This is a genomic window from Variovorax sp. W2I14 (assembly GCF_050435205.1).
Taxonomy (GTDB): domain Bacteria; phylum Pseudomonadota; class Gammaproteobacteria; order Burkholderiales; family Burkholderiaceae_C; genus Variovorax; species Variovorax paradoxus_C.
In genome coordinates this window covers 3,551,381-3,609,051 of the sequence record NZ_JBNDJX010000001.1, presented here as the reverse complement: position 1 = coordinate 3,609,051, position 57,671 = coordinate 3,551,381, and the positions used below count along the sequence as shown (strand labels likewise).

The window sequence follows — 57,671 nt, the reverse complement described above, 5'->3', positions numbered from 1 at the left end:
CCATGTCCGCGGCGTCGGCCCTCCGGGTGGTGAAGAGAATCGGAAGGCGGTTGCCGGCAGCCCGGCGCAGCGCTTTCACCAGGGCCGGACTGTCGATGCCGGGCAGGCGCCAGTAAAAGATGAGCAGATCGAACCGCTGGGCCTGCACGGCCTGCAGCAGCAAGGCTCCGTCCGCGTATTCGTGGCATTCATGGCCGAGGTTCGTTGCGGTGTGGGTAACCAGTCGCAGCTGATCCCGCTCGTTGCCGAGTATTGCTATGCGCATTCCGTCCCTTTGCTTCACGCGCTCCTTGCGAAGGCGTGCCTCATCTTGGACGAAGCGGGCTCCATCGGCAATGCCTGAGAGCCTAAAAGACGGAAATAGCGCTCTAAGCCGTGATTTGGTCGATTTTGCCGACCGTATGGAACACCGTTCCATCGAAATTGCGAAAAGCCCTGGCTGAACTCAGAGCCAGTTGCCACTCTGCGGCATCTGCACCTTCTCCGCCGGATCATCGCTGGTAACGAACGAGCCGATGACGATGCTCAGGAGCGAGATGAAGATGCTCGCAAAGAGCGCGGTCCAGAAACCCGAGACCTTGAAGCCTTTCACCAGCGCGGCCACCAGCAGGATCATCAGCGCATTGATGACCAGCAGGAAGAGGCCGAAGGTCACCAGCGTCAGCGGCAGCGTGAGCACGATCAGCAGCGGCTTCACGACTGCGTTGGCCAGTCCGAGCAGCAAGGCCGAGATCACCAGCGCGCCGGTGCCGTCGAACTTGAGCCCGCGAAAGAGAAGGCTGGCGACCCAGAGCGAGACGGCGGTGATGGCCCAGTGGACGAGGAAGGGAGTGATGTTGTTCAGCATGTGATCGGTGGTGTGTGGCAGCAGACGCAGAGTTTGTTTCCGTCCGGATCGCGGAAGTACGCGCCATAGTAGTCCGGGTGGTAGTGCGGCCTGAGCCCGGGCGGGCCTTCGCAACTGCCGCCGTTGGCCAGCGCGATGGCGTAGGCGCGGTCCACCGTGGCGCGGTCGGCGGCCAGCAGCGCCACCATCTGGCCGTTGCCGTGCGTGGCCTTCTGGCCGTCGAAAGGCGCGCCGACCAGAAAGAGGGGACGCGGTGCATCGGGGCTTTGCCAGCCCGCCCATGGCTTCGTGTCGTCGCGAAAGCGCAGCTTCAGGCGCAGTTCGCCCATGAGCGCCGTGTAGAAGCCGAAGGCCCGCTCGAAGTCGGTCACGCCGACGAAAACATGGGACAGCATGCGGTTGGGTTCCTTCTTGTTCGGCGAATCCGCGGATTCCTGGGGATTATCGCGAGCAGAACTTCTGCGGTTACCTTGGGAAACATTGCATGGCAGCCCGTTAATATCGCCATCTCTCGGAGCCCCTGCAGGGGCCCATTTTCAATTGCCGGATAAGAACAAGGGGCCTTTGCCATATGGCCAATCCGTCGATCGCGAGCTTGACACCGGCACCGGCTTCGGCCGATGAGGCCGAATCGTGGGTGCGTGGCGAGCTGATCCGCAGCTTGATGCGTTCTTCGCGGAGCTCCTACATCGTTTCTGTTGCGCTCATACCGGCCATGGTCGGGCTGAGCTGGGTCGAAGTGCCGCGCTGGGAGCTGCTCACGTGGCTGATGGCCGGCGTCATCGCCACGATTTGCCGGGCCTGGGGCTCGCACGTCTACACGGTGCGCTACGCCGGCCGGAGTTCCGCGGCGCAGCAGCAGTTCACCGAGCGGTACGGCTTCATCTGGAGCACGACCGCGGTGGTGTGGGGGTCGTCGATCCTGCTGTTCTTCGAGCGCACGCCGCAGGTGAACCAGTTCATGAGCTGGCTGATCGTGGCCGGGGTGGGCACCTTTCCGCTCAACGGGTTGGCGCTGCATCCGCCGCTGCTCAAGCGCTACGTCAACACGCTCTTCATCACGATGCTGGGGGCGGTGGTGATACGGCTTGTGAGCGTCAACATGCACGAGCCGCAGTTCCACTACGGCTACCTGATGCCGATCCTGCCGATGCTGCACTGGTTCCTGCTGCTGCGCGCGGGGCGCCACATCCATGAGACGGCGCGCAACAGCCTGGAGCTTCTGTTCCACAACCACATCCTGATCAAGTCGCTCACGCAGCAGCGGCAGGCGGCGGTGTCGGCGGTGGCGATGAAGAACCGCTTCCTGGCCAGCGCCGCGCACGACATGCGCCAGCCGGTGCTGGCACTTTCGCTGTACGCGGACTGGCTGCGCAACGAGCCCGAACTGGTGCTCGAGCTCGCGCCGAAGATCGTGCGCGCCACGCACGCGGTGAATGCACTTTTCGATTCGATGTTCGACTTGGCGCGCATCGACTCGGGCCAGGTGCGGCTGCACATCGAGCGCGTCGACGTGCCCGAGTTGCTGCACGACCTGGAATTGCAGTACCGCCCGGTGGCCGAGAGCCGCGGCCTCGACTTCCGCGTGCACGTGACCGAGGGCTCCTTTCTCACCGACCCGATCCGCGTGCGCCGCATGATCGGCAACCTGCTGGCCAACGCCATCAAGTACACGACCGAAGGCGGCGTGCTGCTGGCTGCGCGGCAAACGCGCGACGGCATGCGCGTGGAGGTGTGGGACACCGGCATCGGCATCGCGCCCGAGCACCTGCGCGATGTCTTCCTGGAGTTCTACAAGGTGGCCGACCATGCGGGCACGTCCGACGGTTTCGGCCTCGGCCTGGCCATCGTCGCGCGGCTCTCGCACGTACTGGGACACCCGATCAGCGTGCGCTCGCGACTGGGCAGCGGCAGCGTGTTCCGCGTGGCCCTGCACGACGCCGACGAGGCGGTGGCGCAGGCGCGCGTGAGCGCCTCCGGGGGCTGAAGAAAAAAGTACTGCGAGAAAGTGCGGCCCAAAGAAAACCGCGCACGAGGCGCGGTTTCGAAGAGGCAGTTTCTCGCCGGGATCAGCCCGACAGCAGACCGTTGGTGCGCGCGTAGTGCAGCGCCTGTGTGCGGCTCTTCACACCGAGCCGGCGGAACAGGCGCCACAGGTGAACCTTCACCGTGTGTTCGCTGATTTCCAGGTCGGTCGCGATGTCGCGATTGCTCATGCCCTTGTCGAGCATGGCGATCAGCTGCGTCTGGCGCTTGGAGAGCTTGCTGCTCGCAAGCGGCGGCTCGTCGGCCTCTTCGGAGCCCGCCATCAGCAGGCCGCGCAGGGCGGCTGCCAATTCATTGGAGCTGGCCGACTTCTCGATGTAGGTGTCGGCACCCGCTTCGATGCAGGCGTCTTCCATGTCCGCGGCCGGTGCCGCCGAATACACGGCGATCGGCACGTTGGGATAGACCTGCTTGACCGCGATCACGCCCGAGACGCCATTCGTGTCCGGAAGCTTCAGGTCCAGGCAAAAGAGGGTGGGCGCGCCACGCTGCTGCACCGAGCTCGCGAGCTTGTCGAGCCGCTCGAGCTCGACGATGTTCTCGGCGGGTCGCAGGCGTCGCAACACCATCACGATCGCGTCGCGCATCAGGGGGTGGTCGTCGATGACATAAATGCTCATGTTTTCTTCCTTTGTGATCGCACCGTCTTCTCTCGTCGCTCACCGGCGGATAAGCCGATGGGCCCTTGCCGGTTCAACTTCCATCTGTGGTGGTCGTTGCTTCCGCCAATGCCTCCAGCGCCTCTGTCACGGCGCGTGATTGTTCTGTGTCGATGGGCTCGAGCTGCGCGGCCAGCGTCGCCAGTGCCGCATCGCGCTCGGCCTGCAGGAGCGCGATGGTACGGCCGGCTTCCTGCGGCGAAGCAAATCCACGGCTCTGCAGCAGGGTTTCGCCGCGCGCATCGAGCAGCTTGAAATAGAAGAGCCCGTCGGCGCGTTCGCGGTACTGCTTGAAGCTGGGCTTCGCAACCTTGGCCGCCTTGGCGCTGCCCTTGTCGCGGCCCGCCGCGAGGTTGCGCAGGCCCACCGCATGGCGCAGGCGCGTCATGAAAGGCTGCGACAGCGCGCTGGCCTTCTCGGCGCCGATGAGCAGGATGCGCTCGATCTCCGCAGGGTCGCTCATCAGTGCTTCGTAGCGCTTTCGCAGCGGTGCCACTTCGACTTCGATCCGCTCGAACAGCAATTGCTTGGCATCGCCCCAACCGATACCGTCGGCATAGGCCTTGCGGAGCATCTCGGTCTCGTCGGCATCGGCAAAGGCCTGGTAGATCTGGAAGAGCGCGGAACCCTCTGTTTCCTTGGGCTCGCCGGGCGCGCGCGAGTCGGTCACGATGCTGGCGATCTGCTTTTGCAGGTATGCGCGCGACGCGAACAGCGGGATCGTGTTGCCGTAGCTCTTGCTCATCTTGCGGCCATCGAGGCCGGGCAGCGTGGCAACGGCATCGTCGATCTCGGCTTCGGGCAGCGTGAAGTGCTCGCCGTACTGGTGGTTGAAGCGCTGCGCCATGTCGCGCGCCATCTCGATGTGCTGCACCTGGTCGCGGCCCACGGGCACCTTGTGGGCGTTGAACATCAGGATGTCCGCGCCCATCAGCACCGGGTACATGAAGAGGCCGGCGGTCACGTCGGCATCGGGGTCCTCGCCCTTGGCGATGTTCTTGTCGAGCTGGGCCTTGTAGGCGTGCGCGCGGTTGAGCACACCCTTGCCGGTGACGCAGGTGAGGAACCAGGTGAGCTCGGGAATCGCGGCGATGTCCGACTGGCGGTAGAAGGTCACGCGCTCCGGGTCGAGCCCGCAGGCGAGCCAGCTCGCGGCGATCTCGAGCGTGGAGCGCTGGATCACGGCCGGGTCTTGCACCTTGATGAGCGCGTGGTAGTCGGCCAGGAAGAAGAAGCTCTCGACACCGGGCGCGACGCTCTGCCGCACCGAGTGGCGGATCGAGCCGACGTAGTTGCCGAGGTGGGGCGTGCCCGACGGGGTGATCCCGGTCAGGACGCGCAGCGGAGCGGAAGAAGACGAGGCCATGAAACGACAGACTTAGAGCAGCAATGCCTTGAGCGGCGTGATGATGAGATTGATGACGAAGTAGCCGACGTCCATCAGGGGGCGCAGCCAGTAGGTGCTGACGACGCCTGCAATGACCAGGGCCATCACGATGAAGAAGCCGTAGGGCTCGATGCGCGCGAGGAAATTCTGTGCGGGCCCGCTGGGCAGCAGACCTGCCAGCACGCGGCCGCCGTCGAGCGGAGGCAGCGGAAACAGGTTGAAGGCCCACATCACGAGATTGACCAGGATGCCGCCACGCGCCATCTGGATGAAAAAGTTTTCATTGTCGAAACCGGCCGCAACCAGCACCACGAACAGCAATGCCCAGAGGATGGCCTGGATGAAGTTCGACACCGGGCCCGCGAGCGCCACCCAGATCATGTCGCGCTTGGGATGGCGCAGCCGCCCGAAGTTCACAGGCACCGGCTTCGCATAGCCGAACAGGAAGGCGCCCGAGGTCGCGAAGTACAGCATCAACGGCATCAGGATGGTCCCGATGGGGTCGATGTGCTTCATTGGATTGAGGGTGACCCGGCCCATCACCTCGGCGGTGTTGTCTCCGAAGTGCCGGGCCACATAGCCATGGGCCGCTTCGTGCACGGTAATCGCGAAGATCACGGGCAGTGCGTAGATGAGTACGGTCTGTATGAGATTGGAAATATCCACTGGGCGATTGTGTCAGACGTGCATTAGTTATCGGTCCCAACTTCTTTCAGAGACCGAGCACCGCAAGCGCTCCGCGTCCCTGCCGCACCACGACCGGATCGTCGCCCGTGCCCATGGGCGTGAGGTCGACCACGGTGGTCGGCTGCGAAGGGCAGGCGCCGGCATCGATGACCGCGCCGATCTGTTTTTCGAAGCGCTCGCGAATGGTCTGTGCGTCGTTCAACGCCTCGGTCTCGCCGGGCGCGATCAGCGTGGTGGCCAGCAGTGGCGCGCCGTGCAGCGCGAGGAGTTCCAGCAGCACCTTGTGATCGGGCACGCGCAGGCCGATGGTCTTGCGCTGCGGATGGCTCACGCGGCGCGGCACTTCCTTCGTGGCTTCGAGCAGGAAGGTGTAGGGGCCGGGCGTTGCGGCCTTCAACAAGCGATATTGTTTGTTGTCGACGCGTGCGTAATTGGCCAGCTCGCTCAGGTCGCGGCACAAGAGCGTCAGGTGGTGCTTTTCGTCGACCTGGCGGATGCGGCGCAGTTGGTCGACGGCGTCCTTGTCGTCGAGGTGGCAGGCCAGCGCGTAGCTGGAGTCGGTGGGCACGGCCACGATCTCGCCACGCGCGAGCAGCGTCACCGCTTGCTTGAGCAGCCGCTGCTGCGGGTTCTCGGGATGGACTTCGAAGTACTGGGCCATGAAAACTATCTCCTGATCAGGATTCCGCCGGTTCGATGGGCACGCGGCGCTCCCGCACCGTGAGCCACGCACCGGCGGCGCCGCAGACCGCGATCATCGAAATGCCGATGAGCGAATAACGGTCGGGCACTTGCGAAAAAACAAGCCAGCCGCCCAGCATGGCAAAGGCGATCTGTGCATACAAATACGGCGTGAGCGTGGAGGCCGGCGCGCGCTGATAGGCGAGGATCAATATGAAATGACCCACTGTGCCCATGAATCCCATGAGGCACAGCAGCGCCCACCATTCCCATGAGGGCAGGGCGGTCCACACGAAGGGCAGCGCGAGCGACGCAATGAGCGCGCCGACCCAGCCGGTATAGAAATGCATCGTGAGCGGGTTCTCGGTCTGCGCGAGCTTGCTGGTGAGCACCTGGAACCAGGCGTTGGTCAGCACCAGTCCGATCGGCAGCAGGATCGCCCAACTGAAGGCTTCACCGCCGGGCCTGAGGATCACCAGCGTGCCGATGAAGCCGCCCGCCACCAGGGCCCAGCGCAGCGGCGAGACATATTCCTTGAGCGTGGTCGCCGCGAGCAGCGTGATGACCAGCGGGGCGATCAGCACGATCGAGGTGAACTCGGCCAGCGGCATGTAGCGCAGGCTCAGGAAGGCCAGCGTGCTCGACACCAGCAGCAGCGCACCGCGCAGCAACTGGTAGCGCGGATGCCGGGTGCGCAGCAGCGCCGTGCCGTGAAGCGGCAGCAGCACCGCGGTGGTGGCGACGGCCTGGAAGGCATAGCGGAACCACACGCCCATCAAGATCGGCACGCCGGCAGTCGACGCCTTGGTGGCCGTGTCGAGCGTGGCGAAGCAGGCCACCGCGACGAGCACCAGGCCGATGCCCGCGAGGATGCGTTCGGATTCCTTGCTGCGGCTCGTCTGCTGCGCGGCGCGTGCATTCGCGAGTGCAGCGCCGGCCGCGCTGTCGATGCCGGGCCCTGGGCTCTGGCTCACTGCTGGATGCGGTGGCCGAGCAGTTCCCACACCGGCGTGAGGGCGCCAGGCAACGGTGGCAGCTTGCCGAGATCGCAGTGGCTCTCGTCGGGGCTGTGGAAATCGCTGCCGCGGGATGCGGCGAAATCGAACTCGAGCGCCTTGTCGGCGTACTCGACATATTCGGCCGGGGTGTGGCTGCCGGTGACGACCTCGATCGCCCGGCCGCCATGCGCCTTGAATTCGAGGAACAGCGCGTACTCCTCGTTGGCCGTGAACTTGTAGCGGCCAGGGTGCGCGATCACGGCCATGCCCTTGGCGGCGGTGATCCAGTGCACCGCGTCCTTCAGCGAGGCCCAGCGGTGCGGCACGTAGCCGGGCTTGCCTTCAGTGAGGAACTTGCGGAACACCTCGGGCGTATCGCGGCAGTGGCCTTGCTCGACGAGGAAGCGCGCGAAGTGCGTGCGCGAAATCAATTCGGGATTGCCGACGAACCTGAGCGCGCCTTCATAAGCGCCGTGGATGCCGACCTTGGCCAGCCCCTCCGACATTTCTTGCGCCCGCTTGCCACGGCCGCCGCGCGTGTCGTAGAGGCCTTGGGTCATCGCGGCGTCGTCGGGGTCGAAGCCCAGGCCGACGATGTGCACGGTTTCGTTCGCGAAGGTCACCGAGATCTCGGTGCCGGTGAGATAGCGCATGCCGTTTTCGCGTGCCGCAGCGGCTGCGCGGTGCTGGCCGCCAACCTCGTCATGATCGGTGAGGGCCCACAGTTCGACCCCGTTGGCGGCTGCGCGTGCAGCCAGCGCTTCGGGCGTCAATGTGCCGTCGGAGACCACGGAATGGCAGTGAAGATCGGCATTGAGAATGGAGGACACCCCGCCATTCTAGGGGGTCTGGATCACCGATGCGGGCGCATGGATGCTGCCTAAGACGCTACTAAATAAATAGCATTAACGTGACGCCGCATGCGGCTCAGCGCTTCTTGCGGAATGCGGCCCACGCCGCCACCGCGGTAAAGCTCGCAACGATCGCCACCACGATCCAGAACCCGTGCTTGTGCTCCGCGAGCGGAATGCCGCCCACGTTCATGCCGAACAGGCCCGCGAGGATGTTGATTGGCAGCGCCAGCACCGTCACCACCGTCAGCACGAAGAGGCTGCGGTTGTTGTCCTCGTTGACGTTGGCTGCTATCTCTTCCTGCAGCAGCTTGATGCGCTCCTGCAGCGCCTGCATGTCGCGCAGCACCACCGAGAACTCCTCGGTCGATCCGCGCAGCTCCTGCACATCGGGTTCGGCCATCCAGGCGGGCGGGCCCTGCAGCAGACGAAAGAGGGCGGCCGGCTCCGGCGCCAGCAGGCGCTGCAGCCGCACCAGCAACCGCCGCAGCACGCCGAGCCGCGCACGCTTGTGATCGAGGCGGCCAGCGAGCAACTCGTCTTCGATGCGGTCGATGCGCGAAGTGACGCCGCGCACGATCTTCACCAGCACGTCGGCCTGCGCACGCAGCAGGTGCTCGAGCAGCTCGGTGCTGGAGCGCGGCGCATCGCCTGCCTTCACCGCCGTGCGCAGCGCATCGACCGAGCGCAGGGGCTTCGTGCGCGCCGTGACCACGAGGCGCGGGCCCACGCTGATCCACAGCGTGGAGATGTCCGAGGGCTCGAAGCTGAACTCGAAGTGCACGTCGTTGATGACCGCGATCAGCGAATCGTCCGCACGTTCGATGCGCGTGGAAGGCAGGCCTTCGTGCAGCGTTTCGTAGAAGGTGTCGGAGAGATTCGCGTGCCGCACGAGCCAGCGCTCCGCTTGCGCATGGCTCAGGTTGAAGTGCAGCCACACGTACGCACGATGGCCGTCATCGACAACGGCGTCTTCGGGCTGCGCGCCGAGCCACGCCGCCGCCTGCGCCGAATCGATCGATCGCGCAGGCTCCGGCGCCGCAGCGTCGAAAAGGTAGCCGCAGATCAGCCCGGCTTCGTCGCCGCCATAGGACTGGGCGGCGAGATCATGGAATGCCGACGACAAGGTGCGTGATCAGAAAAGACGGGTGAAGAGCCAGTAGAGCGAGCCCGACAGCAGCATGGCCACCGGCAGCGTCAGCACCCAGGCGAGCGCGAGGTTGCGCAGCGTGGACATCTGCAGGCCCGAGCCGCTGGCCGTCATGGTGCCGGCCACGCCGGAGGAGAGCACGTGCGTGGTCGAGACCGGCAGGCCATACATGTCGGCCGCGCCGATGGTGAGCATCGCCACCACCTCGGCCGACGCGCCCTGTGCGTAGCTCAGGTGCGTCTTGCCGATCTTCTCGCCCACGGTGACCACGATGCGCTTCCAGCCGATCATCGTGCCGAGGCCGAGCGCGATGGCCACGGCGATCTTGACCCACAGCGGAATGAAGCGCGTGGCGTCGTCCAGCTCCTGGCGGAACGCGCCGACGCGCAGCCTGGTCTCGTCGTCGAACTTCGCGGCGCCGCTCTTGTCGAGGTGGCGAATGGCTTCGGAGGCCAGGTACATGTCGTTGCGCACGTTGGCGACGGCTTCGGCCGGCACCGCCGCAAGGGAACCGTGCTTGCGCACCTGCTCGCCGATGCTGCCGGCGGTCGCGGCCAGCGCGGGCACGACCTTGTCGTTGAACTCGCGGGTGCGCACATAGGTGGAGAGCGCGTCGCGCGCCGCGGCCGGCTCCAGCGCCGGCAGCGAGGTCGGCGCGCTGCGGTTGAGCGCGTTCTGCGTCATCTCGGCCACGGCGACGAACTTCACCGTTTCGTTCGCGGGCATCGTGCGGTTCAGCGCATAGGCCATCGGCACCGTGCCGACCAGGATCAGCATGATCAGGCCCATGCCCTTCTGCCCGTCGTTGGAGCCGTGCGCGAACGACACGCCGGTGCAGGTGAGGATCAACAGGCCGCGAATCCACCACGGTGGCGGCGTGCTGCCCTTGGGCTCTTCATACAGCGCGCGGTTCTTCACGAAGGCGCGCAGCGCAAGCAGCAGCAGCGCCGCGCAGCCGAAGCCCACCATCGGCGAGAGCAGCAGCGAATAGCCCACCTTGGTCGCCTGCGCCCAGTCGACGCCGCTGGTGCCGTCGCGGCCATGCATGAGCGCGTTGGCGATGCCCACGCCGATGATCGAGCCGATCAGCGTGTGCGACGACGACGCCGGCAGTCCGAGCCACCAGGTGCCCAGGTTCCAGATGATCGCGGCGATCAGGAGCGCGAACACCATCGCGAAGCCCGCGCCCGAGCCCACCTGCAGAATCAGCTCCACCGGCAGCAGCGCGATGATGCCGAAGGCCACCGCGCCGCTGGACACCAGCACGCCCAAAAAATTGAAGAAGCCCGACCACACCACCGCGAAGTTGGGCGGCAGCGAGTGCGTGTAGATCACCGTGGCCACCGCATTGGCCGTGTCGTGGAAGCCGTTGACGAACTCGAAGCCCAGCGCGATCAGCAACGCCACGCCCAACAAGATATAGGGCACCCAGGTCGTCGTGGGCGCGCCCGAAGCCGTGACGTCGCCCACCAGGCTCCATGCCGTGAAGAGCAGGCCGGCAGCCAGGAGGCCCACGAAGGTGATCAGCGTGATCGGGCCGGGCTTGGCGTCGAGCTTGGGCCGGTGCGCCGCAGCGGGCGCGGCCGGCATCTCCGTGGTCGAGGCGGCGAGCGTGTTCATGGGCGATTTTTTTGCTGTTGGAATGGCCGCCCATGGTGTTCGTGGCATGTGACAACGGCGTGTCGGCCTACGAAAACCCGCCGCCAAATCGTCACGCCGCAGTCATATGGGGCGTGCAGCATGCTTTTTTCTTCCTCCCACTTATTTCTTCCTCATCATGTTGACGAGCGCACTTCCAGACCACGAAGACCTGATGCAACGCATCGCCCGCGACCTGATCGACAGCTACGACGAAGAGCTCGAGCTGGAGATCGAAGACCGCAACATCGACGGGCTCGACGCCGCCAGCGTCAACACCCCGACCGACAAGGCGGCCCGGCAGGCTTATTTCAGGGAGCTCTTCCGCCTGCAGGGCGAGCTGGTCAAGCTGCAGGACTGGGTGCAGCACAGCAAGCAGAAGGTCGTCATCCTGTTCGAAGGCCGGGATGCGGCGGGCAAGGGCGGCGTCATCAAGCGCATCACGCAGCGGCTGAATCCGCGCGTGGCCCGCGTGGCCGCGCTGCCCGCGCCGAACGACCGCGAACGCACGCAGTGGTACTTCCAGCGCTATGCGGCGCACCTGCCGGCGGCCGGCGAGATGGTTCTGTTCGATCGCAGTTGGTACAACCGCGCCGGCGTCGAGCGCGTGATGGGTTTCTGCAGCGACGACGAGTACGAGGAGTTCTTTCGCACCGTGCCCGAGTTCGAGAAGATGCTCGTGCGCTCGGGCATCAAGCTCATCAAGTACTGGTTCTCCATCACGGACGACGAGCAGCACATGCGCTTTCTCGGCCGCATCCACGATCCGCTCAAGCAGTGGAAGCTGAGCCCGATGGACCTGGAGAGCCGCCGCCGCTGGGAGGAATACACCAAGGCGAAGGAAATCATGCTGGAGCGCACCCACATCCCCGAGGCGCCGTGGTGGGTGGTGCAGGCGGTCGACAAGAAGAAGGCGCGCCTGAATTGCATCAGCCACCTGCTGGGCCAGTTGCCGTATCAGGAAGTGGCGCATCCGCCGGTCGAACTGCCCGAGCGCGTGCGGCACGACGACTACTTGCGCCAGCCTGTGCCGGCCAACATGATCGTTCCGGAAATCTATTGAGGAGGGCTTCGCGGCCGTTTGGCCGCCCGGCGCTTTGCCTGCACACTGCGCCATGGCCCGTCGTTCCACCGCTTCCGTCTTCGCCCGCGCCTATGAGCGCAACCTGAAGGCGCTCACCAAGATCACGCTCGGCAACAGCAAACGCGTGGCGGGCCAGGTGCAGCGCGCGACCGCCAAGCGCCTGAAGCCGCCGCCCGGCAAGGGCGACTGGCTCAGCGGCATGGCGATCGGTGCGGGCGGGGCGCGCGGCTATCACCTGTTCCGCCCCGCGGGCCTGCTGCTCAAGCCCGGCGAAAAGCTGCCGCTCATGGTCATGCTGCATGGCTGCGGGCAAACCGGCCGCGACTTCGCGGCCAGCACGCGCATGAATGCGCTGGCGGCGCGCCAGCGCTTCCTGGTGCTCTACCCCGAGCAGGACCGGCTCGCGCATCCCCAAGGCTGCTGGAACTGGTACGAGCGCCGCTCCGGCAAGGCCGACGCCGAAGCCGCGACGCTGATGGCCGCGGTCGACCAGGCCTGCATGCTCTATCCGGTGGACCGCGAGCGCGTCGCGCTGGCCGGCCTCTCGGCCGGTGCCAGCATGGCGGCGCTGGTGGCCACGCGCTATCCGCAGCGTTTTCGCGCCGTCGTCATGCATTCGGGCGTGGCGCCCGGTGCCGCGAAGTCGTCGGCCACAGCGCTCGGCGCGATGCGCGGCCAGAACGTGCCGCCGATGCCCGTCACCGCGGTCGGCAAGGCGATGGGCGCCGCGGCCGTCTTCGCGACCCTGCCGCCGATGCTCGTGCTGCACGGCGATGCCGATGCGGTGGTGGTGCCCAGCAACGCCGTCAACAGCGCCGCCGTGTGGGCCACGGCGATGGGCGCGCGGCCCGGCTTGCCGCGCGACGTGCAGCGCGGCAAGCGCCGCCCGATGCGCGTGACCGATTTCAAGCGCAAGGGCCGCATCGTGGTGTCGCTGTGCGAGATCGCGGGGCTCGGGCATGCGTGGAGCGGCGGCGCGTCGAAGCTGCTGTTCAGCGATGCGGCCGGGCCCGATGCCACGCGCATGACCTGGGCGTTTGCGATGACGCAGTTCAAGCACGCGGCCAAGGCGGGCTGAAGAAGCCTCTCAGGCCGCGACGCTTTCGCGCGCCGCCGCGCGCCATGCACCGGGCGCCATGCCCTTCTCGCGCTTGAAGGCCTTGCTGAACGCGGCTTCCGATTCGTAGCCCACCGCGCCGGCGATGGTGCCCAACGCCGCGTTGCCCTGGCCGAGCATGTTGCCGGCCTTGAACATGCGCCACTGCGTGAGGTACTCCAGCGGTGCCTGGCCCACGCGTTCGCGAAAGCGCTGCGCGAAGGCCGAGCGCGACAGGCTCGCGGCAGCGGCCAGCGATTCGACAGTCCAGTCGCGTGCCATGTCCTTGTGCATGGCGCGCAGCGCCGGGCCGATGCGCGCGTCGGCCAATGCGGCCAGCCAGCCCGTCTGCGATTCGTCTAGGGCCGCGACGTGGGCGCGCACCGCCTGCACGAACACGATGTCGGCCAGCCGGCTCACGAGCAGGCTGGAGCCCAGGCCGGGCTCGCTGGTTTCCATCGCCAGCAGTTGCAGCGTGCCTTGCAGCGCGAGCGCGCGTGCCCGTTCCATCTTCACGTGCAGCAGCACCGGCAGCAGGTCGAGCAGCGGTCGCGCGGCGCGCTGATCGAAGTGGAACCAGCCGCAGATCACCGAAGCCGTCATGCCCGTGCCACCCAGCTCCACGAGGCCGCCGATGCGGTCGCGCACGACCGAGACGCAACTCACCGTGGGTGTGTCCGGATGGTCGCGCAGCACATAGGGCGTGCCGTGCGCCAGCACATAACAGTCGCCCGCGGCCAGCGCCACGGGTTGGTCGACGCCCTCGACTTCGAGCAGGCAGCCACCGCGCACCACGAGGCCGAAGCGCGCGCTTTCTCCGCCGGCCAGGCTCACGCCCCAGGGCGCACCGGCTTCGAGGCGGGCATACACCGCGCTGCGCACGCGCATGGCGGCGAAAACATCGTCGAGGGGGTCCATGGAGGCTCCTGCAGAAGTGGACGAATGGACAAGATTGTCGGCCTTTCAGGCATTCACTGTCCATTGATAGCGGAAGAAACTGCGGCCTCACCCTTTCGCCGCACTGGAGAAGACCCATGAACGCCACCACCGCTTTTGCCGAACTTGCCGACCGCTATGTCGCGGTCTGGAACGAAACCGATGCCGCCGCGCGCCGCGACGCCATCGCCAGCCTTTGGGTGCCCGAAGGCGAGCACTACGTGCGCACGCTGCAGGCCAAGGGCTACGAGGCGCTGCAGCAGCGCGTCACCAGCTCGCACGAGAAGAACGTGCGCGGCGCCGGCTTTCGCTTCGTTGCCACCGGCGACGCCCAGGCGCTGCACAACGCCGTGATGTTTCATTGGCAGATGGTCCCTGCCGCCGGCGGCCCCATGGCTGCACTCGGGCTGGAGTTCCTGGTGCTGGCACCGGACGGTCGCATCGCCATCGACTACCAGTTCATCCTGCCCACGCCCGCTGTCTGATCGCCTGAAGAAACCCGGCCATGACCTTCGAGGTCATTGCCGCCACGCGCCATCACCCCAACACTCGAGCCCATCATGACCCCCTCCAGCCCCGCTGCTTCGGCAGCATCGCTTTCCTCCACAGGCATTCAAGGCGGGGCTGCAACAAAGCCCGGCCCGCTCGGCCTGTGGGTCATGCTCAGCGGCACCTTCCTGGTGGTGCTGGACTTCTTCATCGTCAACGTCGCGCTGCCCTCGATGCAGCGCGAACTGCAGGCCGGCACCGCCACCTTGCAACTGGTGGTGGCCGGCTACGGCCTTGCCACCGCCGCCGGCCTGATCACCGGCGGCCGGCTTGGCGACATGTTCGGCCGCCGCCGCATGTTCATGCTCGGCCTGCTGCTCTTCACGCTGGCGTCGGCCGCCTGTGGCTTCGCCCCCAACGCCGAGCTGCTGGTGGCGGCCCGCGTTCTGCAGGGCCTGGCCGGCGCGCTGCTGCAGCCGCAGGTGCTGGCGATGATCGGCCTGGCCTACACCGGCGAAGACCGTGCGCGTGCCTTCGCGGCCTACGGCCTGACGCTGGGGCTCGGTGCCACGTTGGGGCAGCTCGTGGGAGGCTTGCTGATCCATGCGGATCTGGCGGGGCTCGGCTGGCGCAGTTGCTTTCTCATCAACGTGCCTATCGGTCTGCTGGCGCTGGTGCTCGCACCGCGCGTGATTCCGCCGACCGCAAATGGCGGCAGCCACAACAGCAAGCTCGACCTGGTCGGCATGCTGCTCGTGGCCGCGGGCTCGGTCGCGGTGGTGCTGCCGCTGGTGGAAGGCCGCCAGCAAGGCTGGCCGCTGTGGAGCTGGCTGTGCCTTGCCGCCGCGCTGCCATTGCTGGCCGCGTTCGGCTTCCAGCAGCGCCGGCTTGCTGCGCGCGGCGGCGCGCCGCTGGTGGCGCCGGCCTTGTTGGCGAACCGCCGTTTCGTCATGGGGCTGCTCACCGTGCTGGCGTTCTACGTGGGCAACGCCTCGCTGTATTTCGTGATGGCCCTCTATCTACAGCAAGGGCTGGCGCTGGACCCGCTGACCTCGGGCATCGTCTTCACATCGCTGGCAATCGGCTTCCTCGTCACCTCGATGGCCGGCGCGCGCCTGGCACGCCACTTCGGCGGCAAGCCGCCGATCGCCCTTGGCGCGCTCGTGCTCGCGACGGGCCATTCGCTGCAGTTCGTCAACGTGGCGGGATGGGCCGGCCACACGCATGTGGTCGCCTGGATGGTGCCGTTGCTGCTGGTGCAAGGCGCGGGGCTCGGCATGGTGATGGCGCCGCTGGTGTCCACCGTGCTCGCCGGGTTGCCGCCGCAGCATGCGGGCGTGGCGTCGGGTGTGCTGTCGATGGTGCAGCAGGCCAGCAACGCGCTGGGCGTCGCGCTGATCGGCATCCTGTTCTATGGCCGGCTGGGCAGCGCACCGGATGCGGCCGGCTACGACGCCGCACTCCGTGTTGCGCTGCTGTATCTCACGGTGTCGGCGCTGGTGGTGGCGGTGCTGCATCGCAGGGCAGCGCGGCAGCACTGACTGCGCGGCCGACCGCCAAGGTCACGAACTCGCCGGCCGCGGCCCCAATGGCTTGCCGCCGGTGCCGCCCCTGAAAGTCATCGGCGCCACCGTCTGAACCTGCCCCACGCCTGGCTTGCTCCAGTCGCACACGCCTTGCGCAAAGGCGGCCTGCAGACGCGACCACTGGCTGGGCGAGAAGGCGACAGGCGCATAGTCGGAAGCGGCCAGCGGCTTCAACTCGCACTTGAGGATGTCTTCCGTCAGCGGTCCACCGGCAACCTGGCGCGGCGAGCCTTGCGGCAGCAGCACCGGATCGGCATCGCAGGTCGCCATGTCCCGCACCTTCGTCGAGAACGTCGTGTCGGCCGACAGGTAGCACAGGTCCGAAGCGGCCGTCGGTTTCGCGGCGGCCACCTGCTGCTGGGTGCGCTCCGCGTTGGTCCATTCCTTGGGGCTCGATATCGCCAGCTTCGTGAGCCACGCATCCATCGCGAGGAACGATTCGATACCGGCGGAAGGCGGCACGCCCGCCGGGCCGAATCGCCACAAGGCATGGCTCGCGTGCCCGCCCGCCGCTGCATCGATGCGGGCCCGCTGCGAGTAGCTGCGCCAGTACTGATGGATGCCGAGTTTCTTGAGCGGAAGGCTGTAGGTCTCGTCATAGGTACGAGTGTCGATCGTGGCCACCTTGGCGAGGTTTCCGCCGGGCGAGACGAGTCCCGCTCGATAGGCGATCGACAGCGAGTCGGCATCCGCGACGGCACGTGCGGTGGAGGGATTGCCGTCCGTGTCCGGACCGCCGATCTTCTCGTTGAGCGTGACGAATTCCTCGGCGGAGATTGCACCCGACTTCAGTGCCTTGAGACCGTACTGGATGCCGACGTTGTCGAGGTTGCTCAACCCGCGCACGCCACCGGGCGCCAGCGCATTCGCCGTCGTGCCGTAGACACTGGATGAGCCGTCTGCCATGCCGCAGCGCGGCCCGGCGGGATTGGTTGCGGGGTCGTAGACCAGTGCGGCCGGAAGCTGGCAGTTGTTGGTCGGCGCGCCCGTCGGCACGATTGCGCCGGTGGCGTTGTCGGCCACGACCAGCGGCGTGTAGTTGCCGGCCTTCTGGAGTCGGCCGAAGGAGGAGAACCAGCCGTGGCAGGCGGTGTGGTCCAGGTGTCCGTTGATCGCTTTCTTCTTCGCGTCGACCTGTGCCGGGGTCGAACCCGCCTGCAAGGCCGTCCACGAGGGCGACTGGTAGAAGTTGACGAGCTGGACGCAGTCCAGCACCTCCATCGCGGTCGTCTCGGAGTCGGCGAAGTCGACGTCGAGCTGCGTGCCGTCGATCACGCCGGGCAGCAGCGAGGCCACGCTGTTCTGGTTGATCGCGCCACCCGAGCCGCCGTTGCCCATCATGTAGAGCACCTCGCCGTAGCTGTCGATGATGTGCTCCTTCATCATCAGCGCCGTCTCGGCGGCCAGGTAGCGGTTTCCGTTGAACCTGGAGTCGGTCATGCTGTTGTCCACGACCATGAAACCGCGCGACAGCGCCGCATCGTCTGCCCAGTTCTGCGACGAGCGGAATTGCAGCCGCGGAAAGCCCGTGCTGGCGCCGAACGAGTAGAGGAGCTTCCCGTTCCATTGCGGCTGGGGAGCGGTTGCGGTCCAGGGGGCGGACGGGTCGAACAGCACGGCGATGTCGTAGATGCCGCGGTTGATGGTGCCGCGCTCCACGCGAACGATGTACGGCACTGTCGCACCGGTCGTGGTGGTGGTACTTGCGACAGCGGATGCGGGCGTGGTGCCCGATACATACGGCTGCAGGCACGAGTTGGCCGGCGTCGGCGGAACCGGGCCGCCCACCGTGGTGGGGCTCGGATCGGGCAGCACGAACGAGCAGCCGCCGTCGCCCGGCGCTGCCGTCACCGGCGTGAGCGTGCGATAGAACAGCTTGAACTCGGTGGCGATGCTGCACTGCGCATCGGTGGCGTTGGCCGAGAGGCCGCTGGCGTTCGACGCGGGCGTTGCTCCCGCGCCGGTTGTGGGCGCAGGCGTGGCGCAGACGTACGGCATGAACTGCGTGCTCGACAGCACCGGCCCGCTGCGCGGCGCATTGACGACGGTCAGCGTGGCTTCGCGGCTCTGCTTGGTGCTCGCCTTGATCGTGTTCGGTCCCACCGTCAGGCCGGCGGCAAGGCCGGTGATGCGGCCGTCGGCGCGCTTGGCGAATGCGCCGGTGATGTCGTTGCCGTTCAACGTGACCTTGAGGCCGCCGGCATTGCCGCCTTCGGGAACCAGCTCGACCAGCACATCGCCACCGCTGACCAGATCGGCGCGGGTCGACAGCGTGCGCACTTCCATGCGGCCAGTAGCACCACCGCCACCGCCACCGCCACCGCCATCTCCGAAGTTCCAGGGGAAGCCGCCGCCGCCACCACCGCCGCCCCCGCAGGCAACAAGCAGCAGGGACAGGCTTGCCGTCGAACCGGCCAGGAACATCTGCCCGGGAATGCGCATCGGCGCGCGCGTCGTTCTTGTCATGGTTTGTCTCCGGTCCTGCACTGCAGCGCACGCCCTTCGGGCCGGCCGGCCCGAACGAGGCGGCGCGCATCTTGGACGTGGCGATTCTTGGATGACTCGGTGCCGCCCGTCCTATCCCGACGATGCCATTGGCATGACTTTCGGGACGCGTGAGGGTTTGTCCGGGGCGAGAGGTTGCCCCGCAGGCCAAGCCATCGTCGGATTGAAGCCTTCAAGCCGCCGGAAGAAACTTCCTGACATGCGCCGCGAACGCCGCCGTCAACGCCGTGGGCGCCTCGCGGTCGAACGCCAGCGTGACGCCGACGCTCGGCAGCTCGGGGAATCCCTGGTCCGGCGTGAGGATCTGCAGGTCGTCGGGCACGGCCGTGCGCGTCAGCACGATGACGGCCTGTCCCGAGCGCGCCATGCCGACCAGGCCCGAGAGGCTGCTGCTCGCATAAGCGAGCCGGTAGGAGCGGCCCGCGGCTTCCAGCGCCTGCCTCGGCAGCCGGTGGTCCAGCGCATCCGGTGCGCCCAGCGCCAGCGGCAGCGGGTCCAGCGACGCGGCGGCGCCGTCGCGGTGCGCCACCCAGACCAGCGGCTCGCGGCGGATCACGTCATCGCCGGTCGCATCACCCGCCACGGACACCAGTGCCAGGTCGACCGCGTGCCGCGCCAGCAGCTCGTGCAGCCGCGGCGTCGGCGCGCACATCACTTCCAGTTGCACGCGCGGATGCAGGCTCGCAAAGCTCTGCAGCAGGTACGGCAGGAAGACGACTGCATAGTCGTCGGGGCAGCTGAAGCGCAGCACACCGGACAGTTGCTCGCCGCGCAGTTCGGCCAGCGCCTCGTCGTGCTTGCGCAGCAGTTCGCCCGCGCGCACGAGAAGCCGCTCGCCGGTCGCGGTGAGCGTGACGCCGCGCCCGGTGCGGTGCAGCAGCGGCTGCTCGACGATGCCTTCGAGCCGCTGCATCTGCATGCTGAGCGCCGACTGCGTGCGCCCGACGCGCAGCGCCGCCTGGCCCAGCACGCCCGTCTCGGCGATGGCGACGAAGCTGCGCAGAAGGTCGATGTCCAGCGACTGGCTCACGGCATGAATTCTCCTGATAGCTGATGTCAAAACAATTCGCTTCCCGGCAGGTGCGCCGCTGCGTAATGTGCGTCATTTTGATCGGCACGCATCCCTATGAGCAGCAACGACGACCCCAGGTTCTGGCAAGAGGCGAGGCAGCATCTGGTGCGCTACGGCGGCAGCTTCGAGCCATTGATCATCGAGCGCGCCGAGGGCTGCTTCGTCTACGACGCCGATGGCCGCGGCATCCTCGATTTCACCTCCGGCCAGATGAGTGCCCTGCTGGGCCACTCGCATCCCGACATCGTGGCGGTGGTCACCGAGCAGATCCGCTCGCTGGACCACCTCTTCAGCGGCATGCTGTCGCGCCCGGTGGTGGCGCTCGCCGCCGAAATCGCGCGGCACGCGCCGCCCGGGCTGGAGCGCTGCCTGCTCCTGAGCACCGGCGCGGAGTCGAACGAAGCGGCGCTGCGCATGGCCAAGCTCGTCACGGGCCGGCACGAGGTGGTGGCCTTCACGCAGTCATGGCATGGCATGACGGGCAGCGCGGCCGCGGCCACCTACAGCGCCGGGCGAAAAGGCTACGGTCCGGCGGCAGCAGGCTCGTTCGCCATCCCGGCGCCGAACGCCTACCGCCCGCGCTTCACGACCGCGGAGGGCGCGCTCGATTGGCGCCGCGAACTCGACGACGGCTTCGAGCAGGTCGACCGCCAGTCCACCGGCGCGCTCGCCGCCTTCATCGCCGAGCCCATCCTCAGCAGCGGCGGCATCCTCGAACTGCCGCCGGGCTACATGGCGGCGCTCAAGAAGAAGTGCGAGGAGCGCGGCATGCTCTTGATCCTCGACGAGGCGCAGACCGGCGTCGGCCGCACCGGCCTGATGTTCGCGTGCGAGCGCGATGGTGTGGCGCCCGACATCCTGACGCTCTCCAAGACGCTGGGCGCGGGCCTGCCGCTGGCTGCGATGGTGACGACCGCCGCGATCGAGGAAGAAGCCCATGCGCGCGGCTTCCTGTTCTATACGACGCACGTTTCCGACCCGCTGCCGGCGGCAGTCGGCCTGAAGGTGCTGGAGGTGGTGGAGCGCGACGGGCTGGTCGAACGCGCACGCGTCGCCGGCGAACGCCTGCAAAAGGGATTGCAAACGCTGCAGTCGCGCCATGAATGCATTGGCGACGTGCGCGGCCGCGGCCTGCTGCTCGGCCTGGAAGTCGTCGCAAGCCGCGAGACCCGCGAGCCCGCCTTCGAGCTCGGCGAGGCCGTCACACGCGAATGCATGAAGCTCGGGCTGAGCATGAACATCGTGAAGCTCCCGTCGATGGGTGGTGTCTTCCGGATCGCGCCGCCGCTGACGATCAGCGACAGCGAGATCGACCTGGGCCTGGAGCTGCTCGACAAGGCGATCGCAACGGCGGTGCGGGGCGCGTAGGAAGCGGAGAGAAAAAGCACGTCTGCGCCGCAGGGCACTGCCTCGAAGGCGGAGGGAAGCTGCCGACGGTCTCGGCCATCGCGCCTGAACATGTCCGCGGGCGCTGCGTGTGGACGCGCGCCCGCAGCGGTGATGAGTCGACAATCCTCATCGCACGGCACAAGGCGTGCGCTGTGTCCTGTATAAGATTCGCAGGCCACGAAAGCTCGTGGCCATCGCCAGAGATTCTTTCTTGATCAACAGCACTGGATTGCGCTACTTCGCAGGCGTCGCGCGGGTCGGATCCATCCGGCGCGCGGCGGAGGATCTGCATGTTGCAGCCTCCGCCATCTCACGGCAGATCCATCTGCTGGAAGAAGACCTGGGCAGCCCGCTCTTCGAGCGGCACCGCGGACAGAAGGTGATGAAGCTCACCGCCGCGGGCGAGGTATTGCTCGTCTACGCACGCGGTGTCGAGAACGGACTTGACCAGGTCAGAACGGACATCCGGTCCATCGAGACGATGCAGCGCGGGACGGTGCGGCTGGGCATCTCGGAGTCGTTCACGAGAGAATTTCTTCCGCAGTTTCTGCGGACGTTTCATACGCAGTACCCGGGCATCAATTTCGAGGTCGTGGTGGCCGGAGGGGCCAAGCTGATGGAACAGCTGTCGAAGGACGAGCTCGACATCTCGCTGTCGTACATCAGCCCCGACACTTTCGACGTCACGGTCGTCGAGCAACGGTTCATCAAGCCATGCCTTCTGGTGTCCGGTAGCCATCCCTTTGCCAAGCGCGCCTTCGTCGACATCAGCGAGTGCGGCGATGAAGAGATGGCATTGCCGGATGAAACACTGACCATCCGCGGCAGCTATGTGAGGATGTTCGCAAAGGCGAAGATCAAGCCGCGCGGCGTCATGGTGACGAACTCCTTCGAGCTGATGCGTGCATCGGCCGCCGCAGGTCTTTGCGTCGCGATCGTCAACAAATACTTCGGGGGTCCGAAGCCTCCACGCGGCCTCAAGTACGTGCCCCTGCGGGGCAAGGGCGTCGAGAAATGGCCGCTCAACATCTGCGTGCACACGGACCGCAATCTCCCGGTCGCAGTCCGCATCTTTCTCGAGCATCTGCAAGAGGCCGTGCGGCGCGCCACCGCGGACGACTGATTTCCGGATCGTTGTCCAGGCCAGCGCCCCTCGATGCCCTCGGGCAGACACAGGCTCCGAGGCGGGTGCGTCGTCCGGATGAAACGCCATCCCCTGGTGTCAGCGCACGTCTTCCAGGCGCACTGGCTTGCCACGGGGTGTGGTGCCGATGCCCTGTTGCACAGCTTCGATGTCTTCCTCGCTGGGATATTCGCCTTCGAGCAGGTAGTCGAAGATGCGCCGCGCGATGGGCGCGGAGACTTGGCCGCCTCCTCCTGCGTTCTCTACGATCACCGCGACCGCCACGCGCGGTGCGCCGGCGGGCGCAAAGCCCATGTAGAGCCCGTGATCGCGCTCCTGTTCCTGCATCTTCGCGGCGTTGTAGCGATGGCCTTGCTTGATCGTCACCGCTTGCGCCGTACCGGTCTTTCCGGCACTGACGTACTTCGCTCCCAGGAATGCCTTTCTGGCGGTGCCCTGCACCGTCACGCCGATGAGCGCGTCGCGTACGAGCGCGAGGTTCTCGGGTCGCAGCTTCAGGTCGCGCGGCACTGGCGGTGCGATGGGATGGATCGCATGCGTGTCGGGATCTTCGAGGCCCGTCGCCATCCGCGGCGGATGGAGGAGACCGTTGTTCGCCAACGCGGCCGTGGCGGTCGCAAGCTGCAGGATGGTGAAGTTGTCGTACCCCTGGCCGATGCCCAAGGAGATCGTCTCGCCAGCCTGCCATTTCTGCTGCGCCGCGGTGCGATAGGCCTTTCGCTTCCACGCCTGATTGGGCAGCACGCCGCGCACTTCCCCATCAAGATCGATGCCCGTCAGCTGTCCGAAGCCGAAGGGCGACATGAAATCGTGGATGGTCTCGACGCCCATCTCATTGGCCAGCGTGTAGTAGTACACGTTGCTTGAATAGACCAGGCTGGTGAAGAGGTTCATCGGACCGAGACCCCCCTCGTGGCTTCGGAATCGGTGATTGCCGAAATCCCAATAGCCGGGATCGTTGATGAGAACGCCCGGGGCGCGCTTGCCGAGTTCGAGTGAGGCCATGGCCATGAATGGCTTGTAGGTCGATCCGGGCGGATAGGTGCCGCGAAACGCGCGGTTGAGCAGCGGACGGTCGGTTGACTCGTTCAAGGTCTTCCACGTGTCTCGATCGACCCCGGTCACGAAGATGTTGGGATCGAACGTCGGCGTGCTGACAAAGGACAGCACATCGCCGTTGCGCGGATCCAGGACCACCGCCGCACCGCGGCGGTTCCCGAGCAGGCGCTCGATGAGCCGCTGCAGTTGAAGGTCCAGCGCCAGTTGCACGCCCTGGCCTGCGCGGGCAGCTTGCACCGACAGGCTGCGCATGGCTTGGCCGGACGCCGCGGTCTCCACCCTCTCGAATCCTGTGGTGCCGTGCAGTTGGGTTTCATAGCGCTGCTCGATGCCCAATTTGCCGATGTGGTCCGAGCCCAGATAGTTCTGGCGCGTTGGCTCGGAGTCTTCCAGTGCGCGGCGGTCCGCGTCGTTGATGCGGCCTATGTAGCCCAGCGCGTGGCTGGCAAGCTGTCCGAAGGGATACGTCCGAAGACTTCTCGCGTTGATTTCCACGCCCGGAAAACGAAAGCGTTGAGCGGAGACGATCGCGATCTCTTCCTCGCTGAGCATGGTGCGCAACGGGATGGGACTCAGCCCTTTCGATTCCGCCAGCAGCGTGCGAAAGCGGCTGATGTCGCGTGCCTCGATTCGAACCACCCCGGCGAGGTCGCTCAGCAGATGGTCAAGATCACCTTGAATCTTCGCTGGCGTGATCTCGAGCGAGAACACGGGCTTGTTCGCCGCCAGCACCACGCCTTGGCGGTCGAAGATCAGCCCCCGCTCGGGCGGGATGGGAATGATGGCCGTGCTGTTGCGCTCGGCCTTGGCGCTGAGAGACGCGTGCTCCTGAACCTGCAGGTAGAACAGGCGCGCAATGATCAAGCCGAAGCAGATCAGGGTGACTGCGCGCGCGACGGCGACGCGCCGCTGAAACTGGGCTGACTCGGCGCCCGGATGAGAAAAGCTGTGCATGGACATGCGATGCGCCCGCCCCAAGCGGGCGATGCAGGAAGTTCGGCGAGAGGTGTGACGCGCTGCCGAGCAGTGCGCGGCTTTCAGAACTGTGGGTTCTGTTCTGCGTATGCATCGATGCGAGACAGATAGCGCGTCTTCTCTGGCTCGTCGATGAATGCAGCGCGGAAACTGTTCTTCGCCAGCGTGACGATGTCGTCGCGGGTGAGGTCGAGGCTGCGCTGGACTTCGATCAGGTTCTCGTTGACGTAACCGCCGAAGTAGGGCGGATCGTCTGAATTCACCGTCGCGAACAAGCCCTTCCGGAGCATTTCGCGCAACGGGTGCTGCGCGAGCGAACTCACGCCTTTCAGACGGAGGTTGGACAGCGGGCACACGGTCAGGGGGATGGCTCGCACTCTCAGCAATTCGACCAGTGAAGGATCGTCCAAGGCGGAGTTGCCATGATCGATCCGATCGACATTCAGCAGTTCGACGGCCTCCCGCACGTAGGCAGCCGGTCCTTCTTCTCCGGCGTGAATGGTGGTCTTGAACCCGCGGCGCTTGCACTCGGCGAAGAAGTCGATGAACTTCGAAGGTGGATTTCCCACTTCGGGGCCACCCATGCCGATGCCCGCAATGCGGTCTTGCCACGGGGCGATGCTGTCCAGGAGCGCAAGGGCATCCGCTTGCGTTCGGTGGCGATGGGCGCTGATGAGAAGGCCGGAACTGACGTCGTCTTCCCGGCGCGCATCGTCCATCGCACCAAGTACACCCGCCATCAGCGATTCGATCGTCACGCCCCGTTCGGTGAAGCTTTGCGGGCCGATGAACATCTCGGCATGCAGCACGTTGTCCGTGGCGCACCTGTGCAGATAGGCACGCGTGATGTCATGAAAATCCTGCTGCTGCACCAGCACCTTGCAGCCTTCGAAGTACAGGTTCAGGAAGTCTTGCAGGCTCGAAAACTCGTAGGCGCTGCGGAGGGCATCCGCGGTTTGCCAGCGCAATTCGAGGCCATTGCGCTTGGCGAGGCCGAGCATCATCTGGGGCTCGATGCTGCCCTCGAGATGCATGTGAAGCTCCGCCTTGGGAATGTGTCGAATGAATTGGGCGCGGTCGGTCATGTCCGGGATTCGGGTGTCTGGGCGATCGCTCGGGTGACGCGAATGCATCGCCGGAGCGTTCAAAGATTAACCGCCGGCACCGTTGTCGTGGCATCAGATTTGCGGAAGAGGTGCTCGAAAAAATAGAACACCTGGCCGTGCATCGACGCTCAGGCGCCGCCGCGTGCGCGCAGCACCCACGGCGTGGCGAGCAGCGCCAGCAGCCGCACCAGCGCGATCTCTTGCGGCATCCAGCGCGCTCGCGTGCCCAGCACGTTGAAGGTCGCGGCGCACCGGCCGTCCTCGAGCAGCGGCACGTTCACCACGGCATGCAGGCCCAGCGCGGCAATGAGCGCGTGGTCGTCGAACACCTCGGCCAGTGCCGCATCGCCTTCGCCGATGAAGACCTCGGCGCGCACGAGCAGTTGCCGGGTCCACGGGGTGAGCGTCTTGCGCTTGCGGCCGGCCACCGGGTAGGCCTGCGTATCGGACGACCAGAGGCGCTGCAGTTGCACTTCGCCCGACGGATCGGCCGCGGTCGTCGCGTTCAGGTTCACCGTGAGCAGGCCCGGGCCGAGCAAGGCGAGGCGTGCCGCCTCGATGTGCGCCATCGCCGCATCGAAGGTGGCGGCGCGCGGCAGGGCGTCGCAGAGCCGCTCGCAGACGGCGACCGAAAGCAGGTTCGCGTCAGTCAAGCTTGATTCCCAGGTCCCTGATGATCTTGTCGTAGCGCTGGGTGTCCCTGCGAAGCGAGGCGGCCAGCTGCTCGGGCGTGCTCTTCACGAGTTCGACGCCCATCGCATCCATGCGCGCGCGGACTTCGGGCACCGCCAGCGCCTTGTTGATCTCGGTGTTCAGGCGCGCGACCAGTTCGGCGGGCATGCCCGCCGGGCCGAACGCGGCGTACCACACGCTCATGTCGTAGCCGGGCAGCGTCTCGGCGACGGTGGGCGTGTCGGGCAGCAGCGAGGAGCGCTTGGGCTCCGTCACGGCCAGCAGGCGCAGCTTGCCTGCCTTCACGTGCGGCAGCGTCTGTGTGCCGGCGGAGAACAGCACCTGCGTCTGGTTGGCCACGGTGTCGAGCACGGCGGGCGCGCCGCCCTTGTAGGGCACGTGCAGCATGTCGATGCCCGCGGCCTTCTTGAACATCTCGGCGCTCAGGTGGTTGGTGGAGCCGCCGCCGGCCGAGGCGTACGCCAGCTTGCCGGGGTTGGCCTTGGCATAGGCGATGAACTCGCGCAGGTTCTTGGCCGGAACGGACGGATTGATCACCATCGTGTTGATCACGTTGGCCACGAGAGCGATGGGCGTGAAGTCGTCCGTGCCGTTGAAGGGCATGCCGGGCATCAGCGTGGGGTTCATCGCGTGCGTGCTCATCGAACCGATCAAGAGCGTGTAGCCGTCGGGCTTGGCCTTGGCGACGAAGTTCGAGCCGATGTTGCCCGAGGCGCCCACGCGGTTGTCCACCACCACCGCCTGGCCCATCGACTTGGTGAGCTGCTCGGCGATGGCGCGCGCCAGGATGTCGGTGGAGCCGCCCGCGGCCCAGGGGACGATCAGCGTGATCGGCTTCTCGGGATAGGCGGCGAGGCCGGCCTGCGCAGTGCAGGTGAGGGCCAGCAGAAGCAGGCCCCGCAGGACGCGTTGGAACATGGTGATGAAGTCCTTGGAACGAAAGTGAAAAAAGCGAAAGAAGCGCCTCAGCGGCCCACCGCGTAGCCCTGCATCCCGCGCGGATTGGCGCCGGCGCGCAGCACCAGTCGGCCTTGTGCGTCGCGCTCGCGGCTGCAGGCGGACATGCGGCTCTCGGACCAGGCATCGCCGACCTGCACGCCGTGGCCCATGGCGCGCAGCGCCTCGAGCGTTTCGGGCTCGAAGCGCGATTCCAGCGTGAGCGTGTTGAGCGTGGTCTGGCGCGGCCAGAAGGAACTGGGCGCGTGCTTGACGTGCCAGGCCGGCGCGTCGATGGCCTGCTGCAGGTTGAGGCCGTGCACCGCATGGCGCAGGAAGAAGCCGACCGACCACTGGTCCTGCTGGTCGCCGCCGGGCGTGCCGAACGCCATGTAGGGCTCGCCGTCGCGCAGCGCCATCGACGGCGACAGCGTGGTGCAGGGCGCGACGCGCGGCTCCACGGAACCGGGCAGGCCCTCGTCGAGCCAGCTCATCTGCAGCCGGGTGTTGAGCGCGAAGCCCAGCGCCGGAATCGTCGGACTCGACGACAGCCAGCCGCCCGAGGGCGTGGCCGCGACCATGTTCCCGTGCCGGTCGATCACGTCGATGTGGCAGGTATCGCCCACGAAGATTTCGCGCTCGGCCCATTCGGCGACCGGCGGCAGCGCGGCGAAGGTGGGCTCGCCGATGCCGAAGCGCGTGTCGGCGGTGCGCAGCGTTCGCGCGCTCACGTCCAGGTCGGGCAGGCGCGGCGCGAGGCCCAGGGGCGCGCCGGGGCGCAGCACCTCGGACGCGCGCTGCAGATCGACCATCGCCCAGCGCTCGCGCAGGTACGCCTCCGACAGCAGCGCCTCTTGCGCATCGCCACGCGCGCCAGACGCCGTGCCGTACCACGCCAGGCGGTCGGCCAGCGCGAGCTTGGCGGCTTCGGTGATGCGATGCACGAAGCCCGCGGCGCCGGGCACGTGGTGTTCGAGCCCTGCGTGGCGCAGCATGCCCAACTGCTGCAGGAAGGCCGGCCCCTGGCTCCAGAAGCCGCACTTGGCGACCGTGTAGCGCCCGAAGTCCGCCGTGAGCGGCGCCTCGGTGGCAACGCGCCATTCGGCCATGTCGTCGAAGCGCAAAAGGCCCGCGTGCGCCTCGCCGCTGCTGTCGCGCACGGCGGTGTTGCGGCAGTAGCGATCGATCTCGCGCGCGACGAAGCCCTGCTGCCAGGTGCGGATCGCCGCATCGATCACGCCGGTGCGGCCGCTGCCTTCGCGTTCGGCCGTCTCCACGATGCGGCTGTAGGTCGCGGCCAGCGCGGGTAGCCGGAAGAGCGAACCGGGCTGCGGCAGCTTGCCGCCGGGCAGCCACACCTCTGCCGACGAATGCCAGTGTTCGAGGAAGAGGCCGCGCACCGCGAGGATCGCCTCTGCCACCCGCGGCACCAGCGGAAAGCCGTCGCGCGCATAGCCGATCGCCGGTGCCAGCACATCGGCCAGCGACCACGTGCCGTGCTCGCGCAGCATCGTGAGCCAGGCGGAGAAAGCGCCCGGCACCGTGGCGCCCAGCAGGCCGATGCCCGGCACCTGCTCGAAGCCAAGGGCGCGGAAGGTCGAGGCGGTGGCATCGGCCGGTGCGCAGCCCTGTCCGCGCAGGGCCTGCATGCGCTGCTCGCGCTCGCTCCACAGCAGGATCGGTGCCTCGCCGCCGGGGCCGTTGAGATGCGGCTCCACCACCTGCAGCACGAAGCCGCCCGCCACGGCGGCATCGAAGGCGTTGCCGCCGCGTTCGAGCACGCCCATCGCGGTCTGCGAGGCGAGCCAGTGGGTCGATGAGGCGACGCCGAACGTACCGGCGATTTCGGGGCGGGTGGTGAACATGCGGCCGAGTTTAGAAATACCGGATAGCCGGAAGCACATATTTGCTGATGAATGCATGCAGCTACTGCTATGGCTCTGGATTAGCATCGCCGTATGTCCGCGCCGACGCTCCAGCACCTCACACCGCGGCTCAAGCTGCGCCATTTCGCGCTGCTCGCCGAGCTCGAGCGGCAGCGCTCGGTCAGCCGGGCGGCCGAGCACCTGGGCCTGAGCCAGCCGACCGTCACGCGCGCCCTCGGCGAGATCGAGAACATCTTCATGACCCCGCTGTTCACCCGCAGCCGACGCGGCCTGGAGCCCACGGCCGCGGGCCTGCTGGTGCTGGCGCGGGCCCGCGTGGCGCTCGCCGATGCGCAATCGCTGGGGCAGGACCTGGCCGCGCTCGGCACGGGGCTGCAGGGGCGGCTGCGCATCGGTGTGCTGCCGTTCCTTGCGCGCGCGACGCAGGACGCGGTCTGGCAGCACCTCCTGGCGGTGCGGCCGCGCCTGGGCTTCGTGGTCGAGGAGGCCACGACCCACGCGCTGGTTCAGGCGGTGCGCGCACGCACGCTGGACTGCGCGATCTGCCGCTTCACCTCGGCCAGCGCCGAAGCCGGGCTGGCGCAGGAGTTCCTCTACACGCAGGAGCCGCGCCTGGTGGTGTCGCGCGCGGCCGCGCAGCGGCTGGCGCGGCGCGGGCTGGACTGGGAAGCCTTTGTTTCCCTGCACTGGATCTTTCCGCCGGAGGACACGCCGATCCGCCAGATGATCCATTCGATCTTCGCCTCGGCGGGGCAGCCGGTGCCGGTGCCTTTGCTGGAGGCCTACGCGCAGAAGACGCTGGTCTCGGTGCTGCGGCACATGCCCGACGCGATCACCATCCTGCCCGACGACATCGCGCAGGAAGTGGCCGATGCGAGCGGCGCCCGCGTGATGCCGCAGCGCCTGCAATGGAACCTGCCGCCGGTGGGCGTGGTGCGGCTGCACGATGCGGCCAATGCGGGGATCGTGGATGCGATGACGAAAGCGTTGCGAGGCAGCCGGCGGGGGGATTAGGTCCGCGACACCGCGGGCACCGCATCCTTTCCGCGGTCCCGAACGTCCTTGTCGCATGTACCGCGACAAAGGAATATCCGTGGCCACTGCCGCCCCCCCGATCGACACGACCATCCGCACCGGCGGCCCCAATGCCGTGGAAGCCCGGGAGGCGGGCCGAAGACGCTGGGTCCTCCTGCTGGCCTCCCTCATCTCCTTCATGATCGCGCTCGATGCGCTGGTCGTGACCACCGCACTGAGCGCCATCCGGCTCGACCTCCACGCGCCGATCGAAGCGCTCGAGTGGATCGTCAACGCCTACAACCTGAGCTTTGCCGTGCTGCTGCTGACTGGCGCGGCCCTGGGCGACCGGTTCGGAAGGCGGCGCGTGCTGGTCGCCGGCCTCGCGATCTTCATGGCGGCGTCGATCGCCTGTGCGCTGGCCGGCAGCGCGGCCTGGCTGATCGCCGCGCGCGGCCTGCAGGGCATGGGTGCGGCGCTGGCGATGCCGCTGGCCATGGCGCTCCTGAGCGCGGCCTTTCCACCGCAGATGCGCGCCCGGGCGCTGGGCATCTTCAGCGGCATCACCGGGCTCGCGCTCATCGCCGGACCGGCCGCGGGCGGTGCGGTGGCGCAAGGGCTCGCCTGGCCGTGGATCTTCTGGATCAACGTGCCTGTCGGCCTCGTCGTCATGGTGCTGGTCCTTCGCCGCGTGCCCGAGAGCCGCGAGCCGGCCGCCGCACTCGATGTGTCCGGCGTGCTGCTGGCCACGGGCGCGGTCCTGGGCGCGGTGTGGGGCTTGACCCGCGCGCACGAGAGCGGCTGGGACAGCCTCGAAGTGTCCGGCGCACTGGCGGCAGGCGTGCTGCTTGCGGTGGCCTTCGTCGCGCATGAACAGCGGGCGGGCGCGCCGATGCTGCCGCTCAGGCTCTTTCGTTTGCGCGCGTTTTCCGCGGGCATTGCCGCGAGCTTTCTCTTCTACGCGCCGATGTATGCCACGGTGTTCTTCCTGCCCCAGTTCCTGCAGGCGCAAGGCGCCGGCCCCCTCGGCGCGGGCCTGCGCCTGCTGCCGTGGACGGCCACGCTGTTCGTCGTCGCGCCCTTCGCCGGCCGCCTCGTGGCGCGCTGGGGCGAGCGGCCGCTGGTGGTGTGCGGCGTGCTGATGCAGGCGGCGGGCATCGGGTGGATCGCGCTGAATGCGGCGCCCGAGTTGCCTTACGCCGCGCTCGTGCCTGCGTTGGTCCTGGCGGGCGCCGGCGTCTCGATGGCGATGCCCGCGGCACAAAACGCGGTGTTGGGCGCAGTGGCGCCCGTGGAAATCGGCAAGGCCTCGGGCGCCTTCAACATGTTCCGCTATCTCGGCGGCATGTTCGGCATTGCGCTCCTGGTCGAGGTCTTCACGCGCTTCGGCAGCCTGGCCTCGCCGCAGGCGTTCACGCAAGGTTTTTCGCACGCCATGGCGGTGGGCGCCGCGATGTCGGTGCTGTCCGCGCTGGCTGCCTGCTGGCTGCCCGCCAGACGCAAAGGTTGGTAACCACCACGAAGGAAACGATCATGAAACGCATGGTGCAATACAGAGTCAAGGCCGATCGCGTGGCCGAGAACGAAGACCTCGTCCGCGCGGTGTACGCGGCGCTGAGAGAAGCAAGGCCACCCGGCCTGCGCTACGCCAGCTTCAGGCTGCCCGACGGGGCGAGCTTCGTGCACCTCGTCGCGTACGACAGCGCGGAGGGCGGCAGCGCGCTCACGGCATTGCCCGCGTTCAAGGCGTTCACCGAAGGCATCGGCGAGCGCTGCGACGTCGGGCCGTCGAATGTGGAATTGAAGGAGATCGGGTCCTATGGGTTCTTCGAAGAATGACAACACCGGGGAGACCGGCGCACACGCCGCACAAGCCGCGCCGTCGATCCTCGTCACGCTCGAAGAGGCCCGCCGGCAGTTCCTGGCCCTCGTGGAGGATGTGCGCCCCGAGCTGCACCGCTACTGCGCGCGCATGACCGGCTCCGTCGCCGATGGCGAAGACGTCGTGCAGGACACGCTCGCGCGCGCCTACTACCAGTTGTCGGAGCACAAGGAGTTGCCGCCGCTGCGCCCATGGCTCTTTCGCATCGCGCACAACCGGGCCATCGACCGCTGGCGCCATGAAGCGCACCGCGCGGCCGAGCCTCTCGATGCCGCGGCCGAACTGGCCGCCGACGCAGCCTTCGAGCCTGACCACGCGATGGCGAGCCACCAGGCCGTGAGCGCCGCCATCTCGTGTTTCCTGCGGCTCGCCCCGGCGCAGCGCGGCTGCGTCATTTTGAAAGACGTGCTGGATCATTCGCTCGACGAGATCGCCGTCGAGCTCGAGCTGAGCGTGCCCGCAGTCAAGGCCGCGCTGCATCGTGGGCGCGTGCTGCTGCGCCAACTCTCCGCAGAGGCGGCGCCGGCCCGCTCGCCGCCTCCGGCGTTCCAGCCCGCGCTGCTGCGCTATTCGAGCTTGTTCAACGCGCACGACTGGGACGGCGTTCGCGCCATGCTGGCCGACGAGGTGAAGCTCGATCTGGTGTCGCGCAAGAAGGCAGCCGGTCGCCGCGAGGTGTCGCTCTATTTCACCAACTACGAAAGGATTTCGGACTGGCAGCTCGTGCCTGCATGGCTCGACGGCCGCGAGGTGATCGCGGTGTTCGCCGCGTCGGGTGCCGTGCAGCCGGACTACTTCATCGAACTCGCGCTGGCGCAGGACCGAGTGACCGCGATTCGCGATTTCCGCTATGTGCCGTACATCGCGCGCGATGCCGCCATCGCGTTCGGCGGACCGGGTGCCGCTGTGTAGGATGGTTCTCCCCTGTGCAGCCGCTGCGCCAGCGGCTCGCCGAACCTCAGGTGCCCCATGGAATCCGAACTCAAATCGCTGGTCCAGGCCCTGCGCGACTTCGCGCAGGCCCGGGCCTGGGAGCCGTACCACTCCCCCAAGAATCTCGCCTCGGCGCTGTCGGTCGAAGCGGCCGAACTGCTCGAGCATTTCCAGTGGCTCACCGAAGCACAGAGCCGATCGCTCGACGCCGAGAAGCGCGCGGAGGTCGGCGCCGAGATGGCGGATGTGTTCCTCTATCTGCTGCAGCTTGCCGACAAGCTCGGCATCGATCTGGTCGACGCGGCCCGAAGCAAGATGCTCGTCAACGCGCAGAAATATCCGGCCGACAAGACACGCGGCCTCTAGCACCTGGGTCTTCCTGGCGTGTCCTCCAGGTATCGCGTGGCGATGCTTTCCTGAATTAACGGCTCGTGCCGCAAGGCGCTCACTAGTCTGCCCCGTCCTTTCATCAAGAACGAACAGGGAGACTCGAATGAAACGTCTTTGGATCGCCATCGCAGCCTCGTTGCTGCTCACCGCCGCTGCCGCATCCGCCGACCCGCTGCCGACCAACCAGCTGCCGATGTACGGCGGTCGCGCGAAAACAGAAGCGATGAAAAGCGCCGATGCCGACTTCATCGCATTGATCGAGAAGCAGGGCCTCTCGCGCGCCGAGGGCGCCGGGCAGATGCTCAAGCTGGGCTGGACGGCCTGGGCCAAAAGAGACATGGCGACGGCCATGGCGCGCTTCAACCAGGCGTGGCTGCTGGACCCGGAGAACGGCAATGTGTATCACGGCTTCGCGCTGGTGGGCGCTGTTCGGGGCGATGCGCCATCCGACGTGGAGCCCCTGTTCCGGTTGGCAACGTCGAAGCGGAGGGTCGATGCCGAGGCCTTTGTCGACTACGGCTATTTCCTTGCATCGGAGAGTCGCCTCGACGCCAGCCTGCTGCAGTTGAACAAGGCACTCGAAGTCTCGGCAACGGCCCGCAACGCGCGCTCCAACATCGCGTTCGTGTACTACCTGAAGAACGACTTCGCCAGTTCCTGCGCCTGGGTTCGAAAAGCCGCGGCCAACGGCGACAGGATGGAAGCAGCGTTTCCTGAAGACATCTGCGCCCGCGCCGACAAGCCGCTGGACAGGAAGGCGAACGACAGCGCACGCCCACCCGCCTGAGTACCTCCGTGTACGCCACCCGGCGTATTTCCCCTTGTTGGTGCATTCCGCAGACTCCCCTCCATCGCCAGACAAGCGTCGGCGAGAAGGTTCAACCCACCGGAGCAGGAGTCCACATGCAACGTCGTTTCACACTCAAGGCGCTTACCGCCGCCGTCGCGCTGGCCAGCATTTCTGCTGCGCCCGCATTCGCTGCCGACACCATCAAGGTCGGCGTGCTGCACTCGCTGTCGGGCACGATGGCCATCTCGGAAACCGTGTTGAAAGACACGGTGCTGATGGCCATCGACGACATCAACAAGAAGGGCGGCGTGCTGGGCAAGCAGCTCGAGCCCGTGGTGGTCGACCCGGCCTCCAACTGGCCGCTGTTCGCTGAAAAAACCAAGCAGTTGCTCGGCCAGGACAAGGTCTCGGTGATCTTCGGTTGCTGGACCTCGGTGTCGCGCAAGTCGGTGCTGCCGGTCGTCGAGGAAATGAACGGCCTCTTGTTCTACCCCGTGCAATACGAAGGCGAAGAGCTCTCCAAGAACGTGTTCTACACGGGCGCCGCGCCCAACCAGCAAGCCATTCCGGCCGTCGATTACCTCATGAGCAAGGAAGGCGGCGGCGCCAAGCGCTGGGTGCTGCTGGGCACCGACTACGTGTATCCCCGCACGACCAACAAGATCCTGCGCGCCTACCTCAAGAGCAAGGGCGTGAAGGACACCGACATCGACGAGAAGTACACCCCCTTCGGCCACAGCGACTACCAGACCATCGTCGCCGACATCAAGAAGTTCTCGGCCGGTGGCAAGACGGCTGTGGTCTCGACCATCAACGGCGACTCCAACGTGCCCTTCTACAAGGAACTGGGCAATGCGGGCCTGAAGGCCAAGGACGTGCCGGTCGTCGCCTTCTCGGTGGGCGAGGAAGAACTGCGCGGCGTGGACACCAAGCCGCTCGTGGGCCACCTCGCGGCATGGAACTACTTCATGTCGATCAAGAACCCGACCAACACCGCGTTCATCAAGCAGTGGAGCGACTACGCCAAGGCCAAGAACATCGCCGGCCACAAGGACAAGCCGCTCACCAACGACCCGATGGAAGCCACCTGGATCGGCATCCACATGTGGAAGCAGGCGGTCGAGAAGGCCAAGTCGACCGACACCGACAAGGTGATCGCGGCGATGGCCGGCCAGACCTTCACGGCTCCCTCGGGCATCGTCTCGAAGATGGACGAGAAGAACCATCACCTGCACAAGAGCGTGTTCATCGGCGAGATCAAGGCCGACGGACAGTTCAGCGTGGTGTGGAAGACGCCGGGTCCGGTGAAGGCGAAGCCCTGGAGCCCGTACATCGAAGGCAACGACAAGAAGCCTGACTACCCTGCTGGCAAGTCGATGTAAGTGTGTTTCTTTCTCCCTCCCCTCCGGGGGAGGGCAGGGGTGGGGGCTAACGGCGGTCGATTCGAGCACTGCGCTTGTCCAAGCGCCGCGTGCCCCCATCCCAACCTTCCCCCGGAAGGGGAAGGGGCCAACCCCAACTTCCAAGTTCATGATGCTTCGACGAACCCTTCACTGCGCCTTCGCCGCCATGCTGCTCATGGCAACGGCCGCCCACGCGCTGACCGCCGACGAAGCCCGGGCCATCGCCTCCGGCGAATCCGAAGCCCGCATCGCCGCCCTCAACAAGGCCGTGCTCACCGCCGACGACAAGACCGCCGCGTTCATCCAGGCCATGTCCGATGACGCCGTGAAGTACACCGAAGACAAGGTCTTCGTGATGAAAGATGACAAGGGCTTCGACCCCGTCACCGGCGCCGAGCTGAAGGTGCCCGACACCGCCGAAGACGTCGTCAACAACAACCTCATGCGTGGCGCGCTCGATGCCGCGCAGGCCGCGCTCAAGCTCACGAGCAAGGATGACGCGGTGCGCGCCGAAGCCGCGCAGGCGCTCTTCAAGGAGCCCGACGAATCCCGCATTCCCATGGTCGAGAAGGCGCTGGCTGCCGAGACCAACCCCAAGATCAAGGCGCAGCTCGAACTCGTGCGCGCCGCCGGCATGCTCACCAGCGCCGACAAGGCCAAGCGCCTCGCGGCCGCCAAGGAACTGGGCGCCAACCGCAACCCCGATACCAAGCTGCTGCTGAATCAGCGCCTGGCCGACGAGACCGAGGCCGATGTGAAGACGGCGATCGCCGCCTCCATCGCCAACATCGACGGCGCGCTGGTCTGGGGCGACCGCATCAACGCCGTGTTCAGCGGCGTCAGCCTGGGCTCGGTGCTGCTGCTCGCGGCGCTGGGCCTTGCCATCACCTACGGCCTCATGGGCGTCATCAACATGGCGCACGGCGAGCTGATGATGATCGGCGCCTACGCCACCTACGTGATGCAGGGCATCTTCCAGAAGTACATGCCCGAGGCGGCGTTCGGCTGGTACCTGGTCGCGGCCATTCCCGTGTCGTTCCTTGCATCGGCGCTCGTGGGCGCGGTGCTGGAGCGCGGTGTGATCCGCTTCCTCTACGGCCGGCCGCTCGAGACGCTGCTGGCCACCTGGGGCATCAGCCTGATGCTGCAGCAGCTCGTGCGCACGCTCTTCGGCGCGCAGAACGTCGGCGTGGAAAACCCCGGCTGGATGAGCGGCGGCTTCACCATGCTCAGCAATGTCACGCTGCCGTGGAACCGCATCTGCATCATCGTCTTCGCGGTGCTCGTGCTGCTTGCGATGGGCTGGCTCATCGGCAAGACGCGTCTCGGCCTCTTCGTGCGCGGCGTGACGCAGAACCGCCCGATCGCCTCGTGCATGGGCGTGAACACCGCGCGCATCGACACCTACGCCTTCGCGCTCGGCTCCGGCATCGCGGGTCTCGCGGGCTGCGCGCTGAGCCAGATCGGCAACGTCGGGCCTGACCTCGGCCAAAGCTACATCGTCGACAGCTTCATGGTGGTCGTGATGGGCGGCGTCGGCCAGCTCGCGGGCACTGTCTATGCGGCGCTGGGGCTGGGCATTCTCAACAAGTTCATCGAAGGCTGGGCGGGCGCGGTGCTCGCGAAGATCGCGGTGCTTGTCTTCATCATCATCTTCATTCAGAAGCGGCCACAAGGCATCTTCGCGATGAAGGGCCGGAGCGCGGAAGCATGAGCCGCCGGGCCGCTCCCAAGGCGAATAACGCAGCGCGCAGCGCGGAGAATTTCGAATGAGCAAGGTCACATTGCCAACCAAGGGCCCGCTGCTGAGCGGCAAGGGCTGGACAGCCTTCTTCGTCGCGCTGATCGTGGTGTGCGCCGTGGCGCCGGTGCTCAACATGTGGGTGCCGGCCGACAGCCCGCTGCACATGAGCGACTACGCCGTGGCGCTCGTCGGCAAGATCATGTGCTACGCCATCTGCGCGCTGGCCATGGACCTGATCTGGGGCTACACCGGCATCCTCTCGCTGGGCCATGGCCTCTTCTTCGCGCTCGGCGGCTACATGATGGGCATGTACCTCATGCGCCAGATCGGCCGCGACGGCAACTACAAGAGCGACCTGCCGGACTTCATGGTGTTCCTCGACTGGAAGACGCTGCCCTGGCACTGGACCTTCAGCGACAGCTTCATCGCCACGCTGATCCTCATCGTCGCGGTGCCGGGCCTGATCGCCTTCGTGTTCGGCTTCTTCGCCTTCCGCTCGCGCATCAAGGGCGTGTATTTTTCGATCATCACGCAGGCCATGACCTTCGCGGCGATGCTGCTCTTCTTCCGCAACGAGACGGGCTTCGGCGGCAACAACGGCTTCACCGACTTCAAGCGCATCCTGAACATCCCGATCGCCACGCAGGAGATGCGCATGACGCTCTTCGCGCTCACCGGCCTCACGCTGCTGGGCTTCTTCCTGTTCGCGAAGTGGCTCATCGGCAGCAAGTTCGGCCGCGTGCTGCAGGCCATCCGCGATGCGGAAACGCGCGTGATGTTCTCGGGCTACAACCCGCTGCCGTACAAGCTCACGATCTGGGTGATCTCGGCCGTGATGTGCGGCGTGGCCGGTGCGCTGTATGTGCCGCAGGTCGGCATCATCAATCCGGGCGAGATGAGCGCGGCCAACTCCATCGAGATCGCGATCTGGGCGGCTGTTGGTGGGCGTGCCACGCTGATCGGGCCGATCGTCGGCGCTCTTCATCGTCAACGGCGCGAAGAGCTGGCTCACGGTCGCGTACCCCGAGTACTGGCTGTATTTCCTGGGCGCGCTGTTCATTGCTGTCACGCTGTTCCTGCCGAACGGCATCGTGGGTCTGGTGAAGAAGTGGTTGTCGCGCGAGAAGGCGGCACCGGCCGCGCCGAGCGCAGGCCGCGAAGAAGCGCAACGCGCCATGGCCGCAGGGCAGGGCATGGAGCCCGAGGCGCTGCACGCCCCGCTCGCCGCCGACGTGAAGGGAGCCCGCGCATGACGCCCGATCTGATGGAAGCCGGCGCCGAGCGCGCCGCCCGCGCAAGCGGCATTCACTATGCGAGCGGCAGCACCGAATCGGGCGGCCGCGAGGCCGGCTTCGGCCGCATCGCCACGCCGGGCGAAGTCGACATCACGCACGGCCGCATCCTGTACCTGGAAGACGTGAGCGTGAGCTTCGACGGCTTCAAGGCGATCAACAAGCTCTCGCTGGACATCGCGCCGGGCGAGCTGCGCTGCATCATCGGCCCCAACGGCGCGGGCAAGACCACGATGATGGACATCATCACCGGCAAGACCCGGCCCGATTCGGGCACGGTGTTCTTCGGCAGCACCATCGACCTCTTGCGCCACCGCGAGGCCGACATCGCGCAGCTGGGCATCGGCCGCAAGTTCCAGAAGCCGACCGTGTTCGAGCACCTCACCGTGTTCGAGAACCTCGAGCTCGCGTTGAAGACCGACAAGGGCGTGCGCGCATCGATGCTGTTCAGGCTCGACTCTGCGCAGAGCGACCGGCTCGCCGAAGTGCTGGAGACCATCCACCTGGCCGACAGCGTGTCGCGCCTGGCAGGCAACCTGAGCCACGGCCAGAAGCAGTGGCTCGAAATCGGCATGCTGCTCATGCAAGACCCGAAGCTGCTGCTGCTCGACGAGCCCGTGGCAGGCATGACGGACGAGGAAACCGCTCGCACGGCAGAGCTGTTCCTCACGCTCAAGGGCAAGCATTCGCTGATGGTGGTGGAGCACGACATGAGCTTCATCCGCACCATCTCCGAGATCGTCACCGTGCTGTGCGATGGCTCCGTGCTCGCGCAAGGCACGCTCGACGAGGTGCAGGCCGACGAGCGCGTGATCGAGGTCTACCTGGGCCGCTGACGGAGGAACCGAAGCCATGCTGACAGTCAAGAACATCCACCAGTACTACGGCGGCTCGCACATCCTCCGGGACGTGAGCTTCCAAGCCACGCTCGGCAAGGTCACCGTGCTGCTGGGCCGCAACGGCGTGGGCAAGACCACGCTGCTCAAGTCGCTGATGGGGCTCGTGCCCATCAAGAGCGGCAGCATCGAGCTCGAAGGCAAGCCGATCCAGAAGGCCACGCCTTACGACAGGGCGAGGGCGGGCATCGGCTTCGTGCCGCAGGGCCGCGAGATCTTCGCGAGGCTCACGGTCGAAGAGAACCTGCGCATGGGGCTGGCCTACAAGAGCGGCAGCACGCCGATTCCGTCGGAGCTGTTCGAGCTGTTTCCGGTGCTCAAGCAGATGATCAACCGGCGGGGCGGGGATCTCTCGGGCGGGCAGCAGCAGCAGCTGGCCATTGCGCGCGCGCTCGCGCCCAAGCCCAAGCTGTTGATCCTCGACGAGCCCACCGAAGGCATCCAGCCGAGCATCATCAAGGACATCGGGCGCGTCATCCGCATGCTGGCCGACCGCGGCGACATGGCCATCGTGCTGTGCGAGCAGTACTACGACTTCGCGCAGGAGCTGGCCGACGACTACCTCGTGATGGAACGCGGCGAGGTCATCGCGCGCGGCCTCGGCAAGGACATGGAAGCGCAGGGCGTGCGCCAGCTCGTGGCGATCTGATCGACCATCGGCAGGGCCTCGCGAGGCCTCGCCGATGCAGGGTCTTGGAATCTGCGTATCGGCTTCGATTGAGGGTTTACCCTAAAATCCGGGGCTGCCCGTCGCCGCCGGGCGCCCTCCCAGGAGCCTGGCCTTGAACGCCTCCCCACCCGCGCTGGACAGCGCGGACACCGCCATTCCCGTTTCTTCTTCCCCGTCGTCGAAGCCCGTCAATTTTCTGCGGGCCGTGCTCGCACTCGGCGTCGGCGGCTTCGCCATCGGCACGGGCGAATTCGTGATCATGGGCCTCTTGCCCGAGGTCGCGCGCGACATCGATGTCAGCATTCCGCAGGCCGGCCACGTCATCAGCGCCTATGCGCTCGGCGTGGTCGTCGGCGCCCCGGTGCTCGCCGTGCTCGCGGCAGGGTGGGGCCGCCGCGCCTTGCTGATCGCGCTGATGGCCGTGTTCGCGGCCGGCAACTTTGCGAGCGCGATGGCGCCGGGCTACCTCTCGCTCAACCTGCTGCGCTTTGCCACCGGCCTGCCGCACGGCACCTACTTCGGCGTCGCCGCGCTCGTGGCCGCGACGCTCGCGCCGCCCGGCCGGCGTGCACGCGCCGTGGGCCTCGTGATGCTCGGCCTCACCGGCGCCACGCTGGTCGGCGTGCCCATCGCCGCATGGCTCGGCCAGTTCTTCGGCTGGCGCGCGGCCTTCGTGTTCGTCGGTTTGATCGCGCTGTTGGCCATCGTGCTCGTGCGCCGCGACGTGCCCGACATCGCCGCCGCGGCCGGTGCCAGCCCATGGCGCGAACTCGGCGCGTTCAAGCGCAAGCAGGTGTGGTTCACACTCGGCATCAGCGCCATCGGCTTCGGCGGCATGTTCGCGGTGTTCAGCTACATCAAGCCAACGCTCACCGAGGTGGCTCACCTGTCGGTGCACAACGTGCCCTTCGTGCTCGCGCTGTTCGGCCTGGGCATGGTGACCGGCAACATCGTGGGATCGCGCCTCGCGGACAAGTCGCTGATGCGCACCATCGCCGGTGTGCTCGTGTACGCGTCGGTGGTGCTCGCGCTCTTCACCTTCGCGGCGCAGCACGTGGTCACGGCCGCCATCGGCGTGTTTCTCATCGGCACCACCGTGGCCATCGGCCCGGCCCTGCAGATCCGCCTGATGGACGTGGCCGGCGATGCACAGACGCTCGCCGCCGCGCTCAACCATTCGGCCTTCAACATGGCCAACGCGCTCGGCGCGTGGCTCGGCGGCGTGGCCATCTCGGCGGGTCTGGGCTGGACCTCTACCGGCTGGGTGGGTGCCTTGCTGGCGATTGCAGGCATAGGCATCTTCGGCTGGGGCGTGATGAGTGCGCGGGCCGATGCGCGCCTGGGCGCCGTTCGGCGCGCGCCGAGCGCTTCCTAGTCCGCCGGCGCGCACCCCGCGCGCCTGAAATCTCCGGTGCCTGCAGGATTGCGCGGCCGTGCCTATGATGGCCGCCGCCCCCCAATCCCTCCCTCATCTCCCTCGGAGCGCGCCCCCATGAGCATTCCCACCACCCGCCTCGGCCGCACGGGCCTCACCGTGTCGCGCCTCGCCCTCGGCACCATGACCTTCGGCCTGCAGACCGACGAGACGGTGTCGCACCAGATCCTCGACAAGGCGGCCGAAGGCGGCATCAACTTCCTCGACACCGCCGACGTGTACCCGCTCGGCGGCACCGTCGAGACCACCGGCCGCACCGAAGAGATCATCGGCAACTGGCTCGAGAAGCAGGGCCCCGCGGGCCGCCGCCGCTTCGTGGTCGCCACCAAGGCCGTCAACAAGGTCGGCCCGAATCCGTGGGACCAGGGCGCATCGCGCAAGCACCTGCTGGACGCGATCGACCTCTCGCTCAAGCGGCTGAAGACCGACCACGTCGACCTGTACCAACTCCACATGGACGACCGCGAGACGCCGCTCGAAGAGACGCTCGAGGCGCTCGATGTCATCGTCAAGTCGGGCCGCGCGCGCTACATCGGCGTGTCGAATTTCCTGGCCTATCGCCTGGCCCGCGCGCTCGGCAAGTCCGACCTGCACCGGTTCACGCGCTTCGTGTCGGTGCAGCCGCGCTACAGCCTGCTGTTCCGCGAGATCGAGCGCGAGCTGTTGCCGCTCGCGAGCGAAGAGGGCCTGGGCGTGATTCCCTACAACCCGCTGGCCGGCGGCCTGCTCACCGGCAAGTACAAGCCCGGCGCGAAGCCTGAAGAGAACACCCGCTTCACGCTCGGCACGGCCGGCGGCATGTACCAGGACCGCTACTGGAACGAGCGCAGCTTCAACACCGTGACGCAGTTGCACAAGCTGGCCGACGAGGCGGGCGTGCCGCTCGCGACGCTGGCGGTGGCGTGGGTGATGGCGAACCCGTTGATCACCGCGCCGCTGCTCGGTGCGAGCCGGCCGGAGCAGCTCGACGCGACGATTGCGGCGGCCGAGTACAAGCTCGATCCGGCGCTCAAGCAGAAGCTGGACGAGCTGACTGCCGAGTACCGCAAGGGCGACGCGCCGCGCTGATTTTTGTCTTGCTCCTTCCCCTTCCGGGGGAAGGTCGGGATGGGGGCGAGCGGCCTTGGATCAGCCGCTGGTGCTTGATACGCCGCGAGCCCCCACCCCAGCCCTCCCCCGGAAGGGGAGGGAGCAAAAACGGAAACTGTCAGAACTGTCAGTTAGTCGACAGCGAGGGGTTTGAACCGGGTTCTTAGAGTGAACCCACCATGGTTCTCTCTCACGTCCACTCCCCATCTCGCAGGGCGCTTGCACCGACAGCCATCGCGCTGGCCGCACTGCTCCTCGCAGGCTGCGCCGTCGGCCCCGACTACGTCCGCCCGCAGATGGACGTCCCGGTCGCCTACAAGGAAGCCGGCCCCTGGAAGGCCGCGACACCGCAGCTCATCGACGCCAGCCATCCCTGGTGGAAGGCCTACGGCGACAGCACGCTGAGCGCGCTGGTCGTGAAGGCCAACGCCGCCAACCAGAACATCCGCGTCGCCGAAGCCCAGTACCGCGAAGCACAGGCCATCGCCGCCGCAGCGCACGCGGGCTTCTTCCCGACCATCGGGCTTGATGCAGGCGCCAACCGCGCGCAGACCAACAGCACCGGCGTCACGAAGCGTGCGACCACCGACACCCTCGGCCTCGCCGCGAGCTGGGAGCCCGACCTGTGGGGCGCCGTTCGCCGCTCCGTCGAAGCCGGCAATGCCGACGCGCAAGCCAGCGCCGATGACCTGGCCGGCGCCCGCCTCAGCATCCAGACCACGCTCGCGCAGGACTACCTGCAGATCCGCGTCATCGACCTGCAGCGCAACCTGTACGCCAGCACCACGGCCGCCTACGCCAAGGCGCTCGAACTCACGCAGCACCAGTACGCGGCCGGCACCGTGCTGCGCTCCGACGTGGCGCTCGCGGAGAGCCAACTCAAGACTGCTGAAGCGCAAGCCGTCGATCTCGAAGCGCAGCGCAGCCAGCTCGAACATGCGATCGCGGTGCTGACGGGACAGGCGCCCGCATCCTTCTCGCTGGCGCCGCTCGCCTCGTCTGCAGAGACGACGGCCGCATCGCTCTCGTCCACCGCCGCGCTGTGCGTGCAGCTCCCGGTCACGCCCGCAGGCCTGCCTTCGGAACTGCTCGAACGCCGCCCCGACATCGCCGGCGCCGAGCGCCGGGTGCAGGCCGCCAACGCCAACATCGGCGTGGCCAAGGCTGCGTACTACCCGCAGATCGTGCTGAGCGCGAGCGGCGGTTTCAGCGCCGGCAACCTCGCTTCGCTCTTCAACACGCCCAGCCGCGTGTGGTCGCTCGGCGCCGCGCTCGCGCAGACGGTGTTCGACGGGGGCTTGCGCAAGGCGCACACCGACCAGGCCGTAGCCGCGTACGACGCCTCGGTCGCGCAATACAAGCAGACCGTGCTCGGCGGCTTCCAGCAGGTCGAGGACAACCTTGCGACCCTGCGTGTGCTCGACCGCGAATCCGCGCTGCAGGCGCAGGCCGTGCAGGCCTCGCAACTGGCCGAGCGCCTGGCGCTCAGCCAATACCGCGCCGGCACCGCCACGTACCTCAGCGTGGTGACTGCACAGCAGCTCTCCCTTACCAACCAGCGCACCGCAGCGCAGGTGCTCGGCCGCCAGCTCGCGGCCAGCGTCTCGCTGATCGCGGCCACGGGCGGCGGCTGGAACGCCACCACTGACGCTGCAACGACTTCCGGAAATTGATGCCATGACGACGACAACCCCAGCTCCTCTTCAGCGCCGCTCGACCTGGGTCGCGGCCGCCACGCTCGTGATCGTTCTCGGCGGCGGCGCCTGGGCGATCACGCACCACAACGCCTTCGGCGCCAAGCCCGAAGCACCGAAGACGCCGCCGGTGCAGGTGACCACCGCGCGCGTCGCGCCGCAGAACGTGCAGGTCTACCGCTCGGGCATCGGCACCGTCGCCTCGATGGCCACGGTCACCGTGAAGGCGCGCATCGACGGGCAGCTCGACAAGGTCGGCTTTACCGAAGGGCAGGACGTGAAGGCCGGCCAGCTGCTCGCGCAGCTCGACCCGCGCACGCTGCAGGCGCAACTCGCGCAGGCACAGGCCACCAAGGCGAAGGACGAGGCGCAGCTCGCCAATGCGCGTGCGGACCTGAAGCGCTATACCACGCTCATCGCGCAGGACGCCGCCACGCAGCAGCAGGTCGACACGCAGAAGGCGCTGGTCAACCAGCTCGCCGCCACGGTGCAGACCGATGCCGCGCAGGTGCAGTTCGCCGAGGTGCAGTTGAGCTTCACGCGCATCGTCTCGCCGATGAACGGCCGCGTCGGCGCGCGGCTGGTGGACCCGGGCAACATCGTTCATGCGGCCGACACCAACGGGCTGGTCGTCATCAACCAGATCGACCCCATCGCGGTGCAGTTCACGCTGCCCGAGGAAGCGGTGCAGGACATCAACCGCGTGCAGCAACAGCAGAGCAACCAGCCACTCGCGGTGGTGGCCTACGACCGCGCGGGCAACCAGATGCTCGGCGCCGGCAAGCTGATCCTGCTGAACAACCAGATCGACACCACCAACGGCACGGTGCAGCTCAAGGGCAGCTTCGCCAACCCGCAGCACACGCTGTGGCCCGGCCAGTACGTCAACGTGCGGCTCGACCTCGACCGCCGGCCCGATTCGCTGACCGTGCCCGCCGCCGCGGTGCAGCGCGGCCAGGACAGCACCTACATCTGGGTGGTCGATGCAGAGAACAAGGTCAGCAACGTGCCCGTGCATGTGCTGCAGATCGCCGACGGCGTGGCCGTGATCGACAAGGGCTTGGCGGCCAACCAGCGCGTGGTGGTCGACGGCCAGTACAAGCTGCGCGCCGGCGCCACCATCGTCGAGCCGCCTCCCGTGGCGAAGACTGGTAGCGCCGCCCAGGTCGCGACCCGCACCGGGAGCGGCAATTGAGCATTTCCGCCGGATTCATCAAGCGCCCCATCGGCACCACGCTGCTCGCTCTGGCCATCCTCCTGGTCGGCGCGGCGGTGTTCCCGCTGCTGCCGGTGGCGCCGCTGCCGCAGGTCGACTTTCCGACGATCCAGGTGTCGGCCAACCTGCCGGGCGCGAGCCCGGAGACCATGGCCTCCAACGTGGCGCAGCCGCTGGAGCGGCAGTTCTCGCTCATCGCGGGTCTCTCGCAGATGACCTCGACCAGCGGCCTCGGCTCCACGCAGATCACGCTGCAGTTCGACCTGGACCGCAACATCGACGCCGCCGCACTCGACGTGCAGGCGGCCATCACCGCCTCCACTGGCCAGCTGCCCGCCAACTTGCCGAGCCCGCCGAGCTTTCGGAAGGTGAACCCGGCGGATTCGCCGATCCTGATTCTCTCGGTGCAATCCAAGACGCTGCCGCTCACCGAGGTGAACGACTACGCCGACAACATCCTCGCGCAGCAGATCTCGCAGATCGCGGGCGTGGGTCTCGTCAACATCGGCGGCGCGCAGAAGCCCGCGGTGCGCGTGCAGCTCGACCCGGCCAAGCTCGCCGCGCTCGGCCTGAGCCTGGAAGACGTGCGCACGGTGCTCTCGTCCGCCACGGTGAATGCGCCCAAGGGCACCATCGACGGACCGAACCAGAGCTTCACCGTCTACACGAACGACCAGTTGCTGAAGGCGCAGCCGTGGAACGACGTGATCCTCGCCTACCGCAACGGCGCGCCGATCCGCGTGCGCGACCTGGGTGTGGCCATCGACGGGCCCGAGAACGCCAAGATCGCCGGCTGGGCCTATGCGGGCGCGGCGGCACCTGAGGGCAACACCATCCAGAACGGCCGCTCCATCGTGCTGGCCATCACCAAGCAGCCGGGCGCTAACGTGATCGAGACGGTGGATCGCATCAATGCCGCGATGCCGCGCCTGAAGGCGTCGATTCCGCCGACGGTGGAAGTCAACGCGCTGGTCGACCGCACGCAGACGATCCGCGCCTCGGTGCTCGACGTGGAGTTCACGCTGCTGCTGACCATCGCGCTCGTGGTGGCGGTGATCTTCGTGTTCCTGCGCAATGTGCCGGCCACGCTGATCCCGAGCGTGACGGTGCCGCTCGCGCTGCTGGGCACGGTCGCGGTGATGTACCTGCTGGGCTACAGCCTCGACAACCTCTCGCTCATGGCGCTCACCATCGCGGTGGGCTTCGTGGTGGACGACGCCATCGTGATGCTGGAGAACATCTACCGCTACGTCGAAGAGGGCATGTCGCCGCTCGAAGCCGCGTACAAGGGCGCGGGCGAGATCGGCTTCACGATCATCTCGATTTCTGTGTCGCTGATCGCGGTGTTCATTCCGCTGCTGCTCATGGGCGGCATCGTGGGGCGGCTGTTCCGCGAGTTCGCGGTGACGGTCACGCTCACCATCGTGGTGTCGGTGGTCATCTCGCTGACGCTCACGCCGATGCTGTGCTCGCGCTTCCTGAGGAACGAGCATGCGCGCGAGCACGGCCGGCTCTACCTGTTGTTCGAGCGCGGCTTCGACGCGATGCTCAACGGCTACAAGCGCGGCCTGCATGTGGTGCTCGGCCACCAGTTCATCACGCTGATGGTCTTCATCGCCACGGTGGCGGCGACGGGCTTCCTGTTCATGGTCATCCCCAAGGGCTTCTTCCCGCAGCAGGACACGGGCTTCATCTCGGGCTTTGCCGAGTCGGCGCAGGACGCTTCGTTCGCCTCGATGAATGCGCGCATGCTGGAGCTGGCCGACGTGGTGCGCAAGGACCCGGACGTCTCGGCCTTCGGCATGAACGGCAGCTCGTCGACCTTCAACACGGGCAACTTCTACATCAACCTGAAGCCCAAGGACGAAGGCCGCACCGCGAGCGCCGACGAGATCATCACGCGGCTGCGTCCCCAACTGGCCAAGGTGCAGGGCGTGAACCTGTTCCTGCAGGCGGGCCAGGACATCCGCGTGGGCGGGCGCTCGTCGCGCACGCAGTACCAGTACACAGTGACCGACTCGAACCTGGACGAGCTCAACACCTGGGCGCCCAAGCTGCTTGCGCGCTTCCGCCAGATTCCCGAGATCACCGACCTCGCCTCCGACCAGCAGAACGCCGCCGCCTCGGCCGTGCTCACCATCGACCGCGACCGCGCATCGAGCTTCGGCATTTCGCCGAGCGTCATCGACGCGACGCTGTACGACGCGATCGGCCAGCGCCAGGTGGCGCAGTACTTCACGCAACTCAACAGCTACCACGTGGTGCTCGAAGTCACGCCCGAACTGCAGAAAGACCCGGCGCTCTTCAGCAAGCTGTACCTCACCTCGCCGCTCACCGGCCAGCAGGTGCCGCTCTCGACCTTCGTGAAGGTGGACACCAGCAAGACCGCGTACCTCTCGATCAGCCACCAGGGTCAGTTCCCGGCGGTGACGATCTCGTTCAACCTCGCGCCGGGCCATGCGCTGGGCGATGCGGTCAATGCCATCAACAAGGCGCAGGCCGAGATGGGCATTCCGCAGTCGCTGAGCGGCGCGTTCCAGGGCACGGCGCAGGCCTTCCAGGATTCGCTCTCGTCGCAGCCCTACCTCATCGCCGCGGCGCTGGTGGCGGTGTACATCGTGCTGGGCCTCCTGTACGAGAGCTACATCCATCCGCTCACGATTCTCTCGACGCTGCCATCGGCCGGCGTGGGGGCGTTGCTCATCCTGATGGCGGGGGGCTATGACCTCAGCGTGATCGCGCTGATCGGCATCATCCTGCTCATCGGCATCGTGAAGAAGAACGGAATCATGATGATCGACTTCGCGCTCAAGGCCGAGCGCGAGCAGGGCATGGCGCCGCAGGAAGCGATCTACCAGGCGTGCCTGTTGCGCTTCCGCCCGATCATGATGACCACCATGTGCGCGCTGCTCTCGGGCCTGCCATTGATGCTGGGCCACGGCTCGGGCTCCGAACTGCGCCGGCCGCTGGGCTACGCGATGGTCGGCGGGCTGATACTCTCGCAGGCGCTCACCTTGTTCACCACGCCGGTGGTCTACCTGTACCTGGACCGCGCCCACTACTGGTACCTGCGCCGCAAGGAAGCGCGCAAGGCCGGGAAGGCAGCCCGGGCCGGCGAGGCCCCACCAGTGGCCGAGGCGCACGGATAGGTCGCCGTTCGAACGGAGCGAGACAAAAAGAAATGAAGATCCTGATTGTCGAAGACGAACTGAGAACCGCCGACTACCTCAGCAAAGGCCTGACAGAGCAGGGCTGCACCGTCGACGCTGCGCACAACGGCATCGACGGCCAGCACCTCGCACTCACCCACGACTACGACGTGATCGTGCTCGACGTCATGCTGCCGGGGCAGGACGGCTTCGCGGTGCTGCGCGCATTGCGCGCCGTGAAGCAGACGCCGGTCATCATGCTCACCGCGCGCGACCGCGTCGAAGACCGCATCAAGGGCCTGCACGAAGGCGCGGACGACTACCTCGTCAAGCCGTTTTCGTTCCTCGAACTGCTGGCGCGCCTGCAGGCGCTCAACCGCCGCGGGCGCAAGCAAGAGCCGGTGCAGTTGCGCATCGCCAACCTGCAAGTCGACCTGCTCGCGCGCAAGGCCTTCCGCGGAAGCACGCGCATCGACCTCACGGCCAAGGAGTTCGCGCTGCTCGCAGTGCTCGCGCGCCGCCAGGGCGAAATTCTCTCGAAGACCGCCATCGCCGAGCTGGTGTGGGACATGAACTTCGACAGCAACACCAACGTGGTCGAGGTGGCGATCAAGCGGCTGCGCGACAAGATCGATGCGCCCTTCAGCCCCAAGCTCCTGCACACCATCCGCGGCATGGGCTACGTGATGGAGTTGAGGGACACGGAGAGCGAAGCCCAGGGGGAGGGCGGCGCCCTGTGAAGCTCGTGAAGGGCTCCATCACCGTGCGGCTGGTGGCGATGTTCGCGGCGGCGGCGCTCGCCACCTTCGCGCTCATCGGCGCCGCGCTGCATGGCGTGCTGGTGCGCGAACTGGAGCGCCACCAGTACGAAGAGCTCGACACCACCCTGAAGAGCCTGCAGTACTGGATCGGCGCCATCGGCACCGCCGACCGCTGGCCGCGCGTGCAGGCCCGCATGGATGCGCTCACGCCCGAAGACGGCAGCGTGCGCTTCTGGGTGCTCAGCGACGATCCGCGCTTCCAGTACGGCAAGGGCCTGGCCGAGCTCGATGGACTCACCCGCGAAGCCAACGGCCGCAGCAGCAGCATCCTGCTGCCGGGGCAAGAGCGGCCGTTCCGCACGCTCTCGGCACACATCCCACCGTTCGAGGGTCGGCCTGCGGTGCGGCTCATCGTGGGTCGCAACTCGGAGCCCTACGAGCGCACCCGCAAGACCTTTTTGAGCGCGCTGCTGATGCTCGGGCTCGGCGGCGTGCTGGTGGTGGTGCTGGCGGGCTACTGGATCGCGCGGGTCGGGCTCAGGCCGCTGGAGCGCCTGTCGGGCGAGGCGCAGGCGCTGCGGCCCAAGACACTGTCGCAGCGCTTGCAGACGACGGCACTGCCGGTCGAACTCTCCGCGCTCGCCGATGCTTTCAACGGCGCGCTCAGCCGGCTCGAAGAGGCGTACGGCCAGCTCGAGGCCTTCAATGCCGACGTGGCGCACGAGCTGCGCACGCCGCTGGCCAACCTCATCGGCAGCACGCAGGTGGCGTTGTCGCGCCAGCGCAGCGCGGGCGACTTCGAAGAGGTGCTGCAGGCCAACCTCGAAGACCTGGAGCGGCTGCGCTCCATCGTCAACGACATGCTCTTTCTGGCGCGCGCCGACCGCGGCGAAGTGGCCACCGGGCTGGTGCTCACGCCTTTGGCGCTGGAGGTGCGCAAGACCATCGAGTTCTTCGAGTTCGTGCTCGACGAGAGCCGCACGCAGGTCGGCATCGCGGGCGACGTGCAGGCCGAGGCGCGGCTGGAGAGCGCGCTGTTCCGCCGCGCGATGTCGAACCTGCTGCAGAACGCCATCGAGCACTCGCCGCCGGGCGCGCAGATCACCGTCACGCTGCGCGAAGAACCTGCGGCGACATGGATCGCTGTGTCGAACCCTGGCGCGGCCATCGACGAGGCGCACCTGCAGCACCTGTTCGACCGCTTCTACCGTGTCGACGCTGCCCGCAACGACGGGGGCGGCGAGCACCACGGGCACGGGCTGGGCCTGGCCATCGTGAAGGCGGTGGCGAGCATGCATGGGGGGCAAGTCAGCGCGTCGAGCGAGGGAGGATTCAACGTATTCGCCTTTAGCGTGTCGCGGTAGGCATCCACGATACGGCTAGCATTCGACGGAGGGTTTTCTTAGAACTTGAAGTCCTGGGAGGGACATGTCGATATGCATGTTTGAAAGCGTTGTGGCGTCCGACGGTTCGGCTTCCACTTCGAGGCAATCAAATCGATGGATGAAGGGCTGGTTGCTGCTGATTGCAGGTACGGTTCTTTTGCCGCTGCTGGTGGCTTGTGCGCCCGACAAGAGCACGTGCCGTCTCTTCGATCCCAATGACCGCCTGCCTTGCGATGCGACCTTGGTCGGGCTGCTCGTTTTTGGCCCCGTTTTTCAGGCGATCGACAGTGCATTTTTTGAAGAATCCCGTCTCGCAGAGCGAGAGCAAGCTTTGGCTGAAGAAAAGGCTCGACGCCTGCCCATCTATGAAAGCCTGCGCGATCGCGTGCGTGCTGGAGACAGAAGTGCGCTGCGCTCGTGCGTGGCGCAGTGCGATGACATAGGCCGCATGCTGGTATCTCAAGAGGAGATCCTTGCCCTTCGAGTCGAAGCCGCGACAACCTTGATACGGGTAGCCGGCGCAACACCTGATACTGACGATGTCACTTCGCTGGTGATTGCTGCCGCGTTGCTGGCAGAGCAGAACTTCGATCTGGACCCCAACATCATTCGCATGGGATTTGCGCTGAGTCAGCGCCCTGACTTTTCAACATTGGCGGAGTTGAATCCGTATACACGCAACGAACTGGTGTTCGTGCGAGCGCTATCGATCATCTATGGTCGTCACCTCGCCATACGGGTCATGTCGGAGCCCAAGATGCGGGCCTCTTTCAACGTCGACTGCGTTGGTACTGTGCTCGCGAACTATCGGATTTCGGATGAACCACGTGCTGTGACAGCGAATGCTCGCAGTGCTTGTGGCGCGGCGCAGCAAGTTCTGAACCCCAGGGAGCGCTCGCCCAAAGAGGAATGACCGCCTTGGAGTTTTCTGGGCCAGCATTGAGTGGCCCGCAAATGGCCTGTGCCTGGTACGTTCATGGGCCATGCTGGAGAATCGCCGGTGGCATGAATCCCCCACCTCGCTCGCAAAATTCTCCCATCTGCTCGACCGAAAGGCTGGCATGGCACAGCTGATGTCGCTGCTGGTGCAGAACGCGATCCTGGTGGTGTTCGTCGCCAGCTTCGCCGCACGCCTCGGGCTGCCGGTGCCGGCGGCCGCGGTGCTGGTGGTCACGGGGGCGCTGCTTGCGGCGGGCGATGTGTCGGTCATCGGCGTGGTGCTCGCCGCGGTCGCTGCCAACCTGCTGGGCGACGGCGCCTGGTTCTATGCGGGCCGCCGCTTCGGCTACCGCTTCATGCGCCTCCTGTGCCGCATCTCGCTGTCGCCCGATTCGTGCGTGCGGCGCGGCGAATCGCTCATCACCGACTGGGGCGGCCTGTCGCTCGTGGCGGCCAAGTTCGTGCCCGGCGTCTCGGTGGTCGCGCCGCCGATGGCCGGCGCGCTGGGCATGTCGGTGCGGCGCTTCGTCGGCTTCGACGTGGGCGCCGCGCTCATCTGGACGGGCCTCTTCCTCGGCCTCGGCTGGGCCTTCCGCGACCAGATTCAGGAAGTGCTCGCCGTGCTGGCCCAGGCTGGCGGTATCGCCACCGCCGCCATCGCGGTGCTGCTGCTGGTGATCCTCGCCGTGCGCTACTGGCGCCGCCGCGCCTTCATGCGGCTCACCGGCATGCCGCGCATCTCGGTCGAGGAACTGCACGAACTCCTGAACGGCGAGGAGCCGCCGTTGATCATCGATGTGCGCGGCAAGGCCGGCGTGCAGGTCGATCCGCGCCGCATTCCGGGCGCGCTGCCGTACACGCTCAAGGCGCTGCAGCACCGCCACCTCGACCTCGCGATCGACCCGAACCGCGACGTGGTGCTGTACTGCAATTGCCCCAATGAAGTGTCGGCCGCGCAGGCCGCGCGCGTGCTGCTGGCACGCGGTGCGCGGCGCGCCTTGCCGCTCACCGGCGGGCTCGACGCGTGGGTCGCATCGGGCCGTCCGACCAGCCTGCACTGATCGGGCTTGCGCCTGCAGAAACCGAACCTGCGTGCTATGGTCAGTCGGCTTCGGGTTAACCCCTAAGTCGGCCCTCTCTCGAACGGGATTCCTCGTGTCTTCTTCTTCCAATGCTTCCCATCCGCCCGCAGCCGGACTCACGCCCGCGCTGACCTTCGTCTTCGCCGTGGCCTGCGGCCTCTGCGTGGCCAACATCTACTACGCGCAGCCGCTGATCGGCCCGATCTCCGACGCACTGGAGCTCCATGCGGGCCTGGCCGGCTTGATCATGACGCTGACCCAGCTCGGCTACGGCGCCGGCCTCTTGCTGCTGGTGCCGCTGGCCGATGTGGTCGAGAACCGGCGCTTGATCGTCGGCGCGCTGTTCGGCGCGGTCATCGGCTTGGCAGGCATCGCGCTCTCGAACTCGGCCGTGACCTTTCTTGCGGCGTCTTTCATGGTCGGCGCCTGCGCGGTCGCGGCGCAGGTGCTGCTGCCCTTTGCCTCGCACCTCGCGCCCGAGGCCACGCGCGGCAAGGTGGTCGGCAACATCATGGCGGGCCTCCTGGGCGGGATCATGCTGTCGCGCCCCTTCGCCAGCATGGTGGCCGCGAGCCTGGGCTGGCGCGCGCTCTTCTGGATATCGGCCGTGCTCATGGCCACGCTCATCGCCGTGCTGTGGCGCGTGCTGCCCGAACGCCGGCCTCATGCGTCGATCGGCTATGCACGCACCATGGCTTCGCTCCCGGGCATCGTGTGGAACACGCCGCTGCTGCGCCGGCGCGGCTGGTACCAGGGGATGATGTTCGCGGCCTTCCAGGCGTTCTGGACAGCCGTGCCGCTGGCGCTGGTGCATGAGTTCGGGATGGGGCAGCGCGGCATCGGGCTGTTCGCACTGGCGGGTGCGGCGGGGGCGCTGCTGGCACCGGTGGCCGGCCGACTCGCGGACCGTGGCTTGACGCGTCCTGCCACGGGCGCGGCCATCGTCGTCGCGCTGTTGTCGTTCGTGCTGGGCGCCGTGTCGATGCACTTCCATTCGCTGGCCGGACTGGTCGCGGCGGGCATCCTGCTCGATGGGGCGGTGCAGCTGTGCCAGGTGCTGAACTTCCGCAGCCTCTTCATGCTGGCGCCCGAACTGCGCGGTCGGCTCAATGGCCTTTTCATGACGTTCATCTTCATCTGCGCGGCGGTGGCTTCGGGCATTGCGGCGGCGGTGTATGCCTTCCACGGTTGGACGGGGTTGTGCCTGCTCGGCGGTGGCTTCGTGTCGCTGGCGTTGCTGCTGTATGTCACCGAATTTCGCCGACAGCCCGTGGCCGCAGGCATTCGATGAGCTCGCCGGTTTTTTCACGGCGCATCCAGGTCACCCAGCCCGACGCGAGCGGTATCTGGCCCATCCTGTCGCTGTGCGCGGCCTACACCGCATTGATGGGTGTCGCCGCCGCGTGGCTGTTGGACCCGGATGCAACGGGCTGGTACATCGCGCTGGGCATGGTGGGCATGATCGGGTTCCTCGCCGCGTGGCTGGTCGGGCTGGTGTTCGTCGTGCGCGCATGGATCTGGGTCGAAACCCATTGGCTGCGTCCTGAGAAAAGCCGACCGAAACCGTTCAACGAAAACACCCAGGTCGACATCGGCGAGGAAGGCTTCTCGGTGCAAGGGCTCGGCCGCGTCGAATGGATCGACGTACTGGGCATCGAGGCGATTCCCGACAGCGACAACTACCTGATCGTTCACACGCGGCCCTTCAGGAAGCTGATGCTGACGGCGCCTGTCGATGAACTGGTGCCGGTCATCAACCACTACCTCGCGCTGAGAACCCATGCCAAGGCGATGCCCAAGGGCACTGTGCAAAGCCGCGCCATGCTTTTTTGCTGGCGGTGTTTTCTTGCGTGGGTCTGGGCGGGATACGCGCTGGCGGGCGCCGCGGGTATCGCCCTGCTGCTCAATGCATCCGACGCGGGATTCCTGAAAACCATGGTGGGGCTCTGCGTGTTCATGCCGATGGTCGCCTGGCTGGTCTGGACCATCCCTTTCTCGCGGATCAGCCTCTTTTCGCGTTCGCGGGTGCGCGCCTTCCAGCTCGACAACACGCAGTTGCGCAGCATCGACGGAGATTGGCAGGTCGACTTGCGGCAGGCCCGGGTCAGTCATCGCCGTGCCAGCGGCATCGGCTACGAGTTCGACTTTCTCGCCATCCGGCCGAAGGCGGGAAAGCGCCTCGATCTCCTGCTGGAAGGCGGGGCCGATCAAGAGGCGCTTCTGGAGGCCTTGAGCGAGCGCGGTCTTCTGCCGCGCGAGAACCCCGAACGCTAGACGCGCTCCGGCAGCGGCATCGCAGAACCGCCCCTGCCACCCGGTGGTAGCCTTCCCACCCCATGAACCTCCGCACCAAGATCGTCGCGCTGGCCGTCGCCCCGCTGCTCGTCGCACTGGTGCTCGTGGCGCTCGCTGTGCGCCATCAGGAGCACGACCTCGCACAGCGCGAGCGCGCGCTCATCGAGCGCAGCTACATGGCCCAGCGCCGCAGCGAACTGCGCAGCTATGTCGAGCTGGCCGTGAGCAACCTGCGCCCGCTGTACGACTCGGGCCTGGACGACGAGGCCACCCGCAACGAGGCCCTGCGCCGCCTGGCCGCGCTCGACTACGGCGACGACGGTTACTTCTTCGTGTACGACCTGGAGGGCAATTCCCTCATGCATTCGCGCCAGCCCGAGCTGGTCGGCCAGAACCTCTGGGGCATGCGCGATTCGCGCGGGCGCTTCACGATCCAGGAGCTCATCAAGGGCGCGAAGGAAAACGGCGGCGGCTACGTCGAGTACGAATGGCGCAAGCCCTCGAGCGCGCAGATGGCGCCCAAGCTCGGCTACGTGACGGCGCTGCCGCGCTGGAACTGGATGGTCGGCACGGGCCTGTACCTGGACGACATCGAGTCCACCATGGATGCACTCGACAAGCAGATGAACGCCAACGTCACCGCCACGCTGCTGTGGATCGCCGGCATCGCGGCGCTGTGCCTCGGCGTGGTGAGCGCGGCCGGCGTGTTTTTGAACCTGAGCGAGCACCGCGTGGCCGAAGCCAAGCTGCGGCTGCTCGCGCGGCGTGTGGTGCAGTCGCAGGAAGAAGAGCGCGGCCACCTCGCGCGCGAGCTGCACGACGGCACGAGCCAGACGCTGGTGTCGGCCAAGCTGTTGATCGAATCCGCCGTCGATGCGCTTGGCCGCGACAACCAGCCGGCACCGCCCGCACTCGGCAAGGCGCTGCAGCGGCTCAACGATTCGCTCACCGAAGTGCGCCGCATCTCGCACCGCCTGCGTCCCGCGCTGCTCGACACGCTGGGCCTGCCCGCCGCGCTGGAACGGCTGGGGCACGAATTCGGGGAGGAGGGCAGCGTCGATGCGTCCATCATGGTCGAGGGCGAACCTTTCGAGCTGTCGCAAGAGACCAAGACCGCGCTTTTCCGCGTGACGCAGGAGGCGCTCACCAACGTGCGCAAGCATGCCGAGGCGCATCGCGTGCACATCTCGCTGGGCTTCAACGAAGATGCCGTGCGGTTGGAGGTGAACGACGACGGCGTGGGCTTCGACGTCGAGGCGATGCAGCTCGATCCGCGCCACGGCATCGGCCTTCGCAACATGCGCGAGCGCATCGAGGCGATCGGCGGGCGCCTGGTGATGCGCTCGGGCCGCGGCCACACATCCATCGTGGCCGAAGTGCCGGCCCGTAGCGCGAGGCCCGAATGACGACAACCACTGCAGCAGAAACGACGGTGCAGCAGCCACCGAAGCCCATCCGCCTCTTCCTCGTGGACGACCATCCGCTGGTGCGCGACGGCCTGCGTGCGCGCCTGGGCGCCATGCCCAATCTGGAGATCGTCGGCGAGGCCGGCAGCGGTGCCGAGGCGCTGGCGCTGCTCGACACGCTGCGGTGCGATCTCATGCTGGTCGATGTCGGCATGAAGGACATGAACGGCATCGACCTCGCCGCGCTGGTGCTGCAACGCGATCAGCAAGGGCCATCACGTCCCGCGCCGCACATCGTGATGCTCAGCATGTACGACAACCCCGAGTACGTGCAGAAGGCGATGCAGGTGGGCGCGCGCGGCTATGTGCTGAAAGACGCGCCCGCGGCCGAAATCGTAGCCGCCATCGAGGCGGTGTCGGCGGGCGGCACCTTCCTGAGTCCGGCCGTGTCGAAAAAACTCTTTCGCAACCAGGCGCCGCGTCCGCTGCTCACGCCGCGCGAGAGCGAGATCCTCACCGCGCTCGGCAGGGGCGAATCGAGCAAGCAGATTGCGCGCGACCTGGGCCTGAGCGTGCGCACGGTGGAGGCGCACCGCCAGAGCATCAAGCGGCGATTGGGCATCGAGGGGCAGGCGGAACTCATCAAGTACGCGGTGGAGCACGCGCGGGAGTTCGGGCAGGGGTGAGCGATGCGCTTCGGGATGCCTGCCATGCGAAAGCGCCACCGAGCGCTCGCGCCATGGCGACCACTCGGTGGCGCTGCATCGCAATGGCAGCGCGGGGATCGCGCTAGGCCGCCGCGTTGAACCGGCCCAGGTTCATCACCTTGGTCCACGCCGCGATGAAGTCCCGCGCGAACTTCTCTTCTGCATCCGAACTGCCATAGACCTCGGCCAGGGCGCGCAGCACCGAGTTGCTGCCGAAGGCCAGGTCCACGCGCGTCGCACTGCCCCTGCGCTCGCTTGTCGTGCGGTCAACGCCTTCGTACAGGTTGTTCTCGCCGGGCACGGCCTTCCAGGTCGTGTTCAGGTCGAGCAAGCGAACGAAGAACTCGTTGGTCAGCGCGTGTTCCTTCTGGCTGAAGATGCCGTGCCTGGTGGCGCCGACATTGGCGCCCAGCGCGCGCATGCCGCCCACCAGCACTGTCATCTCGGGCGCCGTCAGCGTCAGCAGCTGGGCCTTGTCGACCAGGAGCGCGTCGGCGGGAACCGCATAGTCCTTCTTCAGGTAGTTGCGGAAGCCGTCGGCCACGGGCTCGAGCACCTTCATGGCCTCCACGTCGGTTTGTTCCTGCGACGCGTCCGCG

General features: G+C 66.9%; 50 protein-coding genes and 1 pseudogene (2 of these 51 running past the window's edge). 31 read left to right on the top strand and 20 right to left on the bottom strand.

Going from position 1 to position 57,671, the window contains the following annotated elements; all coding sequences use genetic code 11:
* The 3 genes from QF040_RS16875 to QF040_RS16865 all read right to left on the bottom strand — a co-directional run.
* On the bottom strand, positions 1-283 hold the start of the coding sequence (locus QF040_RS16875) for a response regulator transcription factor (RefSeq protein ID WP_429612025.1). It extends 575 nt beyond the left edge of the window; only the first 283 of its 858 coding nucleotides appear in the window; the start codon lies at positions 281-283; its stop codon lies beyond the left edge, outside the window.
* Between the two features lie 162 nt (positions 284-445).
* Positions 446-847 carry a phage holin family protein gene (locus tag QF040_RS16870; RefSeq protein ID WP_013543039.1) on the bottom strand — a complete coding sequence of 134 codons (402 nt, stop codon included), beginning with the start codon at positions 845-847 and terminating at the stop codon, positions 446-448.
* A complete protein-coding gene (locus QF040_RS16865; RefSeq protein WP_429612024.1) occupies positions 841-1,242 on the bottom strand; it encodes a VOC family protein in 402 nt (133 codons plus the stop codon). The genes QF040_RS16870 and QF040_RS16865 overlap by 7 nt, the downstream gene beginning before the upstream one ends.
* 176 nt (positions 1,243-1,418) lie before the next feature.
* Here QF040_RS16865 and shkS point away from each other — a divergent pair, with 176 nt between their 5' ends.
* Positions 1,419-2,834 carry a surface-behavior sensor histidine kinase ShkS gene (shkS, locus tag QF040_RS16860; RefSeq protein ID WP_429612023.1) on the top strand — a complete coding sequence of 472 codons (1,416 nt, stop codon included), beginning with the start codon at positions 1,419-1,421 and terminating at the stop codon, positions 2,832-2,834.
* A gap of 82 nt (positions 2,835-2,916) precedes the next feature.
* On the opposite strand, the gene QF040_RS16855 is transcribed toward shkS, so the two are convergent.
* The 8 genes from QF040_RS16855 to QF040_RS16820 all read right to left on the bottom strand — a co-directional run bounded on the left by QF040_RS16855 (position 2,917) and on the right by QF040_RS16820 (position 10,926).
* Positions 2,917-3,513 carry a LuxR C-terminal-related transcriptional regulator gene (locus tag QF040_RS16855; RefSeq protein ID WP_013543036.1) on the bottom strand — a complete coding sequence of 199 codons (597 nt, stop codon included), beginning with the start codon at positions 3,511-3,513 and terminating at the stop codon, positions 2,917-2,919.
* A 73-nt stretch (positions 3,514-3,586) separates the two neighbouring features.
* Positions 3,587-4,918, bottom strand: coding sequence for a tryptophan--tRNA ligase (locus QF040_RS16850; RefSeq protein ID WP_429612022.1), 1,332 nt, complete (start codon positions 4,916-4,918; stop codon positions 3,587-3,589).
* 12 nt (positions 4,919-4,930) lie between these two features.
* Positions 4,931-5,605, bottom strand: a complete 675-nt coding sequence (locus QF040_RS16845; RefSeq protein ID WP_429612021.1) for a site-2 protease family protein — start codon at positions 5,603-5,605, stop codon at positions 4,931-4,933.
* Between the two features lie 46 nt (positions 5,606-5,651).
* Positions 5,652-6,287, bottom strand: a complete 636-nt coding sequence (locus tag QF040_RS16840) for an L-threonylcarbamoyladenylate synthase (RefSeq protein ID WP_013543033.1) — start codon at positions 6,285-6,287, stop codon at positions 5,652-5,654.
* Positions 6,288-6,303: 16 nt separating this feature from the next.
* The gene (locus QF040_RS16835; RefSeq protein WP_013543032.1) at positions 6,304-7,281 is read right to left on the bottom strand and encodes a DMT family transporter; all 978 of its coding nucleotides are present in this window, start codon (positions 7,279-7,281) and stop codon (positions 6,304-6,306) included.
* On the bottom strand, positions 7,278-8,135 hold the full coding sequence (locus tag QF040_RS16830) for a 3',5'-nucleoside bisphosphate phosphatase (protein ID WP_013543031.1): 858 nt from the start codon (positions 8,133-8,135) through the stop codon (positions 7,278-7,280). The genes QF040_RS16835 and QF040_RS16830 overlap by 4 nt, the downstream gene beginning before the upstream one ends.
* 97 nt (positions 8,136-8,232) lie before the next feature.
* The gene (locus QF040_RS16825) at positions 8,233-9,282 is read right to left on the bottom strand and encodes a transporter (RefSeq protein ID WP_429612020.1); all 1,050 of its coding nucleotides are present in this window, start codon (positions 9,280-9,282) and stop codon (positions 8,233-8,235) included.
* Positions 9,283-9,291: 9 nt separating this feature from the next.
* Positions 9,292-10,926 (bottom strand): inorganic phosphate transporter, encoded by a 1,635-nt coding sequence (locus QF040_RS16820; RefSeq protein ID WP_429612019.1) that lies wholly within the window; start codon positions 10,924-10,926, stop codon positions 9,292-9,294.
* A gap of 157 nt (positions 10,927-11,083) precedes the next feature.
* Here QF040_RS16820 and ppk2 point away from each other — a divergent pair, with 157 nt between their 5' ends.
* Together ppk2 and QF040_RS16810 are read left to right on the top strand one after the other, a co-directional pair.
* Positions 11,084-12,007 carry a polyphosphate kinase 2 gene (gene ppk2 / locus QF040_RS16815; RefSeq protein WP_013543028.1) on the top strand — a complete coding sequence of 308 codons (924 nt, stop codon included), beginning with the start codon at positions 11,084-11,086 and terminating at the stop codon, positions 12,005-12,007.
* Positions 12,008-12,059: 52 nt separating this feature from the next.
* Positions 12,060-13,106, top strand: coding sequence for an extracellular catalytic domain type 1 short-chain-length polyhydroxyalkanoate depolymerase (locus QF040_RS16810; RefSeq protein ID WP_429612018.1), 1,047 nt, complete (start codon positions 12,060-12,062; stop codon positions 13,104-13,106).
* A 9-nt stretch (positions 13,107-13,115) separates the two neighbouring features.
* Here the strand turns inward: QF040_RS16810 and QF040_RS16805 are convergent, their stop codons facing one another.
* Positions 13,116-14,042: an AraC family transcriptional regulator gene (locus QF040_RS16805; protein ID WP_429612017.1), complete on the bottom strand. Its 927-nt coding sequence runs from the start codon at positions 14,040-14,042 to the stop codon at positions 13,116-13,118.
* Positions 14,043-14,158: 116 nt separating this feature from the next.
* Here QF040_RS16805 and QF040_RS16800 point away from each other — a divergent pair, with 116 nt between their 5' ends.
* Together QF040_RS16800 and QF040_RS16795 are read left to right on the top strand one after the other, a co-directional pair.
* A complete protein-coding gene (locus QF040_RS16800; protein WP_429612016.1) occupies positions 14,159-14,545 on the top strand; it encodes a hypothetical protein in 387 nt (128 codons plus the stop codon).
* A 75-nt stretch (positions 14,546-14,620) separates the two neighbouring features.
* Positions 14,621-16,090: an MFS transporter gene (locus QF040_RS16795; RefSeq protein WP_429612015.1), complete on the top strand. Its 1,470-nt coding sequence runs from the start codon at positions 14,621-14,623 to the stop codon at positions 16,088-16,090.
* A 21-nt stretch (positions 16,091-16,111) separates the two neighbouring features.
* Here the strand turns inward: QF040_RS16795 and QF040_RS16790 are convergent, their stop codons facing one another.
* Both QF040_RS16790 and QF040_RS16785 read right to left on the bottom strand, forming a co-directional pair.
* Positions 16,112-18,601: a DUF6351 family protein gene (locus tag QF040_RS16790; RefSeq protein WP_429612014.1), complete on the bottom strand. Its 2,490-nt coding sequence runs from the start codon at positions 18,599-18,601 to the stop codon at positions 16,112-16,114.
* Positions 18,602-18,812: 211 nt separating this feature from the next.
* The gene (locus QF040_RS16785; protein ID WP_429612013.1) at positions 18,813-19,670 is read right to left on the bottom strand and encodes a LysR family transcriptional regulator; all 858 of its coding nucleotides are present in this window, start codon (positions 19,668-19,670) and stop codon (positions 18,813-18,815) included.
* Positions 19,671-19,766: 96 nt separating this feature from the next.
* On the opposite strand from QF040_RS16785, the gene QF040_RS16780 reads away from it, so the two are divergent.
* Complete coding sequence (locus QF040_RS16780; RefSeq protein WP_429612012.1) at positions 19,767-21,080, top strand: aspartate aminotransferase family protein; 1,314 nt, start codon at positions 19,767-19,769, stop codon at positions 21,078-21,080.
* Positions 21,081-21,312: 232 nt separating this feature from the next.
* The gene (locus QF040_RS16775) at positions 21,313-22,224 is read left to right on the top strand and encodes a LysR family transcriptional regulator (protein ID WP_429612011.1); all 912 of its coding nucleotides are present in this window, start codon (positions 21,313-21,315) and stop codon (positions 22,222-22,224) included.
* Between the two features lie 99 nt (positions 22,225-22,323).
* Here QF040_RS16775 and mrdA read toward each other — a convergent pair whose 3' ends face one another.
* From mrdA to QF040_RS16750, 5 genes are all read right to left on the bottom strand, one after another.
* Entirely contained in the window at positions 22,324-24,264 is a 1,941-nt protein-coding gene (gene mrdA / locus QF040_RS16770) for a penicillin-binding protein 2 (protein WP_429612010.1), read from the bottom strand.
* A 77-nt stretch (positions 24,265-24,341) separates the two neighbouring features.
* Positions 24,342-25,364 (bottom strand): adenosine deaminase, encoded by a 1,023-nt coding sequence (locus QF040_RS16765; protein ID WP_429612009.1) that lies wholly within the window; start codon positions 25,362-25,364, stop codon positions 24,342-24,344.
* Between the two features lie 149 nt (positions 25,365-25,513).
* Entirely contained in the window at positions 25,514-26,038 is a 525-nt protein-coding gene (locus QF040_RS16760; protein ID WP_429612008.1) for a GAF domain-containing protein, read from the bottom strand.
* Positions 26,031-26,996 (bottom strand): Bug family tripartite tricarboxylate transporter substrate binding protein, encoded by a 966-nt coding sequence (locus tag QF040_RS16755; protein ID WP_429612007.1) that lies wholly within the window; start codon positions 26,994-26,996, stop codon positions 26,031-26,033. Before QF040_RS16755 ends, QF040_RS16760 begins: the two co-directional genes overlap by 8 nt.
* Before the next feature lie 47 nt (positions 26,997-27,043).
* Positions 27,044-28,879, bottom strand: coding sequence for a gamma-glutamyltransferase family protein (locus tag QF040_RS16750; protein ID WP_429612006.1), 1,836 nt, complete (start codon positions 28,877-28,879; stop codon positions 27,044-27,046).
* A 93-nt stretch (positions 28,880-28,972) separates the two neighbouring features.
* On the opposite strand from QF040_RS16750, the gene QF040_RS16745 reads away from it, so the two are divergent.
* From QF040_RS16745 to QF040_RS16630, 24 genes and pseudogenes are all read left to right on the top strand, one after another.
* Complete coding sequence (locus QF040_RS16745) at positions 28,973-29,914, top strand: LysR family transcriptional regulator (RefSeq protein ID WP_429612005.1); 942 nt, start codon at positions 28,973-28,975, stop codon at positions 29,912-29,914.
* Between the two features lie 79 nt (positions 29,915-29,993).
* Entirely contained in the window at positions 29,994-31,427 is a 1,434-nt protein-coding gene (locus QF040_RS16740; RefSeq protein ID WP_429612004.1) for an MFS transporter, read from the top strand.
* Positions 31,428-31,447: 20 nt separating this feature from the next.
* Entirely contained in the window at positions 31,448-31,753 is a 306-nt protein-coding gene (locus tag QF040_RS16735; RefSeq protein WP_429612003.1) for an antibiotic biosynthesis monooxygenase, read from the top strand.
* On the top strand, positions 31,734-32,708 hold the full coding sequence (locus tag QF040_RS16730) for an RNA polymerase sigma factor (protein WP_429612002.1): 975 nt from the start codon (positions 31,734-31,736) through the stop codon (positions 32,706-32,708). Before QF040_RS16735 ends, QF040_RS16730 begins: the two co-directional genes overlap by 20 nt.
* 57 nt (positions 32,709-32,765) lie before the next feature.
* The gene (locus QF040_RS16725) at positions 32,766-33,095 is read left to right on the top strand and encodes a nucleotide pyrophosphohydrolase (protein ID WP_429612001.1); all 330 of its coding nucleotides are present in this window, start codon (positions 32,766-32,768) and stop codon (positions 33,093-33,095) included.
* 127 nt (positions 33,096-33,222) lie between these two features.
* On the top strand, positions 33,223-33,906 hold the full coding sequence (locus QF040_RS16720) for a tetratricopeptide repeat protein (RefSeq protein ID WP_429612000.1): 684 nt from the start codon (positions 33,223-33,225) through the stop codon (positions 33,904-33,906).
* A 116-nt stretch (positions 33,907-34,022) separates the two neighbouring features.
* Complete coding sequence (gene urtA, locus QF040_RS16715; RefSeq protein WP_176659534.1) at positions 34,023-35,291, top strand: urea ABC transporter substrate-binding protein; 1,269 nt, start codon at positions 34,023-34,025, stop codon at positions 35,289-35,291.
* Positions 35,292-35,478: 187 nt separating this feature from the next.
* A complete protein-coding gene (gene urtB, locus QF040_RS16710) occupies positions 35,479-37,026 on the top strand; it encodes an urea ABC transporter permease subunit UrtB (protein ID WP_429614661.1) in 1,548 nt (515 codons plus the stop codon).
* Positions 37,027-37,081: 55 nt separating this feature from the next.
* Positions 37,082-38,309, top strand: a pseudogene (urtC, locus tag QF040_RS16705) (urea ABC transporter permease subunit UrtC).
* Positions 38,306-39,184, top strand: a complete 879-nt coding sequence (gene urtD, locus QF040_RS16700) for an urea ABC transporter ATP-binding protein UrtD (RefSeq protein ID WP_429611999.1) — start codon at positions 38,306-38,308, stop codon at positions 39,182-39,184. The pseudogene urtC and the gene urtD overlap by 4 nt, the downstream one beginning before the upstream one ends.
* A 16-nt stretch (positions 39,185-39,200) precedes the next feature.
* On the top strand, positions 39,201-39,893 hold the full coding sequence (urtE, locus tag QF040_RS16695; protein WP_042581180.1) for an urea ABC transporter ATP-binding subunit UrtE: 693 nt from the start codon (positions 39,201-39,203) through the stop codon (positions 39,891-39,893).
* 133 nt (positions 39,894-40,026) lie between these two features.
* Positions 40,027-41,289: an MFS transporter gene (locus tag QF040_RS16690; protein ID WP_429611998.1), complete on the top strand. Its 1,263-nt coding sequence runs from the start codon at positions 40,027-40,029 to the stop codon at positions 41,287-41,289.
* 117 nt (positions 41,290-41,406) lie between these two features.
* Positions 41,407-42,417, top strand: a complete 1,011-nt coding sequence (locus tag QF040_RS16685; protein ID WP_306880795.1) for an aldo/keto reductase — start codon at positions 41,407-41,409, stop codon at positions 42,415-42,417.
* A 200-nt stretch (positions 42,418-42,617) separates the two neighbouring features.
* Positions 42,618-44,111 carry an efflux transporter outer membrane subunit gene (locus QF040_RS16680; protein ID WP_429611997.1) on the top strand — a complete coding sequence of 498 codons (1,494 nt, stop codon included), beginning with the start codon at positions 42,618-42,620 and terminating at the stop codon, positions 44,109-44,111.
* A gap of 4 nt (positions 44,112-44,115) precedes the next feature.
* Entirely contained in the window at positions 44,116-45,327 is a 1,212-nt protein-coding gene (locus QF040_RS16675; RefSeq protein WP_429611996.1) for an efflux RND transporter periplasmic adaptor subunit, read from the top strand.
* The gene (locus QF040_RS16670; protein WP_429611995.1) at positions 45,324-48,497 is read left to right on the top strand and encodes an efflux RND transporter permease subunit; all 3,174 of its coding nucleotides are present in this window, start codon (positions 45,324-45,326) and stop codon (positions 48,495-48,497) included. The genes QF040_RS16675 and QF040_RS16670 overlap by 4 nt, the downstream gene beginning before the upstream one ends.
* A gap of 32 nt (positions 48,498-48,529) precedes the next feature.
* Positions 48,530-49,237: a heavy metal response regulator transcription factor gene (locus QF040_RS16665; RefSeq protein ID WP_429611994.1), complete on the top strand. Its 708-nt coding sequence runs from the start codon at positions 48,530-48,532 to the stop codon at positions 49,235-49,237.
* A 5-nt stretch (positions 49,238-49,242) separates the two neighbouring features.
* Positions 49,243-50,622 (top strand): heavy metal sensor histidine kinase, encoded by a 1,380-nt coding sequence (locus tag QF040_RS16660; protein WP_429614660.1) that lies wholly within the window; start codon positions 49,243-49,245, stop codon positions 50,620-50,622.
* Positions 50,623-50,761: 139 nt separating this feature from the next.
* Entirely contained in the window at positions 50,762-51,556 is a 795-nt protein-coding gene (locus tag QF040_RS16655) for a hypothetical protein (protein WP_429611993.1), read from the top strand.
* Between the two features lie 148 nt (positions 51,557-51,704).
* Positions 51,705-52,643, top strand: a complete 939-nt coding sequence (locus QF040_RS16650) for a DedA family protein/thiosulfate sulfurtransferase GlpE (RefSeq protein WP_429611992.1) — start codon at positions 51,705-51,707, stop codon at positions 52,641-52,643.
* Positions 52,644-52,737: 94 nt separating this feature from the next.
* Positions 52,738-53,955, top strand: coding sequence for an MFS transporter (locus QF040_RS16645; protein ID WP_429611991.1), 1,218 nt, complete (start codon positions 52,738-52,740; stop codon positions 53,953-53,955).
* A complete protein-coding gene (locus QF040_RS16640) occupies positions 53,952-54,938 on the top strand; it encodes a hypothetical protein (RefSeq protein ID WP_429611990.1) in 987 nt (328 codons plus the stop codon). Before QF040_RS16645 ends, QF040_RS16640 begins: the two co-directional genes overlap by 4 nt.
* A 62-nt stretch (positions 54,939-55,000) precedes the next feature.
* On the top strand, positions 55,001-56,365 hold the full coding sequence (locus QF040_RS16635; protein WP_429611989.1) for a cache domain-containing protein: 1,365 nt from the start codon (positions 55,001-55,003) through the stop codon (positions 56,363-56,365).
* Positions 56,362-57,051, top strand: coding sequence for a response regulator (locus QF040_RS16630; RefSeq protein ID WP_429611988.1), 690 nt, complete (start codon positions 56,362-56,364; stop codon positions 57,049-57,051). Before QF040_RS16635 ends, QF040_RS16630 begins: the two co-directional genes overlap by 4 nt.
* A 103-nt stretch (positions 57,052-57,154) precedes the next feature.
* Here QF040_RS16630 and katG read toward each other — a convergent pair whose 3' ends face one another.
* Positions 57,155-57,671, bottom strand: partial view of a catalase/peroxidase HPI gene (gene katG / locus QF040_RS16625; RefSeq protein WP_429611987.1) — the final stretch only. Its footprint extends 1,670 nt past the window's final position; 517 of the gene's 2,187 nt are visible here — the last part of the coding sequence; the start codon falls outside the window, past its right edge; it ends in the stop codon at positions 57,155-57,157.

Excerpts from the sequence above, each read along its gene's own strand:
- QF040_RS16870 (WP_013543039.1), bottom strand. The coding sequence starts at position 847 with ATGCTGAACAACATCACTCCCTTCCTCGTCCACTGGGCCATCACCGCC.
- QF040_RS16865 (WP_429612024.1), bottom strand. The coding sequence starts at position 1,242 with ATGCTGTCCCATGTTTTCGTCGGCGTGACCGACTTCGAGCGGGCCTTC.
- shkS (WP_429612023.1), top strand. The coding sequence starts at position 1,419 with ATGGCCAATCCGTCGATCGCGAGCTTGACACCGGCACCGGCTTCGGCC.
- QF040_RS16855 (WP_013543036.1), bottom strand. The coding sequence starts at position 3,513 with ATGAGCATTTATGTCATCGACGACCACCCCCTGATGCGCGACGCGATC.
- QF040_RS16850 (WP_429612022.1), bottom strand. The coding sequence starts at position 4,918 with ATGGCCTCGTCTTCTTCCGCTCCGCTGCGCGTCCTGACCGGGATCACC.
- QF040_RS16840 (WP_013543033.1), bottom strand. The coding sequence starts at position 6,287 with ATGGCCCAGTACTTCGAAGTCCATCCCGAGAACCCGCAGCAGCGGCTG.
- QF040_RS16820 (WP_429612019.1), bottom strand. The coding sequence starts at position 10,926 with ATGAACACGCTCGCCGCCTCGACCACGGAGATGCCGGCCGCGCCCGCT.
- ppk2 (WP_013543028.1), top strand. The coding sequence starts at position 11,084 with ATGTTGACGAGCGCACTTCCAGACCACGAAGACCTGATGCAACGCATC.
- QF040_RS16810 (WP_429612018.1), top strand. The coding sequence starts at position 12,060 with ATGGCCCGTCGTTCCACCGCTTCCGTCTTCGCCCGCGCCTATGAGCGC.
- QF040_RS16805 (WP_429612017.1), bottom strand. The coding sequence starts at position 14,042 with ATGGACCCCCTCGACGATGTTTTCGCCGCCATGCGCGTGCGCAGCGCG.
- QF040_RS16800 (WP_429612016.1), top strand. The coding sequence starts at position 14,159 with ATGAACGCCACCACCGCTTTTGCCGAACTTGCCGACCGCTATGTCGCG.
- QF040_RS16795 (WP_429612015.1), top strand. The coding sequence starts at position 14,621 with ATGACCCCCTCCAGCCCCGCTGCTTCGGCAGCATCGCTTTCCTCCACA.
- QF040_RS16790 (WP_429612014.1), bottom strand. The coding sequence starts at position 18,601 with ATGACAAGAACGACGCGCGCGCCGATGCGCATTCCCGGGCAGATGTTC.
- QF040_RS16780 (WP_429612012.1), top strand. The coding sequence starts at position 19,767 with ATGAGCAGCAACGACGACCCCAGGTTCTGGCAAGAGGCGAGGCAGCAT.
- mrdA (WP_429612010.1), bottom strand. The coding sequence starts at position 24,264 with ATGTCCATGCACAGCTTTTCTCATCCGGGCGCCGAGTCAGCCCAGTTT.
- QF040_RS16765 (WP_429612009.1), bottom strand. The coding sequence starts at position 25,364 with ATGACCGACCGCGCCCAATTCATTCGACACATTCCCAAGGCGGAGCTT.
- QF040_RS16755 (WP_429612007.1), bottom strand. The coding sequence starts at position 26,996 with ATGTTCCAACGCGTCCTGCGGGGCCTGCTTCTGCTGGCCCTCACCTGC.
- QF040_RS16750 (WP_429612006.1), bottom strand. The coding sequence starts at position 28,879 with ATGTTCACCACCCGCCCCGAAATCGCCGGTACGTTCGGCGTCGCCTCA.
- QF040_RS16745 (WP_429612005.1), top strand. The coding sequence starts at position 28,973 with ATGTCCGCGCCGACGCTCCAGCACCTCACACCGCGGCTCAAGCTGCGC.
- QF040_RS16735 (WP_429612003.1), top strand. The coding sequence starts at position 31,448 with ATGAAACGCATGGTGCAATACAGAGTCAAGGCCGATCGCGTGGCCGAG.
- QF040_RS16730 (WP_429612002.1), top strand. The coding sequence starts at position 31,734 with ATGGGTTCTTCGAAGAATGACAACACCGGGGAGACCGGCGCACACGCC.
- QF040_RS16725 (WP_429612001.1), top strand. The coding sequence starts at position 32,766 with ATGGAATCCGAACTCAAATCGCTGGTCCAGGCCCTGCGCGACTTCGCG.
- QF040_RS16720 (WP_429612000.1), top strand. The coding sequence starts at position 33,223 with ATGAAACGTCTTTGGATCGCCATCGCAGCCTCGTTGCTGCTCACCGCC.
- urtA (WP_176659534.1), top strand. The coding sequence starts at position 34,023 with ATGCAACGTCGTTTCACACTCAAGGCGCTTACCGCCGCCGTCGCGCTG.
- urtB (WP_429614661.1), top strand. The coding sequence starts at position 35,479 with ATGCTGCTCATGGCAACGGCCGCCCACGCGCTGACCGCCGACGAAGCC.
- urtD (WP_429611999.1), top strand. The coding sequence starts at position 38,306 with ATGACGCCCGATCTGATGGAAGCCGGCGCCGAGCGCGCCGCCCGCGCA.
- urtE (WP_042581180.1), top strand. The coding sequence starts at position 39,201 with ATGCTGACAGTCAAGAACATCCACCAGTACTACGGCGGCTCGCACATC.
- QF040_RS16685 (WP_306880795.1), top strand. The coding sequence starts at position 41,407 with ATGAGCATTCCCACCACCCGCCTCGGCCGCACGGGCCTCACCGTGTCG.
- QF040_RS16680 (WP_429611997.1), top strand. The coding sequence starts at position 42,618 with ATGGTTCTCTCTCACGTCCACTCCCCATCTCGCAGGGCGCTTGCACCG.
- QF040_RS16675 (WP_429611996.1), top strand. The coding sequence starts at position 44,116 with ATGACGACGACAACCCCAGCTCCTCTTCAGCGCCGCTCGACCTGGGTC.
- QF040_RS16665 (WP_429611994.1), top strand. The coding sequence starts at position 48,530 with ATGAAGATCCTGATTGTCGAAGACGAACTGAGAACCGCCGACTACCTC.
- QF040_RS16655 (WP_429611993.1), top strand. The coding sequence starts at position 50,762 with ATGAAGGGCTGGTTGCTGCTGATTGCAGGTACGGTTCTTTTGCCGCTG.
- QF040_RS16650 (WP_429611992.1), top strand. The coding sequence starts at position 51,705 with ATGGCACAGCTGATGTCGCTGCTGGTGCAGAACGCGATCCTGGTGGTG.
- QF040_RS16640 (WP_429611990.1), top strand. The coding sequence starts at position 53,952 with ATGAGCTCGCCGGTTTTTTCACGGCGCATCCAGGTCACCCAGCCCGAC.
- QF040_RS16635 (WP_429611989.1), top strand. The coding sequence starts at position 55,001 with ATGAACCTCCGCACCAAGATCGTCGCGCTGGCCGTCGCCCCGCTGCTC.
- QF040_RS16630 (WP_429611988.1), top strand. The coding sequence starts at position 56,362 with ATGACGACAACCACTGCAGCAGAAACGACGGTGCAGCAGCCACCGAAG.